General features: G+C 34.3%; 50 protein-coding genes (2 of these 50 only partly in view). 21 read left to right on the top strand and 29 right to left on the bottom strand.

The window, feature by feature from the left end:
• The 11 genes from PZ898_RS12195 to PZ898_RS12245 form a co-directional block, all read right to left on the bottom strand.
• On the bottom strand, positions 1-1,030 hold the 5' portion of the coding sequence (locus tag PZ898_RS12195) for a tyrosine-type recombinase/integrase (protein WP_277693436.1). 212 nt of this gene lie to the left of the window's left edge; only the first 1,030 of its 1,242 coding nucleotides appear in the window; it begins with the start codon at positions 1,028-1,030; its stop codon lies beyond the left edge, outside the window.
• A gap of 401 nt (positions 1,031-1,431) precedes the next feature.
• A complete protein-coding gene (gene drt3b, locus PZ898_RS12200) occupies positions 1,432-3,711 on the bottom strand; it encodes an antiviral reverse transcriptase Drt3b (protein WP_277693437.1) in 2,280 nt (759 codons plus the stop codon).
• Entirely contained in the window at positions 3,708-5,264 is a 1,557-nt protein-coding gene (gene drt3a / locus PZ898_RS12205) for an antiviral reverse transcriptase Drt3a (RefSeq protein ID WP_277693438.1), read from the bottom strand. Before drt3a ends, drt3b begins: the two co-directional genes overlap by 4 nt.
• A 393-nt stretch (positions 5,265-5,657) precedes the next feature.
• Complete coding sequence (locus PZ898_RS12210; protein ID WP_277693439.1) at positions 5,658-6,365, bottom strand: hypothetical protein; 708 nt, start codon at positions 6,363-6,365, stop codon at positions 5,658-5,660.
• Between the two features lies 1 nt (position 6,366).
• On the bottom strand, positions 6,367-6,660 hold the full coding sequence (locus tag PZ898_RS12215) for a hypothetical protein (RefSeq protein ID WP_277693440.1): 294 nt from the start codon (positions 6,658-6,660) through the stop codon (positions 6,367-6,369).
• A 5-nt stretch (positions 6,661-6,665) separates the two neighbouring features.
• Complete coding sequence (locus PZ898_RS12220) at positions 6,666-7,238, bottom strand: YkgJ family cysteine cluster protein (RefSeq protein WP_277693441.1); 573 nt, start codon at positions 7,236-7,238, stop codon at positions 6,666-6,668.
• An 18-nt stretch (positions 7,239-7,256) separates the two neighbouring features.
• Complete coding sequence (locus PZ898_RS12225; RefSeq protein ID WP_277693442.1) at positions 7,257-8,321, bottom strand: hypothetical protein; 1,065 nt, start codon at positions 8,319-8,321, stop codon at positions 7,257-7,259.
• On the bottom strand, positions 8,318-8,845 hold the full coding sequence (locus tag PZ898_RS12230) for a hypothetical protein (protein ID WP_277693443.1): 528 nt from the start codon (positions 8,843-8,845) through the stop codon (positions 8,318-8,320). Before PZ898_RS12230 ends, PZ898_RS12225 begins: the two co-directional genes overlap by 4 nt.
• A 476-nt stretch (positions 8,846-9,321) precedes the next feature.
• Positions 9,322-10,488: a hypothetical protein gene (locus PZ898_RS12235; RefSeq protein WP_277693444.1), complete on the bottom strand. Its 1,167-nt coding sequence runs from the start codon at positions 10,486-10,488 to the stop codon at positions 9,322-9,324.
• A 35-nt stretch (positions 10,489-10,523) separates the two neighbouring features.
• Positions 10,524-11,738, bottom strand: a complete 1,215-nt coding sequence (locus PZ898_RS12240) for a hypothetical protein (protein WP_277693445.1) — start codon at positions 11,736-11,738, stop codon at positions 10,524-10,526.
• Positions 11,739-12,149: 411 nt separating this feature from the next.
• Positions 12,150-12,653 (bottom strand): hypothetical protein, encoded by a 504-nt coding sequence (locus PZ898_RS12245; protein ID WP_277693446.1) that lies wholly within the window; start codon positions 12,651-12,653, stop codon positions 12,150-12,152.
• A 406-nt stretch (positions 12,654-13,059) separates the two neighbouring features.
• Here PZ898_RS12245 and PZ898_RS12250 point away from each other — a divergent pair, with 406 nt between their 5' ends.
• The 12 genes from PZ898_RS12250 to pyk all read left to right on the top strand — a co-directional run bounded on the left by PZ898_RS12250 (position 13,060) and on the right by pyk (position 21,817).
• A complete protein-coding gene (locus tag PZ898_RS12250) occupies positions 13,060-13,995 on the top strand; it encodes a hypothetical protein (protein ID WP_277693447.1) in 936 nt (311 codons plus the stop codon).
• Positions 13,996-14,082: 87 nt separating this feature from the next.
• A complete protein-coding gene (locus tag PZ898_RS12255) occupies positions 14,083-14,784 on the top strand; it encodes a hypothetical protein (protein ID WP_277693448.1) in 702 nt (233 codons plus the stop codon).
• Between the two features lie 24 nt (positions 14,785-14,808).
• The gene (locus PZ898_RS12260; RefSeq protein ID WP_277693449.1) at positions 14,809-15,387 is read left to right on the top strand and encodes a DUF6705 family protein; all 579 of its coding nucleotides are present in this window, start codon (positions 14,809-14,811) and stop codon (positions 15,385-15,387) included.
• A 45-nt stretch (positions 15,388-15,432) separates the two neighbouring features.
• The gene (locus tag PZ898_RS12265) at positions 15,433-15,999 is read left to right on the top strand and encodes a DUF6705 family protein (RefSeq protein WP_277693450.1); all 567 of its coding nucleotides are present in this window, start codon (positions 15,433-15,435) and stop codon (positions 15,997-15,999) included.
• 45 nt (positions 16,000-16,044) lie between these two features.
• Positions 16,045-16,614 carry a DUF6705 family protein gene (locus PZ898_RS12270; protein WP_277693451.1) on the top strand — a complete coding sequence of 190 codons (570 nt, stop codon included), beginning with the start codon at positions 16,045-16,047 and terminating at the stop codon, positions 16,612-16,614.
• 45 nt (positions 16,615-16,659) lie between these two features.
• Positions 16,660-16,944 (top strand): hypothetical protein, encoded by a 285-nt coding sequence (locus PZ898_RS12275; RefSeq protein ID WP_277693452.1) that lies wholly within the window; start codon positions 16,660-16,662, stop codon positions 16,942-16,944.
• 23 nt (positions 16,945-16,967) lie between these two features.
• Positions 16,968-17,135, top strand: a complete 168-nt coding sequence (locus PZ898_RS12280) for a hypothetical protein (protein WP_157885787.1) — start codon at positions 16,968-16,970, stop codon at positions 17,133-17,135.
• A gap of 499 nt (positions 17,136-17,634) precedes the next feature.
• Positions 17,635-17,874, top strand: coding sequence for an acyl carrier protein (locus tag PZ898_RS12285; RefSeq protein WP_002976354.1), 240 nt, complete (start codon positions 17,635-17,637; stop codon positions 17,872-17,874).
• A gap of 35 nt (positions 17,875-17,909) precedes the next feature.
• Complete coding sequence (gene fabF, locus PZ898_RS12290; protein ID WP_062675800.1) at positions 17,910-19,154, top strand: beta-ketoacyl-ACP synthase II; 1,245 nt, start codon at positions 17,910-17,912, stop codon at positions 19,152-19,154.
• Positions 19,155-19,163: 9 nt separating this feature from the next.
• The gene (gene rnc / locus PZ898_RS12295) at positions 19,164-19,928 is read left to right on the top strand and encodes a ribonuclease III (RefSeq protein WP_062675799.1); all 765 of its coding nucleotides are present in this window, start codon (positions 19,164-19,166) and stop codon (positions 19,926-19,928) included.
• Positions 19,906-20,379, top strand: a complete 474-nt coding sequence (locus tag PZ898_RS12300; protein WP_034693113.1) for an IPExxxVDY family protein — start codon at positions 19,906-19,908, stop codon at positions 20,377-20,379. The genes rnc and PZ898_RS12300 overlap by 23 nt, the downstream gene beginning before the upstream one ends.
• On the top strand, positions 20,372-21,817 hold the full coding sequence (pyk, locus tag PZ898_RS12305; RefSeq protein ID WP_062675798.1) for a pyruvate kinase: 1,446 nt from the start codon (positions 20,372-20,374) through the stop codon (positions 21,815-21,817). The genes PZ898_RS12300 and pyk overlap by 8 nt, the downstream gene beginning before the upstream one ends.
• A gap of 186 nt (positions 21,818-22,003) precedes the next feature.
• On the opposite strand, the gene PZ898_RS12310 is transcribed toward pyk, so the two are convergent.
• The 3 genes from PZ898_RS12310 to hutI form a co-directional block, all read right to left on the bottom strand.
• Positions 22,004-23,296, bottom strand: coding sequence for an aldehyde dehydrogenase family protein (locus PZ898_RS12310; RefSeq protein WP_277693453.1), 1,293 nt, complete (start codon positions 23,294-23,296; stop codon positions 22,004-22,006).
• 138 nt (positions 23,297-23,434) lie between these two features.
• Entirely contained in the window at positions 23,435-24,355 is a 921-nt protein-coding gene (gene hutG / locus PZ898_RS12315) for a formimidoylglutamase (RefSeq protein WP_277693454.1), read from the bottom strand.
• Positions 24,356-24,428: 73 nt separating this feature from the next.
• Positions 24,429-25,652 (bottom strand): imidazolonepropionase, encoded by a 1,224-nt coding sequence (gene hutI, locus PZ898_RS12320; RefSeq protein ID WP_277693455.1) that lies wholly within the window; start codon positions 25,650-25,652, stop codon positions 24,429-24,431.
• A gap of 259 nt (positions 25,653-25,911) precedes the next feature.
• Here hutI and ruvB point away from each other — a divergent pair, with 259 nt between their 5' ends.
• From ruvB to coaE, 4 genes are read left to right on the top strand one after another with little or no spacing between them, the layout of a single operon-like run.
• Positions 25,912-26,934, top strand: a complete 1,023-nt coding sequence (gene ruvB, locus PZ898_RS12325) for a Holliday junction branch migration DNA helicase RuvB (RefSeq protein ID WP_062675795.1) — start codon at positions 25,912-25,914, stop codon at positions 26,932-26,934.
• A 42-nt stretch (positions 26,935-26,976) separates the two neighbouring features.
• Positions 26,977-27,588, top strand: coding sequence for an FMN-binding negative transcriptional regulator (locus PZ898_RS12330; protein WP_062675794.1), 612 nt, complete (start codon positions 26,977-26,979; stop codon positions 27,586-27,588).
• A 13-nt stretch (positions 27,589-27,601) separates the two neighbouring features.
• The gene (locus tag PZ898_RS12335; RefSeq protein ID WP_062675793.1) at positions 27,602-28,468 is read left to right on the top strand and encodes an MBL fold metallo-hydrolase; all 867 of its coding nucleotides are present in this window, start codon (positions 27,602-27,604) and stop codon (positions 28,466-28,468) included.
• Positions 28,469-28,477: 9 nt separating this feature from the next.
• The gene (gene coaE, locus PZ898_RS12340; protein WP_062675792.1) at positions 28,478-29,107 is read left to right on the top strand and encodes a dephospho-CoA kinase; all 630 of its coding nucleotides are present in this window, start codon (positions 28,478-28,480) and stop codon (positions 29,105-29,107) included.
• A gap of 138 nt (positions 29,108-29,245) precedes the next feature.
• Here the strand turns inward: coaE and PZ898_RS12345 are convergent, their stop codons facing one another.
• From PZ898_RS12345 to lpxB, 12 genes are all read right to left on the bottom strand, one after another.
• On the bottom strand, positions 29,246-33,676 hold the full coding sequence (locus PZ898_RS12345) for a GEVED domain-containing protein (protein WP_277693456.1): 4,431 nt from the start codon (positions 33,674-33,676) through the stop codon (positions 29,246-29,248).
• Positions 33,677-33,843: 167 nt separating this feature from the next.
• Positions 33,844-36,876: a reprolysin-like metallopeptidase gene (locus PZ898_RS12350; RefSeq protein ID WP_062675790.1), complete on the bottom strand. Its 3,033-nt coding sequence runs from the start codon at positions 36,874-36,876 to the stop codon at positions 33,844-33,846.
• A gap of 277 nt (positions 36,877-37,153) precedes the next feature.
• Positions 37,154-37,819 (bottom strand): DUF6048 family protein, encoded by a 666-nt coding sequence (locus tag PZ898_RS12355; protein ID WP_277693457.1) that lies wholly within the window; start codon positions 37,817-37,819, stop codon positions 37,154-37,156.
• Positions 37,785-38,261 (bottom strand): DUF6452 family protein, encoded by a 477-nt coding sequence (locus tag PZ898_RS12360; RefSeq protein ID WP_216443814.1) that lies wholly within the window; start codon positions 38,259-38,261, stop codon positions 37,785-37,787. The genes PZ898_RS12355 and PZ898_RS12360 overlap by 35 nt, the downstream gene beginning before the upstream one ends.
• Positions 38,262-38,292: 31 nt before the next feature.
• The gene (rlmD, locus tag PZ898_RS12365) at positions 38,293-39,705 is read right to left on the bottom strand and encodes a 23S rRNA (uracil(1939)-C(5))-methyltransferase RlmD (RefSeq protein WP_277693458.1); all 1,413 of its coding nucleotides are present in this window, start codon (positions 39,703-39,705) and stop codon (positions 38,293-38,295) included.
• Positions 39,706-39,813: 108 nt separating this feature from the next.
• A complete protein-coding gene (locus PZ898_RS12370; protein WP_277693459.1) occupies positions 39,814-41,355 on the bottom strand; it encodes a TlpA disulfide reductase family protein in 1,542 nt (513 codons plus the stop codon).
• A 308-nt stretch (positions 41,356-41,663) separates the two neighbouring features.
• The gene (locus PZ898_RS12375; RefSeq protein ID WP_062675785.1) at positions 41,664-42,431 is read right to left on the bottom strand and encodes a succinate dehydrogenase/fumarate reductase iron-sulfur subunit; all 768 of its coding nucleotides are present in this window, start codon (positions 42,429-42,431) and stop codon (positions 41,664-41,666) included.
• A gap of 24 nt (positions 42,432-42,455) precedes the next feature.
• Positions 42,456-44,468 carry a fumarate reductase/succinate dehydrogenase flavoprotein subunit gene (locus tag PZ898_RS12380; protein WP_062675784.1) on the bottom strand — a complete coding sequence of 671 codons (2,013 nt, stop codon included), beginning with the start codon at positions 44,466-44,468 and terminating at the stop codon, positions 42,456-42,458.
• Between the two features lie 15 nt (positions 44,469-44,483).
• Complete coding sequence (locus PZ898_RS12385; protein ID WP_062675783.1) at positions 44,484-45,146, bottom strand: succinate dehydrogenase cytochrome b subunit; 663 nt, start codon at positions 45,144-45,146, stop codon at positions 44,484-44,486.
• A 145-nt stretch (positions 45,147-45,291) separates the two neighbouring features.
• Positions 45,292-47,064, bottom strand: coding sequence for a ComEC/Rec2 family competence protein (locus tag PZ898_RS12390; RefSeq protein ID WP_277693460.1), 1,773 nt, complete (start codon positions 47,062-47,064; stop codon positions 45,292-45,294).
• 141 nt (positions 47,065-47,205) lie between these two features.
• Positions 47,206-48,297, bottom strand: a complete 1,092-nt coding sequence (locus PZ898_RS12395; protein ID WP_277693461.1) for a glycoside hydrolase family 99 protein — start codon at positions 48,295-48,297, stop codon at positions 47,206-47,208.
• A 39-nt stretch (positions 48,298-48,336) separates the two neighbouring features.
• Entirely contained in the window at positions 48,337-49,440 is a 1,104-nt protein-coding gene (lpxB, locus tag PZ898_RS12400; RefSeq protein ID WP_062675780.1) for a lipid-A-disaccharide synthase, read from the bottom strand.
• A gap of 78 nt (positions 49,441-49,518) precedes the next feature.
• Here lpxB and PZ898_RS12405 point away from each other — a divergent pair, with 78 nt between their 5' ends.
• Positions 49,519-50,028: a DUF2480 family protein gene (locus PZ898_RS12405; protein ID WP_277693462.1), complete on the top strand. Its 510-nt coding sequence runs from the start codon at positions 49,519-49,521 to the stop codon at positions 50,026-50,028.
• A gap of 111 nt (positions 50,029-50,139) precedes the next feature.
• On the top strand, positions 50,140-50,796 hold the full coding sequence (locus tag PZ898_RS12410) for a DUF937 domain-containing protein (protein ID WP_062675778.1): 657 nt from the start codon (positions 50,140-50,142) through the stop codon (positions 50,794-50,796).
• Between the two features lie 58 nt (positions 50,797-50,854).
• On the opposite strand, the gene PZ898_RS12415 is transcribed toward PZ898_RS12410, so the two are convergent.
• A complete protein-coding gene (locus tag PZ898_RS12415) occupies positions 50,855-50,974 on the bottom strand; it encodes a 30S ribosomal protein THX (protein WP_065119703.1) in 120 nt (39 codons plus the stop codon).
• A gap of 120 nt (positions 50,975-51,094) precedes the next feature.
• Complete coding sequence (locus PZ898_RS12420; RefSeq protein ID WP_062675777.1) at positions 51,095-52,489, bottom strand: MATE family efflux transporter; 1,395 nt, start codon at positions 52,487-52,489, stop codon at positions 51,095-51,097.
• 112 nt (positions 52,490-52,601) lie between these two features.
• Between PZ898_RS12420 and PZ898_RS12425 the strand changes: the two genes are divergently transcribed.
• From PZ898_RS12425 to PZ898_RS12435, 3 genes are all read left to right on the top strand, one after another.
• Entirely contained in the window at positions 52,602-52,964 is a 363-nt protein-coding gene (locus PZ898_RS12425; protein ID WP_062675776.1) for an ankyrin repeat domain-containing protein, read from the top strand.
• Between the two features lie 138 nt (positions 52,965-53,102).
• Positions 53,103-54,857: an aspartate--tRNA ligase gene (aspS, locus tag PZ898_RS12430; RefSeq protein WP_062675775.1), complete on the top strand. Its 1,755-nt coding sequence runs from the start codon at positions 53,103-53,105 to the stop codon at positions 54,855-54,857.
• 516 nt (positions 54,858-55,373) lie between these two features.
• Positions 55,374-56,705, top strand: coding sequence for a M12 family metallopeptidase (locus tag PZ898_RS12435; protein WP_277693463.1), 1,332 nt, complete (start codon positions 55,374-55,376; stop codon positions 56,703-56,705).
• A gap of 66 nt (positions 56,706-56,771) precedes the next feature.
• Here the strand turns inward: PZ898_RS12435 and PZ898_RS12440 are convergent, their stop codons facing one another.
• Positions 56,772-57,671, bottom strand: partial view of an adenylosuccinate synthase gene (locus tag PZ898_RS12440; protein ID WP_277693464.1) — the 3' portion only. 372 nt of this gene lie beyond the right edge of the window; the window shows 900 of its 1,272 coding nt (coding positions 373-1,272); its start codon lies beyond the right edge, outside the window — the gene reads right to left on this strand; its stop codon occupies positions 56,772-56,774.

Consider the following 57,671-nt stretch of genomic DNA (forward strand, 5'->3'; position numbering starts at 1 on the left):
CATATTTCATAGTTTTTTTTATTTCATCGGTAAACTCTAACTTTTTAAAAACCTCTTTAATATATTCATTCATCTTTTGATTTGTAATACTTGGCAGATTATAATCATACTTTTCAAGTATTGATTTAGAAATACTGTTTAAAGGAATTGCTAAGTTTTTAGATTTACTTTTTAAATCAATAACCCGTATGAAATTTCCGTCAACATCACTTCTGGAAATCGTACTGTAATTGCCAAACCTCATTCCTGTAGTACAACCAAAAACAAAAAGATCACGAACCTTTTCTAATCTTTTGTTTTCACTGAGATTGTAATTATATATGAGTTCAACTTGTTCATAATTCAAAGCTATTTCATCAGTTGTAAATTTCGCAGGTTTCTTGAAAGCAATAAAATTGTTATTGTAAGTATATTTTTTATTTAGAGCCCAAAGAAGAAAAGTCTTGAGCAGACCAACATTTCTATGTAATGTATTTGCAGAATGTTTCTTTTCTTCAATACAATATTTTAGAAATTTGTTATAAAGTTTATTGTCAAATTTTCCTAAGCTGATCTTTACTTTGCTATTGCTTTCAAAATCTTCGAGTAAATTCTTATTGCATTTGTAACGCTTTAGAGTTGAGTTTGAAATCGAATTACCAGTATAGTCGTTTTCCTTCTCATCTAAAAACTCCTGATAAATTCTAAAGAAATCACTTTTAACTGTTATTTTTTTGAATTTTTCATCAAATCTTTGTTTAAGAATATCAACGGTAAGTTCTTCATTTATGTTCTTATATCGATTAACAATCTCTGTAAAAAAACTACTATATCTATCCAACTGCATTTTAATACTTCGATGAATCTCTGCCCTTTTAGTTCTTCCGTTTAGGTCATTAGGTTGCCTACCTTCAAAATCCCATTCGGTTGGTTTTATTTTTTCACCAGTAGAATAGATAAAATTCTTACTTTCATTGTTGAAAAATGAACGGAAATAAATCAGAGTTTCCTTTGTACCATTGGGTTGCTTGAGTTTAAAAGTGTAATTCATCAGGTGCCAGTTTAGGTGCTACTTCTTCTATATTTAGACATAAAAACTAAGTATATTAGTTTATACAAATATAGTTAAAATGCTGATAAATAGAGAACTTACATATTTTAAGTTATGTTAAAATATGTAAGGTTCGAAAACCTCCAACTCCACCAAAACAAAACCTTAAATTATTAAAAATCAATAATTTAAGGTTTTTTATTTTTACTAATTGTACGATTATTGTATGGTAAATTTAAATTTTAAATCTTCATTTAAAAAAATAGGACAGAGACTCTACCCCTGCCCTTAAAAACTATTAAAGTTTTATTGGAGCTTGTGTGTGCTAGTTACCAAATTCAACTAAAAATTCAAGGCTTTTAAGAGTTATAATTAGCTATCTAATTACTTGCTCCATATTCTTAATAAACACTATGCCCCCTTTTAGTGTTTAATTCAATACCTATATCATTACCTTTCCAGCTGTAAAACCAGTTAGGATAATTTTTCTCTAAATTATCAATAATAATATCCTTCTCACTTGTAGTTGTATTATTATCAAAAAATCTAATTTGTTCTAATATTTTTTTTCTAAAATTTTTAACCTCAGCATCAGTACTCGCAATATGCGGGCAAGTTAAAACATCTATGAGTAAAAAAATATCTTCTGCTTTATTATTTTCAAATTTAGCAAATTTTTTCAAAATAATATCCTGTAAGTCCTTTCTTATTATATCATATCTTGGTTCTCTTTGGATATGATTTAACAATGATATAATTGTAAAATAATTTAATTTTGAGTTTAATATTTTCTTGTTTTTAATATCATTTTTAGAAATATTAAAATGTTTTTCTAAAACTTTTTCTTCGAGATTATAATGCTTTTGACCTAACTCATTAATAATTGGCAAAAGGTATAAAGTTTCAATTTCGGCATATTCAGAAGAAGCGCTTTTCTTAAAAACAATCAATATTCCATCATAAATTTTTTTAAATAGTTCATGTTTTTTATCAAAATCAAATGCAAAATATTTCATTTCGCTCGAATACAATCCAGTTAATTTAGAAATATAAACTTGCTTTGTCTTTTCCTGATTCTTAACGAAATCAATAATTCTAAATAATATATGGCATACTTTAATAGAATGTGTGACTCTAGGTAAAACAGAATAAATAAAAAAAGTTAAATCTATTATTTCATTAAAATTATTAAACAATTGTTTATGAAATATCTTAATCTTTTTTTCTTGAATCTTTATGTTTTCTAAAACCAATTCTAACTCCTTATCTAAATCATTTTCACCATTCTCATCGTTTTCCAATTGATTTAAAACCATTCTTTTATGACTATAAAATTCTAATAAAGTTTCTTGTTCATTTTGAAACTTATTAATCATAGCTTTCAATTTTCTAAATATAACCGATAAAAAATAATTTTGGAGATCTTTGTAACTTGTATTTGTATTTGCAAGTAAAACTTTATAATTTGTTATAATATCACTGGCTTTAAAATATTTTATTCCAATTTGATTTTTTATTTCACCATCATAAAGTTGAAAAATCATAGAATGCTCTATTAATTTTCGTATTTCTTCTTTTGCAATTGTAATATTTGTGATAATTGGCTTTGGAAGAATTTTAGTTTTTGATTCATTAAAATATAAATTATATTCCTGAAGTTTCGTTTTATATATACTTAAAATCTCTTTTTTAATATTTTCATCATTATAGAAAACAAAAAAGTCATCAACATATCTAAAAATATCATAATCATCTTTATATTTAAATCCTTTATTAAATAATTCTTTCTCGACATTTTTATCAATTCTTTGCAAAATTAATTCTGCAAAAATCCTTGAAAACTCCGGACCAATAACAATACCATTAGTTTCATTATAATTCATTTGTTGCATTACTTTATCAAACTTCCCTCCAAATGAATCTTTATTGGGGCTAAGGTTTTCTTTCACTATTCTTTTATTAAAAAGAGCCCAGGGCATAGTATGAGTATAAATACTATCAAAACATCTAGAAATATCAAATTTTAATAAATTATCAAATTTTTTTTCTGCTCGATGATATTCGAAAGATTCATAAAATTTATGAATATTACTAAAAATCTTATATGAAAAATATGTTTTAAGACTTGTATATTCCTTGTCGCTTGTTTCAATAATTTCAACTTCTGAATATTTAGCTCTTTTGAAGCTATTAGTTGAATCTTTAAAATATTTTAATGAAGATACCCGATCTGGCTTTCTTAAAGAAAATCGACTTATAGTACTACTATACAAGATTGAACTTTTATATTTATCATAAAACTCAATCAAAGAAAGTTGATTTATTGGATGAATAACTGTAAGTTCTCTAAAGTCAGTATCTTTATGTGCAATTCTAAATTTAAAAGGTATTGTAACTAAAGATTTGTCTAGATCTAATTTAAAATAATCATAAGTAGGTTTATTTTTATTGCTTTTTTTATTGGGGGCAATGCCGAAAACAATGGCTACAAGTTTCTCTAAAATAGAACTATTGTCTTTTTTAAATCTCAATTCATTATTGATAAGACAAATTTTATTGTTTATTAAAAAATTATAAAAGTATCGGTTAGAGAAAAATGGCGGAACTTCATAAGGCAGAATATCGGACAATACAACTCTTTCTTTCTTATATCCAATATTTTTAGCTAAACTTTTTTTCATACTTTCCAAATTGAATTAATTTCACTTAAACCGAATTGCAAAACTCCAGCGTTGGCTCTATTATTTACATTGCTTCTTTTACAATTATGATTTCTATATTTCTTGCTACTCAATGGAGTTAAATAAAATTTTTTATGTTTAAAACCTTTTATAAAACAATATCGTTCTACTTTAATTTTCTCTTCGATGGTAAGACCACTTCTTGCTATAAACCACTTTATCCTATTTTGTAGCAGTTCTAGTGAAGTCATACTATTTAAAAAAGGATTAGAATAATAAATACCAACAAAAACTTTATCTTTATTATTCCGTAGCTTGGTATTAGAGGTTAAATAATTTAATCTTGCACATAATAGTTTGAAAGCATACTTTCTGTTATGTTGCTTCTTTTTATTAAAATGATTAAAGGATAATCTTATCTTTTCGTTATATTTTTTAATCTTATTTTCAGATAACTGAATGCACAATTCATGCAACGACTTACCATCTGCAACTTCTACAATACTACCATTTTGATTTTCGGTCTTTTTGTATATTTTTTCTTTTGTTCCAATTTTATATCCTAAAAAATTAATGAACTTTGGATTTACTTTACTTTGCTTTTTTTTGTAAATTTTATCTAAGTAATAGTGTTCTTCAAGTGTGATTGATTTTATTCCATCAATTAAATTATACTCATTTGTTTTTTCATCATTGATTTTAAAATCATCTCCAGCTTCCTCTTTTATAATACTCTTCATCTGTTTTAGATATTCTTTGAAATAAACATTTCCATGATTTTTTTCTGGAATAAAAACAACTATTATATCATCAACATAACGAGCATAATACACTACATCATCAAGTTCTCTGATTCTATTATCTATTCTTCTCATAAATAGTTCAGCTAGATAAGCACTTATACCAATTCCTCTAGGAACTCCTTTTGCAGTATCTTTATTTCTCTGACCTGTCAAGGAATTATAACTATCAAATATTTGATTTATGTAGTCTTTAGTCTTGATACTTAAAAGATAATCTTCATTAATTTTTTGTAAAAGCAATTTTTGAGGTATCGACTCGTAAAAGCTTTTAATATCTGTTCTTATAACATACTTAGGAAACTTATCTTCAAGTAAATTCAATAATTCATTTAAAATAGAATACCTTGACGCTTGTTTTACGTCATAAGTCCCGTTTACATTTTTTTGAATTTTTTTCGAAATAAAAAAGTTCTCAGCATTTTCTTCAAATAAGTAGGTTCTTTTACCATGCACTTTACCTATTGTTAAGTTGATTTTATGCTTTTTTGTTGTTTCAGAAATAGTTTCTAAAATTTCAGATAAAATTATCTCTCTTGATTTTTTAATTTCTTTTCTATCCTTATATAGAATTTTCTTCCTATCTAAATCAGTTTCATTCTGAATTTGTTTTCCAATAGCTTTTAATTCTTCTGTTTTTACTATTGATCGCGCAAAGTTTGTTTGAAATTTTTTTTCGATATTAACACCTTTACGATTTTCCATGTCAAAAATTTCATAAAAGGCTTTTGATGAGAAAGATTGATCCAGCATTTGTTATTTTTGTTTTTTCAGATTTTTATTTCTATTTAACAATGATAAAAAAAATATGAGGAAAATCAATACGTATTTTCCCTATATTTTAATTATATACAAGCAAAAAATTATTAATTTACCAATAAACTTATTAAATTCATTATTTGTATCTCCTATAAAACTAATCTATCGCAGAGAATTTGTTTTTAATAAGTGTAAGCTACAGTATCCTATTTCACAGTATAAACCTTCACTATATTGTATTTCTCCTGTGGTCATTTTTTTAAACGTTAACTCCTTGTAAATTAATTTTTTACAAGGAGTTTTTATTGTTTTTGTACTAAAATGTACTAAAAGTAGTATTGAATATGAATCCTTCTACTTTAAAAAGTGAAATTACTTTACCATTTATCATCTTTGAGGATTTTTCGGAGGAGTAGGGCGTTCCTTTGGAGGCTCACTTTGTTTTACTCTTCTTGGTTCCTGCGGACGAGGTGGAGGTGGAGGTGGTGTTTGTTGAGTTGCTGCTCTTTGTTGATTCATAATTTTAATATTATAGATTTCTTGTTTTTCATGCTGTATATAATTAATACTAAAAAAAATTCCTGTAAGAAAAATAACTACTATGCAATTTATTAAATGTTTTTTTGATCTATACAAGTAATTTGCTTTTCTATCATTATGAAACATATTGGTATTAATACAAGTAGAAATTAAGTTGTTGACATTTTCTTCCAAAAGTTTTTCAAAGGTTATATTATTTTCTAAAAAATATGTCTTATTTGTTTCATAATATTCTTTTAAATTTTCTTCTTCCTTTTTAACAAAGTCTGTGCAAGGAAGGTAATCATAAGTATATCCTTTATATAAGTCGTTATAAGACAGTAATATGTAAAATATACTTATAAACCAAAAGATAACCGCAAGAGAAATGAAAATAATAAAAGCTATTTTTAAATAAATATTTTCATCATCATAATTATATTTTGTAACAAGGTAATAGATGCCTGCTACAAATGCCGTTAAAATTCCTATGGGAATATTTAAAGAGTTATCTAAGGCATATTTTCTTTCATCCTCTTTATAATACCATTCTAAGAGAAAATTATTAATACTCATACTATTTTACAAAAGGAGAATTTCTTTCTATGGTAAAACTACCTCCCCTATAATTAAGGGTTATTTGTTCCACGTTGCCACTCTCAAATGTTCCCTTTAAAGTTCCTTTTAATGCTGAACTACCAGTTAAAAAGCCAACCTGAGCTGCATATATTAAAGTGTCTTTATCTTCTATATTTTGAGAGTTGTTTATTGCATTCTCGCAAGATTCCTCTAATATTAGTTTATGGAGTGGGTGAATTTCACTAATTGGTAATTTTTCTATAACAATTTGGTAAAGTTTGTTTGCTGTCATGTTTATTATTTGATATATAATTTTTTTATTGGTTTTATTTGGCTTTCAATTTTTATTATTTCAGTAGCTATATAGGGTAGAAATGTCATATAATATTTTCCTTTCTTTTGTTTTATTTCACTGAATATTTTATTTCTTATGGAGTGACTTTCTTTAGATGATGCCCTATAAGGATCTTTTTCGCATAATTCTGGATTTGATTCTACAACATGAACACGACATGCCAATGGTCTATTATTATATATACTACATAGATTGTTAATTAGTAGGGGACAAGGATGCTTTTTTGATAAGCCTAAGTTTATCATGTTAGAAATTGTATCATGTTCATCTAAAACTTTTTCATTAGGTGTGTTTTCATTGAAAAAAGTAAACCAACTCTCTAAATTTTTTTTAATGATAGCCTTATTGTTGTCATCAAGTTTATTAATAGCATCTTTAATTGTTTGTTCTTCAAAATCAAAAACCTCAATTAATTGATAACAACAAAATGAACAACCAGTTTTACAGCAGTTTTTTAAATTTTTTGTTGCGAAATCAACTTTCTTTTTTAAAACTATATATTGATTCTCTTTCATAAATGTATATTGAATTATTTACTTCTGCAATCTTGTATCTTCATATTTTGAACGTTCAGTTTTCAAAGATACCAACCAATCTAAATACATTTCTTCAGGCATACTACGATACCCAATCTTATGAATGTGGGCATATTCCTTATTCATCAAATCAAATAGTTCTTTTGCTTTGGGATTGGATAATATAGTTTGAATATTTTTAGTATTCTTTTCTTTCATAAGTTTTTGAAATTGCTTCTTATGAGTTTCAGCCTGTAATATCAAGGCATTTGCTAAATAAGGGTGAACCTGTATTGCTCTTTCTGCACATTTCAAAGAAAAGCTTCCATCATTTTCTGGATAACTTCTTTCATAAGCATTTGCTAGGTCAACTAACAACAATGCAAGACTTTCTTTATTGCTCAGCGCCTTCATAAAAACACCATTCTGGATAGCATCTAAATGTATATATCCCGAAGCCATTAACCAAGAGTCCTGTGGAAAAATACCGCTTGTCAGCTCTGTATTAAACCAGCCTATTGATTTAATGTTATGCTTAATGTAAATGTGATTTGGAGCAAGTGCTAAATTAGCATCCACCCCTAATTCTTCTGCAATAATTTTGTATAGATAAGGCATGGAATTACAGTTTCCTTTCTGTGTGTTTAACAATTTTGAAACAAATAGATTAGACAATTCTTTATGACCGAATACATCCTCAAAATCATAGGTGAATGGTTTATATTTCAGCGTATCCTTTCCAATAATTACAGGAGTAGCTTGGCATATTATCGTATATATTGAAGCATACTTACTTACAGTTGCTTCATCTTTTTCTGAATATTGCAATTTCCTGTTCACAATTATCTGATTACAAAACTTTGTAAGAAATGCAATTTTACGGTTTAATTCTTCTGTGTTTAACTTCCCCTGATAATACGCATTTTCAACACTAAAAACGGCTGATTTAAAACTGTAAGGCTGTTTGTCAACAAGCATATTATCTAATGTTTGATAAGAATCATTATAGAAATGGTTTTCTTGTGCTCTTGATAAAGCAGATAAAATTAGCAAAGTTATAAGTACAAATATATCTTTCATCATTTTGTTGGTGGAGGTGCTGGTTCTAACATTGGAGGATTAGCAAAAAGATTATTATAGTAAAAAGAGTCATGCGAAGTTTTTAAAAACTGATTACCTTGAATTTGAAAGATTTCAAAACATCTTTTTTCAGAAATCACCCCACCACTATATTTGCTATTGAAATTTTCATATTTTTTCAAAACTGTGTCTCTTTCTATACTGTTTTGATTAATTTTCTTTTCAAAATATTCTTTGTTATAAAATACAACAAGATTGTTTTTATATTCAGTGCAATGAAATAGCGAATCAGTGCTATAATCATATACAGAAGCCACTTGTATAAAATCTTTATTGTCATATTTTTGATACCTTACTTGCAACATTCTATCTTTTCCTCCTCTGCAATAGATTGAATCCAAGACATAATTTATTGAGTGTATTAATTCTTTTTGAAAAGGATTAGATTGATTTGAAATTACTTCTTTATTTTTATTGCAAGAAATCAGAAATATATTAACAACGGCAATGAACATGAATTTTTCCATCTAAAAACTGCTGTTTTAAGGTTGTAAAGTCGTTTATCTATTAAAGTATATTATCCAATGTTTAATATTAGAAAAACGAAAGGTATTAGGAACAATAAAGATAATCCTACGATTATATAATCTTGAATTTTCATTTTTTTATAACTAATTACTATTGAAATAATTAATATAGTTTGAATTATTAGCCCTAAGTAAAACAACAAATTAAAAATACCTTGTAGTTGTCTTGGGTTTACAACTTCGTAAACAATACTTGGAATTAAACTGTTATACAATCTATATCTTACTAATAAACAAATTACTAAAACTAATAGTAATAAAAAGCTACTTTTTTTGTACTCTCTGATTCCAGGTCTCAATCTGTTTTTTTTCTTTATTCACATCATAATTCCAATATAAAAATAGTCTATATCCAATGTATAAGGCTACAATTATTGAAAGTAAAATAACTATAATCATTTTATATTTTTTCATATTTAGTTTCCTGAATTTTTAATTGGTGTTGAACGTGGAAATAAACCTTTATATCTATTTAGTAAATAACCATTTTGTATTGACCTTAAATCAGCTTTAGTATCATTCTTATTGAACTTTAATGCTCCATCTTTAGTCTGTTGCAAGGAAAACCCTAAAACATTCATATAATGTCCCCAAATGAAATTCCCTGCATCTAAATGGTTATATGCTTGATAGCCGTCTCCCTGAAATATATAAAGAGGTCCTTTGTCTTTCAATATTTCAGTTTCAGGATTCCAAGTTTCTCCCTCTCCTTGTTGCAATAAAAAATCAGATAAGTTATAAACAGATGCATCCATTTTTCCACCTGCTGATTCCGTTAATGCCATAAAGTTTCTTCCTATATAGCCTTGTTTACTAATTCCGGAATCTCCTTCAAAAAAGGACATCCAATCATTTGTTATTGAAAATATAAATTGATGATTTTTAAAATCACTACCAAATTTATTCATATTATATTTAATTGCAGCAACATCTGTTTTGGGGTCATTGAACTGATAAACAGTCTGTTGTTTGCTTTTTGAATTTTCAATAACTAATTGGTCAGGTTTGTCATTCTCATCAACTCTGACGAATTTCCCCTCTTCATTAAATACATAATCATCTTCTAATAGTCCTGTTGGGTCACTAAACCTCAGTGGATTATTAAAAGCAAATCTGTAAGGAGTCCAATCGCTATGTTCTTCACTTAATGGGTCAGGAGAAATCCACCTACCATGCGTATCACCAATAGGTTGTGCATCTGGGTCTGATAAATCTATTTCCAGAACATCAATAACCTTTTGTGTTTTTGTATTGAACTTTACTGAACCTATGACAACAATACTGTCTTTATCATGAAATTCCAGATATTTTCCTTTGCTCAATGTAGCAACTTTAGGATAATAACCATATTTCTTAAATGGATTTCCTGCTTCAATATTTTTTCGTCTTCTTTCAGCTTCTTCAGGAGTAAGAGAGTCTCTTGTTTTTAGAACATCGCTCATATAAGGACGGTTTCTCTCTTCCTTTGTTAATATAACAGGGTTCACCCATTCTTTCTCTGGTTTCTTTGACTTACTTTTTTTAACCTGTGCTTGTGCTAAACATGCTAAGGTCAAAAAACTAAAAAATACAATTCTTTTCATATAACAATTATGCTTTTCTAAATTTACAATTTTACTTACAACCATGCTTTAGGAATGGTGTAAACTTTAGGAGTTTCTTTTTTAGGAAGTATTGGCTTTAATTTTTGTTTTTGCTGGATTTCTTTTTGCTTTTGTGCATTCAAAATTTTCATACGTTCTGCAATTTCTTCACTCTTTTGCTTGTTTTCAGCAGTATTTAATGAACTTAACCATTGTTCATAATCTTCTGGTGGCATTATGCTAAATCCTGACTGGTCAATTTTATCAAATTCATGATTAATTTCTTGAAGCTGACCTACTAAATTTGGATAATTTCGGATGTTTTGTAATTCTTGTTTGTCTTCATAATTAATTCCTAGCCTTTTACAGGCTTCCTGAAAACGGATTTGATTAGTATTACTTTTCCATAAAGTAGCATTGATATTGTTAGGATTAAGTTCTAATGCTTTATTTAAAACCTGTCCTACAAATTCATCATATCCGAATTTGTGAATATAACCGCTCGCTAAATCAACAAATGTTTGCGATAAAACTTCTTTCTTACTTAAATTCTGCATATACAGTTTATTCTGTAATGCTTCAGATTTGATGTAACCAGAGTTAAGGACAAAGGAATTTGCTGAAAACATTCCGTTAGTAAGTTCTAAACTTAGCATTTCTCCCGAATCATGCATGTATCGAATGTAAGAGTGATTCGGAGACATTACTAAAAAGGCTTCCGCTCCGATTTGCTCCGCTAAAATCAGATATAGCAATGGCATTGAATGGCATTGACCAGTATTTGATTTCATGAGCTTTGAAACAAACATTTTGGAGTAGTCTTTTATACCCATATAATCATCAAAATCATACTTCATCGCTTTATGGACTATTTTTCCGTTCTGCTTAGTATTTTCAGCAAAATATTGAAATATGGCTAAATTCTTTGAGCTGTTATCAGTCTCATCAATCTTTTTACTGCTGATTTGATTCTGAATAATTTTTACAGCTTTCTGAATGCCACTTTGGAATGTCTTTTGGAAGTTTTTATCATTATTGTAGTAAGCATTTTCAACAATAAAAACCGCATCCGCTATTGAATAATCTTCAGGGTTGAATTTTGAAAGATTATTAAAGGCTGAATAATATGCTTTTGTTCCTTCTTTATCGGCTAATGAGTTAAGTAAATATATTTTTGATTCCTGCTTCTGAACTTCATCAGAATATATTTGTTGTTTTTTTACTTTTTCTTCTGTTTCATTTCTTTTCAAATCATTTTGAACCATCATCATATTTTGTTGATGTACTCTGGAAGCATTTGAATTTGAAAATGATGAAGGTAAGGCTGGAATATTTTGATTCTTTTGGGAATTGGTGAAATTCTTATCAGAATAATTCTGAAAAGTATTAGGATTAGGCTGTTCTCTTGTTGGTAAATTAGGAATCTGTGAGAATCCTAACAGGCTTAAAGGTAAGAGAATGGAACTAAAATAAATTTTTTGCACTGCATGTAGTGTTTGGTTTACAATTTAAGGTTTTTTTTATTTCCCCGTAATGTGGGAAACCGTAATTGTTTGACAAATATATTTAGGAGAAACGACAAAACATGACGTATTAGTTTTAATTCTCATCATATAGTTTATTGTAATTTTGAAGCTATTGTAAACATTTTATTTTCGCTGTTATAAAAGGACATCATTATTCAAAATAAAATATTCTCCTTGGCTTACATCTTCTTTATAGTTATATCTTATCCCATTTTTAGAACTTACTTTTTCAACTTCGTTATCCATAGATTCCCCATCTTTAAAAGACGTTTTTATAAATGTTTTTCCGTTATGTTCGTAAATAGTATATAGAGAGAATGTATAATCTTTTTCGTTAAAAATTCCAATAATATTGCCTTGAACTTTTTGAGCTTCATTTAACATCTTGTTGTCTTCTGTGCTAGTCGAACCATTAATTACAATCTCCAGTTCAGGGTCAAAATGACTTGTTGCCCAAGCCATAAGAGTATTTTCATTGTCCTTTAAATTGTAAAAGATGTAAAAACGTCTTTGCTTGTCTTTGGTATTGTAAAGTTCTTCAGCTAAGGTTGCCAATTGCCCTTCTGTCAGTTTTTGATTAATTTCTACCTCCAACTGATTTTTTTCAATATTAGTACTCCCTCCAACTCCACTTTTCAAGCTAAAGAGAATTTTTAAATTATTGAATTTTAAATAATTACATTTTCTCTTTTTTTGTTCCCGAAATTGTTCCCAAACGTTTTATATTGTCTTCTGATTGACGGAATACAATTTAATTATAAATACCAATCTATTATTAACCATAAATGCCGATGAGCAAAGAATCATAGCACATTCAAATCCGCAGAAAACATAAAGAATCCTTGATTTCAACCTCAAATTAAACACACTAATCGGGAAAGTTTGAAGAGAAAAAAATGACTTCAACCCAACAACAAAATATTATGCGACAGGTTTTGTCGCGTTGCAGATATAAATTTGTTTCAGGAATTATTTACAAAACAAAAAATCAATAAATTAGCAACTTTAATAAAAATACTTTTTGATGAAAAAACTTAATCTTTTAATGCTTTTGGCATTAACCCTACTTATGTTCGGCTGTAGGACTGAACTTTCAAGTGAAGAAACCAGTCTTACTCAATCAGATTTCAGGAAAACTATTAAACTAAAAGAAGCTTTAGCATTTAAAAACTATCTTGCTGAGCTAAAAAATAATCCTTCACATACTTACAGTAAAAACGAAGATTTTTTATCTTCATTATCCGATGATGCTACAGTAACAGTAATTACACAAAATAACGTTACTTCATACAGCACGGTAGTAAGACATTTAGACAGATCATCAGATGTTTTAGTATATAGTGTTGATAATGAAAACAAAAGCATAGGATTTACAGCAAAATACCAACCTGCCGACTTAACAAAAAACTATCAGATTGATAATTTTACAGGAACTGTTGAATACACCTCTATGGACGGTAGACCAATGGGAACTAAACAACTCTCTAATGGCACGCCACTTCCTGACAAAGCAATAGGAGCAAAAACATTTGCAAATAAGATAGACTGCTCATTAAGCATTAGACTTATAGAGGTAAACTGTAATGGCGACAATCATTCTCCGTCTCAGTATGCACAATGTGTTGCAAGTGAAAAGCCTTATTACGTTGTAGAAATTACAGAGGTTTGTCCAAGTGGAGGACAGCCTCCAAAAGGATTTCCAAATATGGGATTCTATGATGGTGGTGGTGATAGTGGTGGCAGCACTACATCTAGTGAAATGTCAATCCAGGACAGCTTTAATTATATGCTGAACGAAGCTGGATATCCAGAACTTTCAGCAGAAGAATATACCTATATCCAAAACAACCAATACATAGGTGGGCAATTACTTTCTTATTTCTATAATAATTTAAATCAGAACAACACACAATTGCTACATTGGAGTATTAGATATTTTAAAAGTTTGGGAAATTTAGGAACAAACACAATTACTATATAGAAAGAATTTGAATCAAAACTAAATTTTGCTCAACAATTTTTTGCAAATAATCCAAATGCAACCTGGGAACAATTTTATAATCAGTTTTTGGATACTCCTTGTGAGAGAACAAAAACAACACTAAACAAATCTAGTATTCAACAAGGTATTTCCAATGTAAAAGCACAGGCACAGCAAACTCTCATCAATCCAAAAACAGGAGAAATAGGTTTTAAAGAGAAAAAAGATGGAACAGTAGTTCCCGCCGATGTCAATTTATCCCATCAAGTTAAATTCAATGATACAACAGATGGCTATGGAGGATATCACAATCATACAGCATCGGGAATACACATACTTTCGCCTTATGACATTATAGATACTTTATTTGGATTTGCAGCAGCTCAAAGTATAACTGATGGTGTGGGAAATGCATATTTTGGAATGATAGCAGCAGAATGGTGCAATACTTGTCCTGGCGGAAAAAAAGAAATACATTATGTGATACGTTATGCAGGTACAGGAACAGAATTAGGAGATTTTGTATATTCACCTGCACAAATGGCACAGTTTAAGAATGACTATCAAACTAAAGAAAGCGAATTAACCAATACCAGTTTAAACGGGAGTACTTATATTAATTCGGCAGGCGATTTGAATGAAAAAGGATTAGAAAAATTGTTTTTTGATACATTGACAAATATGGGACTTGATAACAAAATAGTCCTTCAGCGTGTAGAGTCTAACGGAACTGTATATAATGTGACAAAAGATAGTTCAGGCTCAATTACAGCAACACCATGTCCATAAAATTAATCTACAAAAAATAAAAAAATGAAAATAGTATATAAAATAGCTCTTATCTTAGTAATGCTGAATATCATATCTTGTAAAGCTCAGCAAACATTCCCATTATTAACATCAATAGATAATATTCCTAATTTATCACACTTAAAGGACACAAATAATGAACTTCAATCTTTTACGGGTACATACTCAGCTACATATAATGGTAATCAAATTACTCTTTTTATTTCTAAAGAAAATGATAAACTTTTCAACACTAGAGGAAAACAGATTTATAAAGATATTTTATCTATAAGATACATCATAAAAAATTCTTCTGGAGCTGTTCTACAAGATACACAAAGTAAAGTTTTTCAACCAGATTTACTGCATACTATTTACAGTTTATGGGTAATAGAAAATGGCACTAAGGTATCATTTAACTATGCTGGTACAAATTGTAGTGTAGGATGGGGTAAAATAATATTAAAAAAAGTTAATACCACACAACTTTCTTGGGAATATCGTCCAAATGATATTACAACAACAGAAAGTAAATGTTCTTCAACTTTGGACACAACCATTTATTTACCAGAGACAAAAGATTTAATATTTACAAAACAATAATGATAAAGACTGTCTTAATGGCGGTCTTTTTCACAATGATGAATCATGAAAACAATATATTTAAAAGTCTTAATGATGTGCTTAATGATTAACACCTTATCATGTTCTGCACAAACTCTTCCTTTATATACAGCATTAGAAAACATCCCAAACAATGCTCATGTAAAAGATACCAATAATGAACTCTCTCCATATATAGGTACTTATAAGGCAAATTATGAAGGCAATGAGATTACTTTATTTATTACTAAAGAAGAAAATAAATTTTTTGATTATGGTGACCAAAAGTTTTTTAGAGATGCTCTGATTGTAAAATATATTGTTAAAAATTCCGCTGGAACAATTTTACAGGATACTAAGAATAATAATCTTAACATTGATTTTAATAGCACTAAAATCAAATCTACTCAAAATTCAGTAATATTTTTTTATAGTGGAACTAATTGTAGCGTAGGTTGGGGTAATGTTTATTTAAAAAAAGTTAATACTACTCAAATCTCTTGGGAATACAGACCAAATGATATTACAACAACAGAAAGTAAATGTCCTTCAACTTTAGATACAACCATTTATCTACCTGAGACAAAAGATTTAATATTTACAAAACAATAATGATAAAGACTGTCTTAATGGCGGTCTTTTTCACAATGATGAAATATGAAAACAATCTATTTAAAAGCCTTAATGATATGTTTTATGATTAACATATTATCATGTCCTGCACAAACCCTCCCTCTAAACACCCCATTAAAAAACATTCCAAACAACGCTCATCTAAAAGACATAAATAATGAGTTGACACAATATGTTGGAACTTACAAGGCTAATTTTAATGGAAAAGAAATTACGCTATTTATAACTAAGCAGGAAGACAAACTAGAACAGAGCGCTCAAAAGAATTATTATATGGATGCTTTAATAGTAAAATATATTGTGAAAAATTCTGCTGGAGTTATTTTACAGGATACCATGAATAATAATCTAAGTAATATTAAATTTTATAGTTACTACACTCACCCAAATCAAAACACTATTATATTTTATTATGGTGGTACAAATTGTCATGTTGGATGGGGAGATGTTTATCTGAAAAAAGTAAATTCTACTCAAATTTCTTGGGAATATAGACCTAATGATATTACAACAACAGAAAGTAAATGTCCTTCAACTTTAGATACAACCATTTATCTACCTGAGACAAAAGATTTAATATTTACAAAACAATAATGATAAAGACTGTCTTAATGGCGGTCTTTTTCACAATGATGAAATATGAAAACAATATATAATAAAATAGCAGTAATTCAGATCTTATTTTTAAGTCTTATCATCCTTACTTCTTGTGGAGTGCAATCTCAAGAAAATTATTTAGAGGAAAAGAAAGAAGCAATTCAACTTATAGAAAAATTAGATTCTTTATATTTAAGCAAGGATGAAAAAGTAAATTCTTTATTTGCAAATAATATTCAGTGCAGTATTTGTGAGATTGAAAATGGATATGATAATCAATACATCATAGAAAACAAAAAATCGTCCAAAATAATCTTCAAGAAGTAATAAAGTTACTAGATTATAAATTATTGAAAAATTCTAATTCAACTTTTACTAAACAAGGAACTAATTTTGTTTTATCATATTCAACAGCTAATCCCAATAAAAAAACAGAATTTGAAGGGGCATCTGCTATAGTTACATTAAAAAAAGAAAATGGAAATTTAAAAATATCTTCTATAGAAACTATACCCTAAGATTTAATTACAAATTTCTTTTAAGATAATATAAAAGTCTTTAAGCTAAATAAAAAATGATTGGTTTTACCTGTCTGTGGTAAAACCAATCATTTTTTATTTTAGGCAACTTTGAAAAATTCATCACTACTCCATAGTGCTGAATGAATCAATTCATAGCAATATCTGGCGTTCAAGTATATTTTCAAAAATTTCTCTAAATTGTTCCTGCCTTTCAAGAATTCCATACTGCTCTTTTAAATCAGGAACGTTAGATAACAGATAAACTTTCACTTAAATCAAGACATTATTCTATTAAAAAATTGATTACTAAAATTAAATATAAAGTTCTCCTTCTTCATTTATCATTTACACCAAATATAAACCGCTGAAAACTAAAAGACTAAAGAGAAACAATCTAAAATGAAAGCTTCCGGTCCACAAAAAAGACTAAAAAAATGTTTTATCGTAAAGAATTTTATATATTTGCACCATCTAACAATTAAAAAAATAATTTACTATGTCAGACATTGCATCAAGAGTAAAAGCTATCATCGCTGATAAGCTTGACGTTGAAGAAACAGAAGTAACTCCTGAAGCTAGCTTCACTAACGATTTAGGAGCTGATTCACTAGATACAGTTGAGTTAATCATGGAATTTGAAAAAGAATTTAACATTCAGATCCCTGATGATCAAGCTGAAAAAATTACTACTGTAGGACACGCTATCGCTTACATCGAAGAAGTAGTAAATAAATAATATTCTTCAACAAAAAAAGAAATTAAACAAAGTTTATGGAATTAAAAAGAGTAGTTGTAACCGGATTTGGAGCAATAACACCAATAGGAAATAATGCAAAAGAATACTGGGAAAATCTTGTGAAAGGTGAGAGCGGTGCCGCTCCGATTACTCTTTTTGATGCCACAAACTTTAAAACTAAGTTTGCTTGCGAGGTAAAAAATTTCGATCCGTTACAGCATTTCGATAAGAAAGAAGCTAAAAAAATGGATAGAAATACTCAATTGGGACTTGTTGCTGCAAGAGAAGCAGTAGCGCATTCCGGCATTATTGAAGACAATGTAGATAAAAACAGAGTTGGTGTAATCTGGGGTTCCGGAATCGGAGGATTAGAGACTTTTGAAACTGAAGTGTTAGGATGGGCCAATACGGAAATTCCGAGATTTAACCCTTTCTTTATCCCAAAAATGATTGCGGATATCACTCCAGGACATATCTCAATTGAATACGGTTTCCACGGACCAAACTATACGACTGTATCTGCATGTGCATCTTCAGCGAATGCTATAATTGATTCCAAAATGCTGATCCAGCTAGGAAAAGCAGACGTGATTGTGTGCGGAGGCTCTGAAGCAGCCGTTACAGCAAGTGGTGTCGGTGGATTCAACGCAATGATGGCACTTTCTACAAGAAATGACGATCCTACAACAGCTTCAAGACCTTTTGACAAAGACAGAGATGGATTTGTGTTAGGTGAAGGAGCAGGATGTATTGTTCTTGAAGAATATGAGCACGCCGTAAAACGTGGTGCTACAATTTATGCAGAATTACTGGGAGGTGGTTTAAGTGCTGATGCACATCACATGACTGCTCCACATCCTGAAGGCCTTGGCGCTTATCTGGTAATGAAAAACTGTTTGGAAGATGCAGGCTTAACTGCTGATGAAGTAGATCATATCAACATGCATGGTACATCTACTCCATTAGGAGACATCGCAGAATCCAATGCAATTTCGAAATTATTAGGCGAGCATGCTTATGACATTCAGATTAATTCTACAAAATCAATGACTGGCCACCTTTTAGGTGCTGCAGGTGTTATTGAAGCTATCGCTGCATTGGGAACTATTATTCATGGTACTGTTCCTCCAACCATCAACCATTTTACTGATGATGAAAATATTGACAGCAGACTCAACTTTACGTTCAATACTGCTGTTAAGAAAGATGTAAAAGTAGCCATGAGCAATACTTTTGGATTTGGCGGGCATAATGCTTGCGTTCTATTTAAGAAAATCTAAATTCAATGAATGGAGTTACAGAAATACTTTTCTAAATTCCTTCTCAAAAAAAGAAAAAGACAATTAACGGAGAGAGAATATTTTCTCAGTACCGAGCTTAGAAAAGTTTTGGGTACAGAGGTACAGAATATCGCTCTTTACCGTGAAGCTTTTTCTTTGAAAAATTCTTCTAAAAATCAAGACAGCAATTACGAAAGACTTGAATTTTTGGGAGATTCTGTTTTGGGTACAATTATTTCTTGTCATTTGTTCCAGACTTACCCTCAGGCTAATGAGGGATATCTGACACAAATGAAATCTAAGATTGTTAATAGGAAAAACCTCAATAAATTAGGAGAAGATCTCAAGCTTACCAGCCTTTTGCAAAAGCAAAACAGCTCATCAGCTTTAGGAGAAAATATCTCTGGAAATTTGTTTGAAGCCTTAATCGGTGCCGTTTATTTAGACTTCCATTATGATACCTGTAAAAGGATTATTCTGGAAAAATTGCTGACCCCTTCCGAGATCAATAAGCTTGAAAATAAAATTGTAAGTTATAAAGGTCTCCTGCTCGAATGGAGTCAGAAGAAGAAGGTCAATATAAAGTACGAAACCTGCGAGGAAATACAGGCTAATAAATCTATCGTATTTAGATGCCATGTATGGCTGGGAGATGAAAAAATTGCTAATGCAACAGAGACTTCCAAAAAGAAAGCAGAGGAAAAAGCAGCACAGAGAGCATTTTATATTTTAAACAAAAAAGAAAATATACTTGGAAATTCAAAAACTTTATGATCTTGATGATATAGAATTTGAAGATATTGCCATAGGATTGGTAAGATTAGCCAAAGATGTACCTGCTCATGAGTTTTTCTACAAAATAAATCAAACCAACAACCTCAATTTTTCAAGAAAGAAAGATCTTGTCTTTCATGGAGGTTATTATGATTATTTTTTTCCAAGATTTGAAGCCTACCACAAGTATACGAAGACTTGTTTTACCTTCATTTCCAATAAATCTTCTGAAAGTAAGCAAAAAAAAATTCAGACAGAACTCTTTACAGAAGAAGAAAACATTAAATTTTTATTAAATAATCAGGTAGATGTGGAATATATTCTGCATAGTTCGGAACAGTTTCCTGATTTTTCCGTAATTTTGCTCCCTGAAAATCTTGTATTTCCAATTCAAGATTATACACTGAGTTCTGATGAGGAACTTTATCAAATTATCCAGTATTATGAATAAGTATTTAAAGAAGACAAAAATTATCGCAACACTAGGGCCTGCTTCATCGTCGAAGGAGGTAATGTTAGATTTAATGAAAGCGGGTGTTGATATTTTCAGAATAAATTTTTCCCATGCAGATTACGACTTAGTTCGAAAAAATATTGAAATAATTAGAGAGCTAAACAATGAGTATGGTTATTCTGTAGGAATCCTTGGAGACCTTCAGGGGCCTAAACTGAGAGTGGGAGTTGTAAAGGAGGGATCTTACCTGAACCCAGGTGATATTCTTACCTTCACTAATGAAAAGATGGAGGGAGATTCCACAAAGGTATACATGACGTACCAACAGTTTCCACAAGACGTAAAAGTAGGTGAAAGAATCCTTATTGATGATGGGAAACTAATGCTGGAGGTTATCGAAACCAATGAAAAAGATACTGTAAAAGCAAAAACTATTCAGGGAGGTCCGTTAAGTTCTAAAAAAGGAGTTAATCTACCTAATACAAATGTTTCTCTTCCTGCCTTGACAGAAAAAGATGTTCAGGATGCTAATTTCATGCTTGACATGGAGGTAGACTGGATTGCTCTTTCTTTTGTACGTCACGCACAGGACATTATTGACCTGAAAGAATTAATTGCAAACCACCCGAACGGTAAATTCAAGACTCCTATTATTGCGAAGATTGAAAAACCTGAAGGTGTTAAAAATATTGATGAAATCCTTCTTGAATGCGACGGATTAATGGTAGCACGTGGAGACCTTGGGGTAGAAGTTCCTATGGAGGAAGTTCCTGCGATCCAGAAAAACCTGGTAGAAAAAGCAAGATTCTATTCCAAGCCGGTAATTATTGCTACTCAGATGATGGAAACCATGATCAACAGTTTAACACCAACAAGAGCGGAAGTAAATGACGTTGCCAATTCTGTATTGGATGGTGCTGATGCGGTAATGCTTTCCGGAGAAACTTCTGTAGGTAGATATCCGGTACAGGTTGTGGAAAACATGGCTAAAATTGTAAAAAATATCGAAACTACTCATTTCTACCAACACAAAAATGAGCCTATCGAGAAAGATTATAACTGTATTGATGAAAGATTCATTACCAACAGGGTTTGTCTTGCAGCAGTAAGAATTGCTAAAACAACCAATGTTTCTGCTATTGTAACCCTTACTCATTCAGGATATACAGCCTTCCAGCTTGCAGCACACAGACCCAACTCTCACATCATCGTATATAGTGGTAACAGAAGAGTAATTACAATGCTGAACCTTCTTTGGGGGGTTCATGCCTATTACTATGATATGAAGAAGTCTACCGACGAAACGATCATCCAGGTCAATATGTTAACACATAACTATGGTTACATCGAAACCGGAGATTTCGTCATCAATATCAATGCTACTCCATCATATGAAGGTGGAAAAACGAATACATTGAGACTTACGACAGTATAAGCAATAAGCAAAATTACTTTTTGTAACAGCATAAAAAACTCCCGGAAACAAGTTTCCGGGAGTTTTTATTTTATAGTGTAAAGTTTACTGTTAACTTATAAATGGTAGTTTGTCATTCTGAACGCAACGAAGTGAAGTGAAGAATCTCTGAGATTCCTTGTTTCCTCGGCATGACATTTTATCCTTTTAATTTCCTACAATCGTCTTAGCGGTCACAAATTCTTTTAAAGCTAATAAAGATAGTTCTGTTCCATATCCTGAAGCTTTTGATCCTCCAAATGGAAAACGTGGATCAGAACTTGTCATACGGTTGATATTGACTGTTCCAGATTCAAGGTTTTCAATGAAGAATAACTGGCGGTCTTTATTCTTAGTCCATACAGAATTGGAAAGTCCGAAAGGAATATCATTGGCCATCTGTAAAGCTTCTTCATCATTTTTCGCAACCATCACCATACCAAGAGGACCGAAAAGTTCTTCTTTTAAAATAGGATTTCCTTCCTGAACTCTGATTAAACCAGGATTAAATTCATTTTCAGAAACTCTTTCCAAAGGAATAATGATTTCAGCACCATTTTCCAATGCCCTGTTGAACTGAGCTTCCAATTCATCGGCAAGATCGGGTCTTGCCATTCCTGCCAGTTTGGTTTCTTTATCTAAAGGATCTCCAATCTCATATTTCTTATATTCTTCAATGAATATTGGTAAAAACGCATCTTCAATCTTTTCATCAATGATAAATCTTTTTGCTGCAGTACAGGTTTGTCCACAATTTTGAAGTCTGGATTTTGCTCCTGCTTTTGCTGCTTCCTCCAGATCCGCATCTTCGAAAATAATGAAAGCATCACTTCCGCCTAATTCAAGTAAAGATTTTTTAATATTTAAACCGGCAATTGAAGCTACTTCTCCTCCGGCTTTTCCGCTGCCTGTCAAGCTTACTCCTTTTACAGTTTCATGTTCAAGGATTTCTTTTACAGCTTTATGTCCTACTTCAAGATTCTGAAAAATACCTTCAGGAAAACCTGCTTCCAGAAGTACTTCTTCAATGGCATTTCCACTTCCGAAACAAATTGAAGCATGCTTCAAAACGATTGTATTCCCAGCTAAAATCGCAGGAGTAGCAAATCTCAGCACCTGCCAGAAAGGAAAATTCCAAGGCATTACACCTAAGATTACCCCTTTCGGAGCATAATGAACTTCAGAATAAGAAAATTCTGATTCAACTTTTTCTGGTTTTAATATATTTTCAGCAGTGGCATAATAATTCATCATTAAAGCACACTTTTCCACTTCAGCAATAGATTCTGAAATGGGTTTATTCATTTCTGTAGTAATTATTTTCCCAAATTTCTCCGAATTATTCTTTAAAATTTCCGCTGCTTTTGCAATTAACTTCTGCCTTTCCTCAAACGGCACTTTTCTCCACACTGAAAACGCTTTATCTGCTTTAATAAGCTTGCTTTCAATTAATTGTTCCATAATATAAATTTCTGTTTTAAATTCAGCTAATGAATTTATGAGCGCTTTTATTTTAAAAGCACGGTGAAATTAGCAAATTCCATTCCTTAAGGGTTAATAAAATAATGATTTTCTCTATCGGAAGAATATAACTTTATCTTACATCATTAGCCATTCATTTACAAGACATGCTGCCAGTCTTGCTGTTCTGTCCTGGATATCGAAAGAAGGGTTAACTTCTGCCACATCCAGCGCCACCAATTTTTTATTTTTTAAGATATGCCTGTAAAAATGCATAAATGCAGCATCTGCAAAGATACCATTATAAGCAGCAGCCGAAACACCGGGAGCGATTGATGCATTAAAAACGTCCATACAAATGGTTAGATAGGCATAATCTACATTGTCCAGCAATTCATCAATACGCTGATAGACGGAGGTAAGATTTTCAAAAAATAATTCGTCTGCCAGAATATATTTCATTCCATACTGATGAGCGGTATCAAAAAGCTTTAATGTATTGGAGTTTCTCTGGATTCCAATATGCAAAGAATGGATAGGTCCTTCCTGAGCAATCTGCCAAAACCCGGTTCCGGAGCTTGGTCCTACTCCTTTTTCCGGCTGTCTGTTATCGAAATGGGCATCGATATTGATGATTCCTATTTTCTGTTCCGGAAGGGCTGTTTTAACGCCCAGATAATGAGCATACGTCACTTCATGACCTCCACCTAAAACAAGAGATTTTCCTCCTTTTAAAAGTACTTTTGACACATTTTTGGCAAGGTTATTCTGTGTATTTTCCAGATTACCGTCTTCACAGGTAAGATTTCCAAAGTCCAGCAGAGAAAAATCCGGAAGAATCACCGGAAAATTAGACATATTTTTCCTGATCACATCAGGAGCATCTTTCGCTCCCTGACGGCCTTTATTTCTCCTTACTCCTTCATCCACAGCAAAACCATGCAATGCAAAATCTCCTGCAGCAATATTGTCGTAATTACGTTCTTCTTTAACTCTTTGAAATAATCTGTGATAGAGAAGTTCTTCTCCGTCCAATCTGCCTTGCCAAATAGTACTCATTATTCAGTCATTTGCCTATTGTCTGTTCTTCAATCGATTATGATTGAAGAACAAATATTGTTAATTTATAATTTTATATCAGATTTCCATCAATATAAACCTGTTCTGCTTTCAGGCTTCCCTGGTTATACAGTACATTCTGGAAATTGTTGGTTTTGAAAGTGACAAAATCTGCCTTTTTCCCTACTTCCAGTTGTCCTCTGTCTTCAAGATTCAATGCATAAGCAGCACGGAAGGTCATCCCGGCCAAAACTTCAGCTGTAGTAAGCTTTTGGAAGGTGGCTAAAATAGAAGCCTGGGTAATTAAATTTCCCATTGGGGCAGATCCCGGATTCCAGTCACTAGCAATGGCTACAATAGCGCCTGCATCTAATAATTTTCTTGCCGGGGTAAATTTCTCACCCAATCCTAAACTCGCTCCAGGAAGGGCTGTTGCCACCGTATCGGATTCTGCCAGAAACTGAATATTTTCATCTATTGTGGCTTCCAGATGGTCTGCAGACTTCGCTCCTACTTCTACGGCAATTCTTGAACTTCCAGGGGTAAACTGATCTGCGTGAACCGTAATTTCAAAACCTAATTCTTTTGCTTTAAGCAAGAATTCTTTACTTTCTTCCGGCTGAAAAGCAGACTTTTCAATAAAGATATCTACTCTATTCGCTAAGCTTTCTTCTTTTACTTTTGGCAAAATTTCGGTGATGATATATTGCAGATATTCGGGATTGCTTCCGTCAAAATCTCTTGGTTTTAAGTGGGCTGAAAGACACGTTGGAACTAAAGTGGCTTTGGTTACATTCTGTGCTTTTTTAATAATTCTAAGCATCTTCAACTCGTTTTCCACATCCAGACCGTATCCACTTTTCACTTCAATGGTCGTAATTCCCAGATCAATCAAAAAGTTGATTCTTTCTCCTAAAGTTTTTAACAATTCTTCTTCTGAAGCATTTCTTGTATGCTGTACGGAACTCCAGATTCCACCACCGCTTTCCGCAATCTCCAGATAGGTTTTTCCTGCATTACGCATGGCAAAGTCATTCGCACGGTTTCCTCCGAAACAAATGTGGGTATGTGAATCTACAAAAGCAGGAAGAACAATCTGTTCTCCTTCAATCTGTTCGATTTCTATGGTAGGATTTTCTGTTTTCAATGTTTCAAAATTTCCAACTTTCCTGATGGTATTCTGATCTACTACAATTCCTCCGTCTACAATAATTTCCAGCTGCTCATCAGAAATTTTTCCTCTTAAGGGTAAGTTGGCAAGCGTTACCACCTGTTTAAATGGGCCTATTAATTTCATTAGTTTAAAGTTAATGCGATGTTTAGATGTAAGCTGATCCATTTTATATCAAACTCAATTTTCCAAACATTCAAAATTCCATTAATTTTTATTAATAATTTCTTCTCTCAAAAATACTTAAAATATCCCAATTATTTAAATCTTAGCTGTTCTCATTTTCAACCCTGGCTTAAACCTCTCTATCAATCTCAACGTTTTCTCAATCTGCCCTTCAACCTTTGTCTAAATTTGCTATCTTTGAAGTAAATGAAATGAATTAATGCCAGATTTTTTACATCCAGATAAGGAAAACTACTCACGAGAGGAGCTGATGCAGGAAGAACAGATCCGTCCACAGAGCTTTAAAGATTTTGCGGGGCAGAGAAAGACGCTGGAGAACCTTGAGGTTTTTGTTACCGCTGCGAAAAGACGTGGAGGAGCATTGGATCATGTTTTATTACATGGTCCGCCGGGACTTGGTAAAACGACTTTAGCCAATATTATTGCTAATGAACTTGGGGTAAACTGCAAGGTTACTTCGGGTCCTGTATTGGATAAACCCGGAAGTTTAGCTGGTTTACTGACCAATCTGGAAGAAAATGATGTTCTTTTCATTGATGAGATTCACCGTCTTTCTCCTGTGGTAGAGGAATACCTGTATTCTGCAATGGAAGATTACAAGATTGACATTATGCTGGAAACAGGCCCTAATGCCAGAAGTGTACAGATAGGGCTAAATCCTTTTACTCTCGTAGGTGCTACGACAAGAAGTGGTATGCTTACAAAACCAATGCTTGCCCGATTTGGAATTCAAAGCAGGCTGGAATATTATTCTATTGAACTTCTGTCTATGATTATTCAGAGAAGTGCAAGGGTTTTAGGCGTAGTTATATATGAAGATGCAGCAATAGAAATTGCAAGAAGAAGCCGTGGAACGCCAAGGATTGCGAATGCATTATTAAGAAGAGTACGTGATTTCGCTGAGATCAAAGGGAATGGTGAAATTGAAATCAAGATTACAAAATATGCTTTGGACTCTTTAAATGTGGATGAATTTGGTCTGGATGAAATGGACAATAAAATCATGCGCGTCATGATTGAAAACTTTAAAGGAAAACCAGTTGGTATCTCGGCTCTTGCAACATCCATTGCTGAAAATCCGGAAACCCTGGAAGAAGTATATGAACCATTTTTGATTCAGGAAGGGTTTATTATCCGTACTCCGAGAGGGCGAGAAGTTACTGATAAAGCTTACAAACATTTAAACATTACAAGACCTAAAAACCCGGGAGAGTTATTTTAATTCAAAGTTTAAGGTTTAAGGTTAATGAGAATTGATTAGTTTATGTTTATACCTAAATTATACAGAAGTGAAGATTACGATTTGATGAGAGAGATTATCAAAGAAAATTCTTTTGCTTTACTGATTTCTTCTGTCGGTAAGATACGGGCTACTCATTCTATGATGATGCTTAATGAAGATGATCCTGAAAATGCCTATATTGAAACTCATATTTCAAGAGCTAATCCCCAGGCCAAAGCCTTACAAAATGGTGATGAAGTTCTTTGTGACTTCTTAGGGGCTCATACTTATATATCCAGCAGCTGGTATGATCATATCAATGTTTCCACCTGGAATTATGAGGCAGTACAGATTCACGGAAAAGTTGAAATAATGAATCATGATGAGCTATATGCTCATTTGGATAAATTAACGTCCAAATATGAAAGTTTTCAGCAATGTCCCATGATGGTAAAAGATATGGGAAAGGAATTTGTGGAAAAGGAAATGAAGGGCGCTTTTGGGATTAAAGTTATTCCAACTGAAATATTTATCAAGCAAAAACTTTCTCAGAACAGAAAAGAGGATGATTTTAACAACATCATTACTCAACTTGAGCAATCTGATGATAACGCGAGAAAAATTGCGGAGAAAATGAAATTAATAAAGAAATAATCAAAATATACATATGAAGTTATATCCAATACAATGTGGAAAATTTAAACTGGACGGCGGTGCTATGTTCGGAGTCGTCCCGAAGAGTCTGTGGGAAAAAACGAACCCGGCAGACGAAAAAAACCTGATTGAGCTGGGGACACGTTCTCTGCTTATTGAAGATGGAAAAAAACTGATCCTGGTAGACTGTGGTCTTGGTAACAAACAGGATGATAAATTCTTCGGTCACTACTCTCTTTGGGGAGATGATACTCTTGATAAGAATCTTAAAAAATATGGCTTTATAAAGGAGGACATTACGGATGTATTCCTTACTCACCTTCACTTCGATCACTGTGGTGGAGCGATAGAATGGAATGACGATAAAACCGGATACAGACCTGCCTTTAAAAATGCTAATTTCTGGACGAATGAAAATCACTGGCAATGGGCAACAGAACCCAATGCAAGAGAAAAAGCAAGTTTCCTGAAGGAAAACATTATGCCAATGCAGGAAAGCGGACAACTTAACTATCTGCCACTTCCTACTACCGGAAACTACGGTTTCGCTCCTGATCTTAAAATGGACGTTATCTTTGTAGACGGACATACAGAAAAACAAATGCTTCCGGTCATCCAGTACCAGGAAAAAACTGTTGTTTTTGCGGCTGACCTTATTCCTACAGCAGGACATATCAACCCGGTGTATGTGATGGGATATGACACCAGGCCTCTTTTAACAATGGAAGAGAAAGCAAAGTTCCTGAAGCAATGTGTAGACAATGAATATTTACTGTTCTTTGAGCACGATGCTCATCATGAGCTGGCAAGTCTTAAAATGACCGAAAAAGGAGTGAGACTTGATGAGACGTTTAGCTTTAATGATGTTTTTGGATATTAATTTTTAATCATGGAAGAATTACATTCAGAAACACAGCAGACAGAGCCGGAACCAGCACCCAAGATCATTGGTTTAACAGGAGGAATAGGTTCTGGAAAAACCACAGTAGCGCGCTTTATAGAGGAATTCGGCTTTCCGGTTTATTATTCCGATGACAGAGCTAAAGCCATTGTTAATGAGAGTGAAGACCTGAAAACAAAAATCAAGGAACTTCTTGGCAAAGAATCTTATGATGAAAATGGGTTATATGACAGAAAATTTGTGGCTGATCAGGTTTTTAATAACAGAGATCTGCTTCAGCAATTGAATGAGATCATCCACCCCGCTGTAAGAATTGATTTTGAAAACTGGGTTAAGAAACAAAGCAAATATTTAGTTTTTAAAGAAACAGCTTTATTGTTTGAACTGAAACTTAACAGACAATGTTATAAGTCTCTTCTGGTAACAGCCGAGGATAATATCAGGATTAAAAGAGTAATGGACAGGGATAACAAAACTTATCGTGAGGTAGAAGCTGTCATGGAAAAACAGATGCCTGAAAGGGATAAAATAAAAATGGCAGATTGTATTATCTATAACAATACCAATCTCGAAGAATTAAAAGAACAAACTGAAAAAGTAGTTTTCAGTATCGAATAAATAAAAACTCGTTAGAAGCTTTTCTAACGAGTTTTTTTCTGCAAAAAAGTAATTTCTGAGACATTATTCCAATGAGATAATTTAATAAAAAATAAGCCTCCAAAAATGGAGGCTTATTCTATGTGAAATTTAAATGACTTATTCTTTGATAAATTTCTTTTGGGTAGTATTACCGTTATCGTCGATATCAATTACATAAACACCGTTAATCAATCTGCTTACATTGATCTGGTTGTTTAGTAAGATACCGTCAGCAATTACCTGCCCAGCAGCATTGTAGATTTTGTATTTAGCTCTCTTGCTAACATTTTTCACAAACAATACTGAGCTTACCGGGTTAGGATAAATCATAACACTTGTCTGATCAATTGGATTAGCAACAATCGGTTTAGAGATTCTTACCGTGTAATCCTCTACTTCTCCGTTTTTGAAGTCAGTACAGTTCACAGGGATACCGTCTCTAGACATCGCTACTCTCATCACTACATACTTATAATCTGTCATACTTACAAAAGCATCTGCAGGTACATTGAATTTACCTGAAACAGGGCTGTTTGAATTAGGTGAAGAAGTAAATACTCTTTCGTTGATGTCAAACTCTCCGTTTCTGTTGAAGTCAATCCAAACTGCGATTCCTTCATTGTAAGTAGTTCCTGTCCATTTTTTCTCAATGATGATCTCATTGTCAGTTGATCCCTGGATCATCTCGATAAATGTTTTAGGAACTCCAGTATAATCTGTATAAGTAGAAGCTCCGGATTCATTCTCCATTGTTTTCTTACCTGTAGGCTTCACAGTAACTTTAGAGATATGCTCTCCTGTAGAGTTTTCACCTTTCATCTTACAGTAGATTACTGTAGGTGTTGTAAAGTAGTAAGGAGGAGTATAGTTTCCTGGCGTACCGTTACAGATATTCACTACCTGCATTTCATATTTTGTTAATTCTGTAAGACCTGTCAATACAAGGTTATTAACTAATGATGGTACTTCTGTCCAACTTGGAATACCTACTTTTCTATATCTAAGAACATACGTTGCTCCCGGGAACGGATCCCACTGAATTGCCGCTGATGTAGGAAGCAATTGAGTAATTGTCAATCCTGGAGGCGGAATTTGGCATATTCTTTCTGTAGTAAATACTTTAGGGTTAGAATATGGATTCAATGTTGTTTCACCATTACACTGGTTAGCAATCTGTACTTCATAAGTTGTATATGGCTCTAAAGGAGTTGCACTTCCCAATACATAAGTATTTGCAGGAGCTGCTGGTAAACTTATAGTTGCCCATGTAGTAGTACCTACTTTTCTCCATCTCATTGTATACGTAGAGCTTGCTGCAAGCGGAGCCCATGTAATCAATGCTGTTGTTGGAGTAATGTTACTTACTGTTACATTTGGAGGAGTAGGATCACATCTTGTAGTGAATGTCTTGATTGGTGTTGCTGTTCCAACGATATCTCCACAAATTGCTGCTACCTCTACTTCATAAGTAGTTGCTGGTGTCAATCCGGTGATTACTAACGGAAGGTTACCCAATTGTGCTGAAGCATATACTTGCGTCCAAGCTGTTGTTCCCTGAGCTCTGTATCTCACCACATAGCTCACTCCTGCTCCCGTGATGGTAACAGTAGCTGTTGTATGTGTAGTTGTAAATGTTGGAGCGTTAGGAGTTGCATTACTACAAGGTCTGATTCTTACTCTATAATCTTCCACTTCCCCATCCACTGCATTCTGGCACATTACTGGAGCATTTGTACGTTTTAATACAACTCTCATTGTAGTTGTCAATGGTCCTGTGTAAGAATTTGAAGGAACAGCAAAAGTAGCCGTTACCGGAGTAGTTGTATTGGCTGGAGAAATTAAAATTCTCTCGGCATCTGTAAACTGTCCGTTTCTGTCAAAGTCGATCCATGCTGTTACAGCATCGTTACCTGTGGCACCTGTCCAACCTTTCGCTACAGAGATTTTATTATTCTGAGAATCTACATCTAAAGTTATAAGCGTCTCCGGAGTAGTATAGCTGGTATAATTGGTTTGTACCGAAGTATTATTCATTGGTGGCACTCCAAGGTTCGAAGAGGTAACTGTTACATTCGAAATATGGTCATTTGTACCGGTACCTGTCATTTGACAGTAAGTCAATGGAGGTGTTGTGAATGTTACTGTTGATGAATAAGATCCTGTAGAACCGTTACAAGTTGTAGAAACCTGAACATCATAATTAGTCTGCTCTGTAAGACCAGTAATTCCATAGAAGTTCTGACCAGCAGGAACTGTAGCAGTTTGCCAAACCCCACTTGGAGAAACTCTCCATCTGATATTATAAGTAGCCCCTGCAGTAGCAACCCATGACACTGTTGCAGTAGTTGCCCCAATATTATTTACTGTAATATTTGTTGGAGGAGCTGTTGAACAAGGCTGAGCATCTACAAATTTTACTGCATAATCTTCTACTTCTCCCTGAGTGAATGTTCCACATGGATTAGCATTATCAAAATATCTCATTACTACACGCATACGGGTAGGAAGAGTTCCTGTATACACATTACCACTTGCAACGGTAGGTACTGCAAAAGTAGCTGTTACCGGTGTAGTTGTATTATAGGTTGTATTAAGAATTCTCTCGCTGGTTTCAAATGTTCCGTTTCTGTTAAAGTCTACCCATGCTGAAACTGCATATGAAGAAGGAGAACCCGGCCAGTATTTGTTTACAGAAATTTTATTATTTGCAGAACCTCTTTCAAAGATTACTACTCTTGTAGCATCCGCTGTATAATCTTTGTAATTGTCAGATCCGGAATTACTCATCATAATAGGAGTATTCGTAGGAGTAACAGTTACATTATTAATATATCCGCTTGTTGCAGTATTACTTGTAGGACCTGCTGTACAATAAGTAAGAGCAGGTGTTGTAAAGGTAACGGTTGGTGAGAATGCCCCTGTAGTACCTCCACAAACAGTAGCAACCTGTACATCATATGCAGTCTGCTCCAATAATCCCGTAAGTAATTGGTTACTGATTAATGGTGTATTTACTGCAATCTGTTGCCATGCTCCTGAAGGAGACACTCTGTATCTTACTATATAAGTAGCTCCTGTAGTAGATGTCCAAGTAACATTCGCTGAAGAAGGAGTTACGTTATTAACCATAATATTAGATGGCGGCGCTGTAGAACATCCTGCCAAATCGATCAGTTTCACAGCATAATCTTCAGTTTCACCATAATAGTAAGTTCCACAAGCACTAATAGGGCTGTATTCATTTAATACAACACGCATTTTTGTAGTCAGGTTTCCTGCGTAGGCACCACCGGCAGTAGTTGGTACTGTAAATGTAGCGGTAACCGGAGTTGTTGTATTACTTGGTGAAGTAAGTACTCTTTCAGTTGCTTCAAAAACACCATTACGGTTAAAATCAATCCAAACGCCTGTTAAGAAGCCATATTGATAACCAGGCCACGTTTTTGAAACTGAAACGGTAGCTGTACCTCCTCTTACTAAAGTAACTACTCTTGTAGGATCCGTACTGTAATCTGTATATCCACTCTGACCAGAGTTGCTGTACATAGACGGAGCACCTTGTGCATTAACAGAAACCTGATTGATATATCCGTCAATATAGGTACTTGTAGCACCGGAAGTACAATATGTAAGAGCCGGAGTTGTAAAGTTTACACTGGAAGAGAATGCTCCCTGTGTCCCTCCGCAGACAGTGGCTACCTGAACTTCATACTGAGTCTGCTCAGTTAATCCGGTAATAATCTGGTTTGCGACCATAGGAGTTGTAACATTGATTGTTGTCCAGGCTCCCCCAGAAACAGGTCTGTATCTTACCACATAAGTGGCACCCGAGGAAAGGTACCATCCTACATTAGCAGAAGTTGTTGTCAGGTTTGAAACTGTAATGTTGGTAGGTGGCGCCGTTGAACAAGCAGGAAGCGGGTGGCTTTCCAACTGTATTCTCGGAATATCTGCAAGTCTGTCTTTTGCAGAAGGCGGTGCTGCAGGGTCCGGGTTTGTACTATCTTCATAATAGATTATCCCTCTATTTGCTCCTGCATTATATGATCCCCAGGCCGTACCCGGAGAAGATGCATAATCGGGAGTTTTTTCATTTACGGCAACCACAAGATTGTCTGTTCCATTCCATAAAAATGGTGTAGACAATTGAAGAGTTACCCAGCTTCCGTTCGTTAAGTTAGGTAAAACTCCGTCAAACACCTGAGTCATAGAACTTACCGGAATCCAGTTTGTATTGGATGTAAAGCTAGTCTGGGTTGTGTTTCCCATATATACCACCCAATCCTTATATACAGCCTGAGAGGCTGCAACGGTGGTGGAATAAAACTTTATAGCCGTGATATAGTTCGACGTACCAATGGCAGTCGTAAGTTCCGCAGCCGTATAGATCTGCTGGGAATAACTATACCCATAGTAGGAACGTATGGGGAGATACACAGAGGTACCCGTTCCTGTCCCGATCTGTCCTGCCTGAGCCGAGACTTTGGATACAAAGCCTGTGCAAATCAAACAGAGAAACAGAATTAAAGAGGTAAAGAATTTCTTCATAATGTTTTCATTATAATATTAATCACACAAATCTAATCATTTTTTATTATTAATTTATAAGTACATTTATGTTTTTTTTATAAAAAAATAACAAATTTATTACTTATGCTCTAAATAAAGAAATCCCCGGGACTTCCCGGGGATTTACTAATATTTAAAGGTTATCTTTATTTCTTGATAAATTTAGATTTGAATTGTTCAATTCCTTTATCATCTATTGTAATAATATAACCACCTTTAACTAAAGCTGAAACATTAACCTTTCCATTATTGATATTTCCTCTGTCTACTAATTGTCCAGCTGCACTATAAATCTTATAAGTTGCTTTATCTGAAACTTTAGTAATATTCAGAACATCAGTTGCAGGGTTTGGATAAATCTGAATACCATTATTTTTAACAGTACTTTCAGAAGTAGCAAGGTTACCTGTAATCACTACGTTATAATCCTCAACCTCACCATCGAAAAGTTCATCACAAACATAATCTGAAGGTAATGATAAACCAACGTTACCCCCTCCAGTTCCAGCACCTACATAGAATGCTACAACTCTCATTCTTAATGGCTGTCCTTCTACTGCATTCGCTGGAATTGTAACGTTTCCGCTTACTACAGTTGATGGCTGCGTTAATGTTACAGGATAATTCAATACTCTTTCTGAATCACTGAAAACACCATCTTTGTTAAAGTCTATAAATGCAGCTACCGTATCATAATCAGCACTACCGGAGTTCCCTACGGTAACAGACATAGGGTAAACATTCCCTTTTGTTAAGTTAATTTGAAGTGCTGTATTTGTTGTATAGTTTGTATATGTACTATTTACAGAAGTGTTATTTACATTTGCAAGTGTCACATTGGCAATATACTCATAGTCTGAACTTGTTGAAGCAGCTGCGCAGTAAGCAAGTGCAGGTGTACTGAAGTTTACGGATGCAGAATATGTTCCTACTGTAGTACCACAAACTAAAGCTACCTGAACTTCATACGTTGTACCATCAATTAAGTTACTTAAGTTGATTGAAGGAACTGCTGTATCAGCTTCAGTCCATACAGTTGTACCTACTTTTCTGTAACGTACTTTATAAGTTGCGCCTGTATAAGACATCCAGGATACACTTCCTGAAGACACTGTAATGTTACTTACAACAACGTTGGTTGGAGCAGCACTGCTACAAGCAGATAGAGGTGCAATACTTACAGGTCCTACCGCATAGAAAACATTTCCTATTGAAGAAACTCTTACTTTAATTGTCTGACCGTTCAATGAAGAAGGGAAAGTGAAGTTTTCAGATCCGTCATTAGGTGTTGATGCTGATAATACCGTCCAGGTTGTTCCGTTATCTGTAGTGTAATCAATTTTTACATTAGCAACATTATAAGGAGCTGCATTGGTATTGGCAACAATCCATTGAACTGGAGTTGGAGTATTCACATCAGCATATTGGTTAGCTAATCTGAAAGGACCATTATCTCCTACAACAATAGTCTGAACTTTAAAAGCAGATTGCTGTTGAGCTACATTGGAATTATTATCTCTTACCGTTAATGCAAAATTTGTAGTTCTTGCCGTAGTAGACACTGCCTCCCAAGTATTGTTTGCATTATTTAATACTCCGTTCATTACAGACGTAAATTTCGGGAAATATCTTGTTGGGCTTGCGTTTGGAGCAGCAGATCTGAATGAAGCTCCTGATGTTGTGTTTCCTAAGTTATATTTATCAATAGAAACCAAGGCATCATCTACCTCTTCCCAAGAATAAGTCATTGGGTCATTTTCAGGATCTGTAGCACTACCCGTCAAAGCAAAAGCAGTACCTTTTGGTATAGTATATGTTGGCAGATCAGCAATTACCGGTGGGTTATTGGTAATTGTAGTTTCTACGTCACAAGTTTTTGCAATTAAGTTTGCTTGTACCTGACCGATACTTGCTTTATGGAAATAAGGATCAGAGTTTTGCTGAACATCTGTATCAGGACCGGTAATACCAGCATATCCCATAATAGTAGTTCCAGAACCAGGTTCCATATTTACTCCACTTCCTTCAAGATTATGAGAGAAAGTATGATTAGCTCCTAACTGGTGCCCCATCTCATGGGCTACATAGTCGATATCAAAGCTATCGCCTGATGGAATTCCATTCGCAGGAGAAGTATATCCTGAACCTTTTCCTTTAGGAACTGAAGTTGTAGGATTAATACATACACATCCGATACATCCGGCGTTTCCTCCACCTCCAGATTTACCGAATAAGTGTCCGATATCATAGTTGGTATTTCCAACATTGGCTGTCAAAGCTGATTGTAACTGCGCGTTCCACGCTCCCTGTGCTCCGGTTGCAGCTGCAGAATATGGATCAGTAGCAGGATCAATATAAATTACATTAGGAAAGTTCTGTAAATTCAAATGCAATGCAAAGTCTTTCTCAAAAACTCCATTTACTCTGGTTAGAGTATTATTGATAGCAACAAGTGCAGGAGCTCTTTTCTGATCATCCGTAGCAGTAGCAGGTACACCAGCAAGTCCCATAAAGTATTGTGTATACTCACCTGTAACAGACATTGCCAGTCTCATTGTTCTGTATTTCTTATCAGAACTTTTGTTAAAAGTTGTCGGCTGATTAGTGAACGACTGTCCATTTTTTAATAAAGCATCTATTTCCTTCTTAGCAGCAGGAGATTCTTCTGTAGAACACAAGAAACCGTTCTTTTCCTTTTTTGTTTTAGGATGAACAGCATACACTGTTTTATCTGCGGCTGTAGGGTCTATAAATTCATATTTATCTCCATGGATGATCATTGACTGAAAATCATTAGGAGCGATACTGAATCTTAAGTATTTGGTAGGGTCATCGACACTAGTTCCAACATAAGATCCTAATTCATACTTGTCTGCCAGTTCTTTTACAACTACTGGAAAACTATATACATTAAACCTTTCAATCTTCCCGCTCATTGTAGGAAGAGAAATTACTACAGGAGTGGAATTTGCTCCCATTTCCTGTGCATTCTTCAGCTGAGATCTTAGTAAGTTCAGGTCCAGTTTATAATACCCGTTACTTCTTACATTAGATTGATCTACTCTAAATCCTGTACTTCTTTTGTTATCGTCTCCTTTTTTAAGAGAGGTGGGTGTCCATTGGCCGAACACTGCTCCTCCTATAAAAGTAAACATTAAAGCAGTAAATACTTTTTTCATAAATTAAAACACAATTATAATTTCCGCCAAATATAGCTATTTTATAAATCACACAAATGAAATAACTTAATATTTTTTAATATTATACACCCAACAAACATATTCATTAAAAAAAATACAAATCAAAGAATATGATTAATTTTATATTCTATATATTGTACAATTCAAGGATTATCATTTATAGAAATTATAAGTAACATTCATTAAAAAAAACACAAACTTTAGAACAATCTAAAGTTTGTGTTTTTTATATTTTAAACGCTAAGAGCAGTTATTTCTAGAACTTATAAGCAATATTCCATGCAAATCCCATATTAAACTTTGAGGAACTTTTTCCGAACCCGGGAACTATCATCGGAGAGATGTCATCCTGCTTGGTAGTGTATACCATATATCTTGGCTGAAGATTCACATCTATATAAAAATTAGAGCTGAATAACTGTACTCTACCTCCAATAGTTCCCTCCAGCCAAAAAGAAGACTGCGAGGATGAAGGAAATGCTTCAGAAGAATTACTTCCTCCAAATCCACGAACAGGAATCGCCATATATTCCTGATTATAGAATGATCCTGCCACTTTTCCTCCGGCATAAAATCCGTTGAATTCATTTTCAGCATCTTTTGCCAGCATATAGAACGCACCTAACTTCACGAAAGGTCCGTTTGCCTTACCATCATAGCCATTTTTCTGATATACGTTTTTTTCAAAACCTGCTTCTGCAATAGCATGAACATTTCCTTTGATCTTGGAGGAAATAAATCCCTGATACAGTTTTCTATCTGAAAAAAATCCGGCTCCGGTATTCAATACATCAAGGCCAACCATAAAATTAGGTTCATATTTTTCCTGAACCTTCTTCTCTGCTTCCTTTTTTTTGTCTTGTGCCCAGCTTATTATTCCAAATAAACTAAAAAGAAAGGTAAAGATTAGTCTTGTCTTCATTTTCTATTTGATTTTGTCCGACCTCCACTTTCTGAACTGGATCCGGAGTTACTAATTCTGAAGTTAAATTCTCGTAATACTTTTTGATTCCGCATCCGGGAGATACATAGGTTGACTTCGTTGTATAATTAATTCTTACTTTAGATTCCTTCCCCTTTTTAGTAAGTTTAAAATAAACGTCTGTATAAGGTGAATTGTCTACCCGTAGAGGAATTAACCTTGAATCAGTCTTTACAGCGACTCCGAGATCTATCTTTCCTGCACCATAATCTACTGCAACATAGAGTGAATCCAGAGTAGTCTCTTTTCCACTATCCTTATCTCTGTAGGCCACCTTCATTCTGGGAGTTCCTTCTCCGCTTTCACAAATATCATCGTCACCCCCACAGGAAACAAGCATTCCTAAAAAGCAGATCGCTATAAGAAATTTAAAGTACTTCATATTAAGATTTGAAATTCAAATTTAAATAAATTTATTTTTTAATCAGTAATGCAATGTTCTCAACATGGTGTGTTTGTGGGAACATATCTACTGGTAAGATCTTTACTAAAGTATAATGGTCTTTCATTAAAGCAAGATCTCTTGCCTGTGTAGCAGAGTTACAGCTTACATAAACTACTTTTTCCGGTGAAAGCTTAAGAATCTGCTCTACAACCTTCTGGTGCATCCCGTCTCTTGGCGGATCTGTGATTAATACATCTGCTTTAGGGTGGCTGGCCATGAATTCATCATTGAAAATGTCTTTCATATCTCCACAATAGAATGTTGTATTTGTTAAACCGTTCAATGCTGCATGCTCTATTGCTGCATCTATTGCTTCCTGTACAGATTCTATTCCGATTACCTGTTTTGCATTTCTCGCTACATACTGAGCAATTGTTCCTGTTCCTGTATAAAGGTCATATACTACTTCATCACCTTTCAGGTCTGCAAACTCCAGTGTTTTTCTGTATAATTCTAGCGCTTGTTTGTAATTGGTCTGGAAGAATGATTTCGGTCCAATCTTAAACTTCAGCCCATCCATTTCTTCCATAAGATACCCTTCTCCGAAATGTACGTTGATATTTAAATCATAGATAGAGTCATTCTGTTTAGGATTAATGGCATATACCAATGTTTTAATCTGTGGGAATTTTTCTAATAAGAATTCAAAAAGTTTCTCTCTGTTTTCTTTTTCTTCTCTGTAAAGTTGGAAAAGAATCATCCATTCTCCATGAGAGTTCTGTCTCATCATTAAGGTTCTTAAGAAACCTTCCTGATTTCTCACATCAAAGAAATCCAGGCCAGTATTAACGCCATATTCCTTTACGGCCAGTCTAATAGCATTAGAAGGATCTTCCTGAAGGAAACATTCTTTCAAATCAAGAATTTTGCTCCACATTCCGGGAATATGAAAACCTAAAGCATCTTTGCTCCCGAAATTTTCTTCAGAACTGATTTCGTACTGAGTAAGCCATCTTGCATTGGAGAAGGAAAACTCCATTTTATTTCTATAAAAATATTGTTCTTCAGATCCTAGAATCGGAACCGTTTCAAACTCATCAATTCCTCCGATTCTTTTGATGTTATTATAGACTTCTTCCTGTTTAAAATCAAGCTGTTTTTCATAGCTCATATTCTGCCATTTGCATCCTCCGCAAGTACCAAAATGAATACATTTAGGCTCAACTCTGTACGGTGATTTTTCAAGTACTTCAATGGCTTCGCCTTCATAGTATTTAGACTTTGCTTTTTTCACTCTCACATTCACAATATCACCTGGAATTGCGCCTGTTACCATTACCGTTTTACCTTCCTCTGTTTTTCCTATTGCCACGCCTTTTGCTCCGGCTGTCAACAATTTTATATTTTCAAGAATTAGATCTCTTTTTTTCTTCCTACTCATTCTAAAATTTTCTATTTTCCTAATTGAAACTTTTACGTTCCGGTTTGCAAAAATACAATAAAAAAAACCTTATCCGAAGATAAGGTTTCTATACTGTGTTAAAGTTTATTATTTTGTTGGAGCCGGCTGTGGATTTGCTGGCTGTGGCGCTTGTTGCATTGCAGATGGATCAAGCTGTAATTGTGGCTGCATTTGTGCATTTGAATCTACCTTCGGAGCTGAAAGACCTGTTTGTTTATCCAAAATAGTCACTAGTTCCTGCTCACCAAGGTTTACGAAAGATCTGCTGGCAATTTTACCATCTTTATCAATAATGACAAAGCAAGGTAACTTGAACCCGTATACTCCATATTTCTTAGCGATGTCAGAGTTCAATCCTCCTTCTCCATAAACATTCACTCCCTGAATTCCCTTTAATAAAGAATTGCTTGTCTTAATGAATTGATCTTTTGTATCGTCTACGTTTACAAATACAAAATTCATTTTAGACTTATAAAAGTTTACCACTTCTTTTAATACAGGTACTGTAGCTTCGCTAATGTAAGGATTCCATGAAGCATAGAAGAACAACATATAAGGTTTTCCTTTGTTTTCAGAAAGTTTATATGTTTTTCCGTCTTGTTTTGCTAACGCTGCTTCAGGAGCTTTCTCTCCGATTTTAAGTCCTGTAATAGCTACCTGCATTTTTAAAAGGTCACTTTTAATCGTAGCATCTTTAATATCTGAATCGATGATCTTTTTAATCTTGTCAATGTTGGCAGCTGGAGTTGTTGGATGAATATCAGCCTGAGCCATTACAAATGCAAGAAGATAATCTTTTGCAGTTTGAGATAAATCTTTTTTTGTTTTTAAATACTGGGCGAACATCTCAGAAGTTGTAATCCCTGTTTTTCCTTTGCTGTTTGCTTCAGCATATTTCTGGAAATCAGGAGTCATTTTAACAAGAAGATATTGTCTGTAAAGAGGAATAGTTTTTACCATTCCATCTTTGTCTGTTTCCAGCTGAGTTTCGTAATCTTTGAAGGCCTTAGAAGCTTTGAAAGATGGGTTCCCTGACATTGGACCATGAGACATTTCATAGTTGGCAAGCAAGTTAAGAATGGTTACTTTCACATCGTTTTTCTTCCATTCCAAAAGTCCTTTGCTTGGATTATTTTTCTTGGCAAGGTCATCTACATTTTTATTAATATCTGCTTCAATTTTATGCATACCTTTCAAAAATGCAGCTTCGTCACCACCCATTAATACAGGTAAATTAACTTTACCTCCATAGTCTGCCAAGAACTTCATACTTGCCGTAAGGAAGTCATTATTCTTTTTAGCATCTCCGGTAATCACATATTCATTTGGGAAAGTAGCTCCGTTTCCTGAGATATTTACTTTTTGACCACCTTCAAGATAGATCAGGCTTTGTCTGCCCGCGTAATTGATTACGTACATTCCATCTTTAGGAGCGTCAAAATTCCCTGAAAAGTTTCCGTCTTTATCAAGACCTATATTAATCAAAGGCAGGGTTCCTACTCCTGAAGCTTCTACAAATTCAATTCTTTCTAATGGTGAGCTTCCGGTAATTTTTCCTTTTACTTCTACTTTTTTTGAACAAGACATCACAAAGAATGTGATGATAAACAATAAAAGATATTTTTTCATTTCAATTTTTAATATTACACAAAAATACGCTTTTTAGGGCTTGCTAATTCACACTAATTATTTTTTTTAAAAATTTTATTATTACCATTAAAAAGAGATATTCCAATTATTGGAAATCATCTTTTTGGAGGTAAAAAGTATTTGAAAGTTTTTTCAGAAAACGATTCAATTACCTTCCAAATATATACTTAATAAATAAAGAATAACGAAGATCAGTTAATAAGTTAACAAACTTTAACAGGGTTAACTTTTCCATAAAAAAATCGCCTCCAAAAATGAAGACGATTTTCTATGTATTTGAATCAATTCTATCCTTGATCTACAAGAGCAGCCATGTATTCTCTGTTCATTCTCGCAATGTTTTCAAGAGAAATACCTTTAGGGCATTCTACCTCACATGCTCCGGTATTTGAACAGTTTCCGAATCCTTCTTCGTCCATAGCTTTCACCATGTTCAGAACTCTTCTCTTAGCTTCTACTCTACCTTGTGGAAGTAATGCGTACTGAGAAACTTTTGCTCCAACGAATAACATTGCAGACCCGTTTTTACATGTAGCTACACAAGCTCCACATCCGATACAAGCTGCAGCATCCATTGCTTTATCTGCATCTTCTTTGGGAACAGGGATAGCGTTAGCGTCCAGTGTATTACCGGAAGTGTTCACAGAAATGAATCCTCCTGCTGCCATTACTCTGTCGAATGCGCTTCTGTCTACCATCAAATCTTTGATTACAGGGAAAGCAGCACTTCTCCAAGGTTCAATAACGATCGTCTCACCATCTTTGAACATTCTCATGTGAAGCTGACAAGTTGTAATACCTGTATCAGGTCCGTGAGCTCTACCATTGATGTAAAGAGAACACATACCGCAGATTCCCTCACGACAGTCGTGGTCGAAAGCGATTGGTTCTTTTCCTTCGTTAATTAAATTTTCGTTCAGGATATCTAACATCTCTAAAAATGAAGAGTCTGTAGATACATCTGATATTTTATAGGTCTCAAACTGACCTTTAGTTTTACTATTTTTTTGTCTCCAAATTTTCAGCGTAAGATGTAAGCCTTTTTTTGCACTCATAATGTTATATTTATAGGTTGGAGATTATTTATAACTTCTAGTTTTAACCTCGATGTTCTCGTAGATCAGTTCTTCTTTATGCAACACTTCCGCGTTGATATCGTCTCCCTGATATTCCCAAGCTCCGACGTATTTGTAGTTTACGTCGTCTCTTTCCGCTTCTCCGTCCGGAGTTGAATGGTCTTCACGGAAATGTCCACCACAAGATTCGTTTCTGTGCAGTGCATCGATAGCCATTAATTGTCCAAGCTCAAGGAAGTCTGCTACTCTGAATGCTTTTTCAAGCTCAGTGTTCATTCCTTCTCCTTCTCCCGGAACTTTTACGTTTTTCCAGAAATTGTTTCTTACTTCTTCAATTTCCTTGATCGCTTCTCTTAACCCTTCAGGAGTTCTTCCCATTCCTACTTTATTCCACATAATGTTTCCTAACTGCTTGTGGAAATAGTCAACAGAATGAGTTCCTTTATTGTTTAAGAAGAAATTAATTTTCTCTTTAATTCCTTTTTCAGCCTCATCAAATGGTGCAGAATTGGTAGGAATAGCTCCTGTTCTGATATCTGCAGAAAGGTAATCTGCAATCGTGTAAGGAAGTACAAAATATCCATCAGCAAGACCCTGCATCAATGCAGATGCTCCCAATCTGTTTGCCCCGTGATCTGAGAAGTTAGCCTCACCGATTACGAAACATCCAGGGATTGTAGACTGAAGATTATAATCAACCCAAACACCACCCATTGTATAGTGAACTGCAGGATAGATCTTCATTGGAGTTTTGTAAGGATCATCAGCGGTAATTTTTTCGTACATTACGAATAAGTTACCATATTTTTCCTCAACCCACTTCTTACCAAGATCATAGATCTGCTGATCTGTAGGGTTATGAATATGTTTTTCGATAGCGGCTTCTTTACCTTTTTTCATGATCTCTGTAGAGAAATCAAGGTAAACACCTTCTTTAGTATCATTATTTTCAATTCCGTATCCGGCATCACATCTTTCCTTAGCAGCTCTAGAAGCAACGTCTCTAGGTACAAGGTTACCGAATGCAGGATATCTTCTTTCCAGATAATAATCTCTATCTTCTTCTTTAATATTTTCAGGTCTTAATTTACCTTCTCTGATCGCTACTGAATCTTCAATTTTCTTAGGAACCCAGATTCTTCCTGAGTTTCTTAGTGATTCAGACATCAGAGTCAGTTTAGACTGCTGTGTTCCGTGAACAGGAATACAAGTAGGGTGAATCTGTACGTAGCATGGGTTTGCGAAGTAAGCTCCTTTCTTGTGAATTTTCCATGCTGCAGAAACGTTAGATCCCATTGCATTGGTAGAAAGGAAATATACGTTTCCGTATCCTCCTGAAGCAATTACCACTGCGTGAGCAGAGTGTCTTTCAATTTCTCCTGTTACAAGGTTTCTTGCAATAATTCCTCTTGCTTTTCCGTCAACAATAACAAGATCCAACATCTCATGACGGTTGTACATCTTGATTCTTCCTTTACCGATCTGACGGCTCATTGCAGAATAAGCACCTAATAATAACTGCTGTCCGGTTTGTCCTTTTGCGTAGAAAGTTCTTTTTACCTGAACCCCACCAAATGAACGGTTATCCAACTGACCACCGTAATCTCTTCCGAAAGGAACCCCTTGGGAAACGCACTGGTCAATAATATTTGCAGAAACTTCAGCTAATCTGTAAACGTTAGCTTCTCTTGCTCTATAGTCACCACCTTTGATGGTATCGTAGAATAATCTGTAAGTAGAGTCACCATCTCCCTGGTAATTCTTAGCTGCGTTGATCCCTCCCTGAGCTGCAATCGAGTGAGCTCTTCTTGGAGAATCCTGGTAGCAGAATGCTTTTACGTTGTATCCTTGCTCAGCTAATGTAGCTGCAGCAGAACCTCCTGCCAAACCTGTACCTACAACAATAATATCAATCTTATCTCTGTTGTTTGGTGCAACAAGGTTCATATGGTCTTTATGATTTTTCCACTTGTCTTTAAGAGGACCCGCTGGAATTCTTGAATCTAATTTACTCATATTAGTATATTGATATTATTGAGTTATAAAATGGAAAACTGCTACGATGATGAATCCTGCAGGAATAAGAATTGAATACCATTTCCCGAAAGCTTTGATCACCGGCGTATATTTTGGATGTCTGGCACCGATAGACTGGAATGAAGACTGGAATCCGTGAGCTAAGTGTAATCCTAACAAAACAAAAGAGATTACATATAAAGCTACTCTCCAAAGATCAGCAAACTTTTCATGAAGCTCAGGCCAGAAACGTTCTGCATCAGGAGTCAATCCTTCCACATACTTGTAATTCATTTCGTGTAGCCAGAAATCATATAAGTGAAGCGCCAAGAAAGCTAAAATAACAGCTCCTGAAATAATCATATTTCTGGACATCCATGAAGAATTCACTGATGCGTTGTTTGCTGCATACTTTACCGGACGCGCTTTATTATTCTTGATCTCAAGCACAAATCCCATTACAAAATGGAAAATTACTGCAAAACCAAGAATAGGCTGCATTAAGAACTGCACAAAAGGATTATAGCCCATAAAGTCAGATGCTGTATTGAATGCATCCTTGTTTAGAACTGATAACAAATTGGTTGTCAAATGCAGTATAAGAAAAATCAGCAAAAATAGAGCTGATAATGCCATAGCGTATTTTCTACCTATCGTAGAACTCGTTAAACCTGCCATATAAGTTTAAATTTGAATTTCCACAAAATTAAGAAAGTTTAACAATATCGAAAAGTGAGAAATCTCACAAATAGACAGTTTGTAATCTTTCTAAATAAGATTTTCACCCATTATAAATACAGGAAAATGGCTAAATTCAGAACCATCATTTCAGATCATAAATCTTATTCCTGAAAACTACTTTTTGAATGGAGGGTGACAAGGTTTTTATCTCAAAATGATCTACTCTTCTGGAAGCACAATATGGATTGACTATATACTGTAAAATCTTCGTCTTATTTTTCATATCCGAAATCCAGAAACAGACTCGGTCACCATTTTTCACTGAAAAAATTTTGTTTCTGTTAAAATGATGAACCAATATCTCTTCCTTCCGATTTTCAAAAGCTGTGATTACGTTTCTTATCATGAGAAATAGTATTGCTGCCATCATCAGCCTCATCGTATTTTTCGTATTGAATTTCAGTATCGCAGCTCTTAGTAAATAGACAAACATTGATACGGATATCACTTCTACCCCATTCATTGGAATATTTTCAAAGAACAGCACATCCACTTCAGCAAACCAATGGATCACCTTCAGTAAAACCTGAATAATCTCATCATACAGACCATTTATAAGTTCAAAATCAATCCCAAAAGAAATAAGAACTGTTATTAAAAAAGAGAAAATAATAATTAATTCAGAAAAAGGAACAATAACAAAATTGGCAAGGATTGATATCAATGAAAACTGATGAAAATAATACAACACCAGAGGTAGAGTTACCAACTGTGCGGATAAAGATATTGTAATTGTGTTAAACAAGAGTTTTTTAATATAATTATCCTGTTTTGGGAAGTATTTCAACAAAGGCTGATTCAGCCAATAAATGCCTAAAACAGCCGAAAAGCTAAGCTGAAAACCTACATCAAAAATCTGTTGTGTATCTCCGATTAGAATAAAAAAAGCAGACAGGGCCAGTGAGTGAAGCAAATCCGTCTTTCGCTGAAGCAAAACAAAAATGAAATAAACACTCAGCATAATGCAAGATCGTAATACTGAATTCCCAAATCCAATAAAAGCGGCGAACAACCAGATAAAAATCAAACTAAAAATAGCAGCATATTTTCTGAATTGTAAAGGAGCAAACCGAATCAGAAAAAAATAGAATATCCCAAAAACAACCACAATATGAGTTCCGGAAATAGCAAGAAAATGAACCAGCCCTGATCTATTGAAATCTCTAACAGTACCCGTGTCAATCTCTGTTCGGTCTGCCAGAATAATACCTTTTAGAAATTCTTTAGTTTTCTCAGAAATTTCTGTTTTATCTATTTTGTTAAGAACCTCAAACCTATACTGCCTAAGCTGATCTGCCCACTTTAAATCATTCCGTTCTGCAGATATAATTTCTTTTGAAAGATAAACCTGGTAATCAATATGTTTTCTTTTCAGGTATTGAGCATAATCAAATTGAAAATCATACGATGGAACCTGAGGTTGTGTAATGTAAGCCTCAGCTTTGTAGTAGTGAATAAAATCCAGCTCTTTACTCTCTTTTGGAACATAAAAAATTGAATTGAAACATGCATTATCTGACTGTGCAATGCCTTCATATTTTCTATATTTTTCCGAAGAATTTAATTTCTGAGAGATCTTAAATGAAATCGTTTCATGCTTCTTCACCAAATGCTTACCAACTAGTGAAGAAGTGTTATAGAAATGAAGAACAATTCCTGCTCCGAACAGCAGAAGCATCAGGAAAACTGTTTTGGTTTTATGCAGAAGATAAGAATGAAAGCAGATTAAAATCAACAATATTGAGCAGGTCATTCCAACTCCACCAACAATGGTCTCTGGCAATACCATTTTATCCTGAAAAAGAATTCCAAGAATAAAGCATATTGCCAGAATAAGAAGAGGCTGTTTGTTCAAAATCCATTAATTATCCTTTTAAAATAGGCAATGAATGGGAAATTCATGATCTCTTTAAAAACTAAATAAGCGCTCTGTCATCATTAAAAATGTTAACAGAACGCTTAATTTTTTTTCCTAAAAATTAGGATTAAAAGTATATTATCTCTTTTTCAAAAATTTATCCGTCAAACCCTTCGTTTCTTTGATATAAAATAAAGGATCTTTCCCATAATCTTCATATTTGAAATCACCGGCTTTTTTAGGAACAGCAGGCTCTATTTGTGTTCCTTCATGCCATTCGTTGAATGATGTAATGCCAATGAACTCCGGATTTACTTTAATAGCAGCATCAAACATTTTCTCATAATATTTTCCATTGTCTCTGCTTTTGAAGTTCGCTTCATTCCATGGACGAATTCTTGTATCGGAATAACCAGGACCCACACAAGGAATAAAAATAAGATGGTGATCTTTAGCGAAGTTTGCCATAAAATCCCAATTCGAAGTTGTACTTCCGTATACAAATCCTTTGCTGGCAAAATAGGTATAGAAACCATCGAAGCCTGCCGAATCAAAAAATTCAGCATCATCTTTCTCAACCCAAAGTCCGATATAAAGGGCATCTAAATCTGTATTTCTGACTGTTTTTTCTCCATTTGCGGATAGTATTTTCACCCATTCTTCTTTAGGTATTTTATAGCTATCATAGACATAAAACAGAGGTTTCCCTTCTTTTTTATAGAATGCATGATGATTAGAATACGTTTTTACCAGATAAGAAAGCTGCTCTTTTAATTCTGAAGTGTTTTTATAAAATGGCTCAATGTGAAATGCTATTTTTAAATCATACCGATCTGCAATATCCAGATATTTGATAAGGCTTTTATCCGTAAACGAATCTTTTCCCAGCCAACTTACGACAACCACTCCTGCTCCTGAGTCTTTGATCATTTTCATATGCTGCTCGATGGTTTTCGCATCGTTGGAACTGTAATTGCCAAGAGCCGGATAAAAATTAGCTCCGATATCATCTCCTCCTTTATGATGTCCCAGATTGTTCCACTTCGGATTGCTCCAGTGAGGAAGGATCTCATGATTCCAATGCTGATACTCTCCATCTGTTGCAGGATTGGCGTACCAGCCGTAATAAAATATCTGGACTTTATCTCTTACACTGCTCTGCTGGGCAAAACTGTTTGTGAAAAACAAAGTAAAAGTCAGTAATAACAGAAAACGGTTACAATAATTCATAGTTAAAAAGTAGATTAATAATCAGAAACTCAATACAAACTACACTTTCAATATCACCTCAGCAGCATGATCGCTGGCTCCTTTTCCGCCAAGCTTTTCTCTGAGAAGATGATAGTCATTCAGAACCTGTTCCCTTTTCTCTCCTGACAAAATTTTATTGAGCTCTTCAACCAGATTTTTGGTATTCAGATCATTTTGAATCAATTCTTTCACCACTTCTCTGTCCATAATCAGATTAACCAGAGAAATATAATTGATATTTTTCACCAATCTTTTAGCAATAGCATAGGAAATTTTACTTCCACGATAGCAAACTACTTCAGGTATATTCAACAAAGCGGTTTCCAACGTAGCTGTTCCGGAAGTCACCAAAGCCGCTTTTGAACATCTTAGCAGATCATAGGTTTTATTAGAAACAAAATGAACATTATCATCTACATATTTCTGATAAAATTCTTTTGGAAGACTTGGCGCACCGGCAATCACAAACTGATAGTTTTGGAACTGCGGTCTTACGGAAAGCATTATTTCAAGCATCTTTTCTACTTCCTGTTCTCTGGAACCAGGAAGCAATGCAATGATTTCTTTTTCATTCAAGCCATGCTCCGATTTGAAACGTTCAATACTTATTTCCTCAAGGTCTGAAATAGCATCCAGCAAAGGATGACCTACAAAATGGGAGTGAACTCCATGTTTTCTGTAAAAGTCTTCTTCAAATGGAAGGATGACCATCATTTCATCCACATATTTTCTAATAATCTCTACTCGGCCTTCTTTCCAAGCCCAAAGCTGGGGAGAAATATAATAAACAACTTTGATTCCCAATTCCTTGGCAAATCTGGCAATTCTCAGATTAAATCCAGGATAATCCACCAAGATCAAAACATCAGGCCTGTTCTTCTGAATATCCTCTTTACAGAATTTAATATTATTCAGAATAGTACGGAGATTCATCACCACTTCCAGAAATCCCATAAAAGCAAGATCACGGTAATGCTTCACCAACGTTCCGCCCTGAGCTTTCATCAGGTCGCCACCCCAAAATCTGAATTCCGCTTGGGGATCCTTGTGTTTTAAGGCTTTCATCAGATTGCTTCCATGTAAATCGCCGGAAGCTTCTCCTGCAATAATATAATACTTCATTTCTATAGTAAGGATAGAGAACAAATTAAGACAGATATGATCTTAATTCGTAAATTTGTTCAAAGATAATGATAAAAAATGTCAGAAGAATTTGAAATCCGGAATAAAGTTGCAGAAAGCGGCCTTATCAATTTTGACCTTACCACTTTACTACCAAAAGGGGAAAGAAAAGGCATAGACCTTAAAGATTTCCTTTTTCAGGAATTGATCCTGAAAGAAAAAGATTTCCGCGAAAAGGTAGATGCTATCGATACGGAAAAATATAAAGACACTTACGTATATATTTACAATTCTGTAGACACTATTATTCCTCTATGGGCTTATTTTGTTTTAACAGCAAAAATTACCGATGTAGCAAAAAAAGTAGTTTTTGGAAACCGCGAGGATCTGGAAGTTATTTTAATGCATAATGCTATCCAGATCCATGATTTTGAAGAAATGAGAGGAAAAAGAGTACTGGTGAAAGGATGTTCAGATAAAGAAATTCCTGAAAATGCTTATATCGAATTGGTAGAACAGCTAAAGCCTATTGTAAAATCTCTGATGTTCGGAGAAGCGTGTTCAAACGTTCCTATCATTAAAAACTAAGGTCTTCTGAAACACGCTCAGAAACTTTAACAATAATTATGAAAGGCGGTGATTTTGTGAGGCATATTTTTTGATAACTTTGGTGTACTTAATACTAAATAAACACAAAAAATGAGTTTAATTGACCTACTTACAGGGAACACAGGCAATCAGGTTGCTGAACAGGCTGAAAACAAATTCGGAATCAGTAAAAACCAGGTAATTGCCCTGTTAGCTGTTGCTACCCCTCTTATCATTTCTTATCTTAGAAATAAATCTCAGGATGCTAAAGAAGCAGAAGCTTTAAATAATGCTTTAGATAAAGACCACAACGGAAGTATTTTAAATGATGCTTCACAAATTGAAGCAAGACAGGCTGAAGGAGGATCTATTCTTGATCATATCTTCGGTGGGCAAAAAAGCACCGTTGAAAACCAACTGTCACAGAACACAGGAATTTCAATAGACAAAATTGGTCCTATCCTTGCGATGCTGGCACCAGTAGTAATGGGTTACATCGGACAGCAGAAACAACAGAGCAATGTAGGAGCAGGCGGCCTGGGAGATCTTTTAGGAGGGATCCTTGGTAATGCTTCCAATCAGGCACAAGCTCAGCAGTCTAATCCTTTGAATGACATTCTTGGAAGTGTTTTAGGAGGTGGCGGACAATCACAATCATCAGGAAATCCACTGAACGATATACTGGGAAGTGTATTGGGTGGTGGTGGAAACCAACAACAAGGCGGCGGTTTAGGCAGCATCCTTGGTAATATTTTGGGAGGTAAATAATTAATTTAATTTTCATAAAAAAGACCGGAGATATGATCTTCGGTCTTTTTATTTTTGATTACTTTTTAGATTTTTCTTCAGAAGCTGCAAAAGATTTTGAGGCTTTTTTAGGTCTTCTTTTACCATAACTTCCTGAATTGATTTTCCCTCTTCTAGATTTTTTGTCTCCTTTTCCCATAGTATTATGTATTTGTTGTACCACGAATTTAGAAAATACAATACTAAAATCCAATTAATGAAGCTGTTAAAGTTTTATAAATTAGGGAGGAAAGCTGGAGAATTCCATCACCCACGCTTTCTACACTTTTATTGTCTTCCATTTTCCTTTTTTAAATAAGATAAAGGCAACAATGGTAATCAATGTTTCTGCGGCTGGAATTGATATAAAAACTCCTTTTGGTCCCAAGTCAAGATATTTTGATAAAAAATAGGCCAGCGGAATCTGAAACAGCCAGAAACCAAAAAGATTAACCCAAGTAGGTGTCCATGTATCACCAGCTCCATTAAAGGCATTGATCATCACCATCCCGATTCCATAGAAAATAAATCCTATACTCATAATCTGAAGTGCATTTTTAGCAAAATCTTTAATCGCCATTTCCTGAGTAAAAAAACTAACTAAAAAGTTCCCCATAAAAAGGAAAATTAAACTTACCACCAGCATAAAAATGACATTATATTTCACGGTTTTCATCACCGACTGTTCTGCTCTCAGCATTTCATTTGCTCCCATATTCTGTCCTACCAAAGTGGATGCTGCATTACTCAATCCCCAGGCTGGAAGCATAAAGAACATCATCAGTCTTAAAGCAGTCTGATAACCAGCCGATGCATTCTCTCCTCCTGTAGTTGCTACAAGTTCTGCAAGGAAAATCCAGCTGCATGAGGCAATGACAAACTGAAAAATTCCAGGAGTTGCAATTTTTATAATGGATTTGATTAATGAATAATTCGGCTTAAAATAAGGAAGTTTAATTCTTATCTGAGTATCCGCAACCAAAAGATGATACAGCTGATAAATTACTCCAATACTACGTCCTATTGTTGTTGCCAAAGCAGCTCCCGTTAGTCCCAAAGCAGGAGCAGGCCCAACGCCTTTTATCAGAATCGGACAGAGAATGATATTCGCAATATTCGCGATCCATAAACTTTTCATAGCAATCATAGCATTTCCGGCCCCTCTGAAAATCCCATTAATTAAAAATAAAAGCATAATAATCGTGCTGCTTCCCATCATAATTCTGGTAAAACTCTTTCCATAAGCAGCCGCTTCCGGTTTTGAGCCCATCAGAATCAGAATTTCTTCAGCATAAATTACTCCAAGCAAACTTAAAATAAAAGTAATCGCAAAGGAAACGAGTAATACCTGTGCTGCGCTTCTGGAAGCCTGTTCCGGATTTTTTTCACCAATTCTTCTCGCTACCAAAGCTGTGGCCGCCATACTCATCCCAATAGCAATAGAATACATTATCGAAAGTACAGATTCGGTAAGCCCTACCGTTTGAATCGCAAAACCGCTTTCTTTCAAATGGCCGACAAAATAAAGATCCACAAGAGCAAATACAGATTCCATAGCCATTTCCAGCATCATGGGAATGGCTAAAAGCAGTACAGCACTTCTGATATTCACTTTCGTAAAATCAGTTTCTTCACCACTGAATGCTTTTTTCAAAAATTCAATATATTTTGTCATTTCGCAATTAATATTTTATGTAATCCCAAAAATACAAATCCAATTATTAGAAAAACTTAGCAATTGGTAATAAAATTTAATTTAGATTTGTATATTCTTAAAAATTATCCTTATGAAAAAAATAATCTCTACTACTTTTCTATTTGGAATGTTACTGTCCAGCAGCATGTTCTCTGCCCAGAAGATGAGTCAGGAAAAGATGAAAGCCATTTATTCTGATGATATAGCAACATTTAAAAAACAGTTTGCTCCGGGAGATTACAACAAATGTTTTCTTGTGGGAGATATACTTTATTCACCCCTTGGCTTCAGTGTAATGTCTGACAGAAAGAATATTATCAACTTCCTTTTGGACAATAAGGCAAATGTGAATAAAAAATGTCAGAATAAAACACCTCTTGAAGTAGCTGATGAAACAAAAGGCAGTGAGGATGTAAAGAGAATTCTGATCGCAAAAGGTGGTAACAGAATTTAAAAAAATCCAAAAACAATATATGAAACTTCCGAAAGGAAGTTTTTTTTATTTATAAAACCTGCAAAAATCTTATCTTTGCCAACGAAAAATTCAAGGTTCGGAATTGAACCTTAAACATTGAACTTTAAACAAATAATTATGTTTCGATCACACACCAACGGAGAGCTATCTCTGAAAAATCTGAATGAAGAAGTTACACTATCAGGATGGGTACAGACTATCCGTGATAAAGGATTTATGATTTGGGTAGATCTTCGAGATCGTTACGGAATTACCCAGCTGGTTTTTGACCAGGACCGCTCTTCTGCTCAATTGATGGAGGAAGCTAAAAAACTGGGCCGTGAATTTGTGATTCAGGCTACCGGAAGAGTTATTGAAAGAGTAAGCAAAAACCCTAATATTCCAACCGGGGAAATCGAAATTCTGGTAGAAAAACTGACTATTCTGAACGATTCTCAGCTTCCACCTTTCACCATTGAGGATGAAACGGATGGTGGTGAGGAATTAAGAATGAAATACCGTTATCTGGATATCAGAAGAAATCCGGTAAAAGATAAGCTGATCTTCCGCCACAAAATGGCACAGAAAGTAAGAAATTATTTATCTGAAGAAGGTTTTATTGAAGTGGAAACACCTGTTTTGATCAAGTCTACTCCAGAGGGAGCAAGAGATTTTGTTGTACCAAGCAGAATGAATCCTGGACAGTTTTATGCATTGCCACAGTCTCCACAAACTTTCAAACAGCTTTTGATGGTAGGTGGGATGGATAAATATTTCCAGATTGTAAAATGCTTCCGTGATGAGGATTTAAGAGCAGACAGACAGCCGGAATTCACGCAGATCGACTGTGAAATGGCTTTCGTAGAGCAGGAAGACGTTATGAACGTATTCGAAGGAATGACTAAGACTCTATTAAAAGACATTACAGGTAAGGAATTCGGAGATTTCCCAAGAATGACTTTCGCAGATGCGATGAGAAAATATGGAAATGACAAACCGGATATCCGTTTCGGAATGGAGTTCGTAGAACTGAATGAACTGGTAAAAGGAAAAGACTTTAAGATATTTGATGATGCTGAATTAGTAGTCGGAATCAATGTAGAAGGGTGTGCAGACTATACGAGAAAGCAGATTGATGAACTTGTGGATTGGGTTAAACGTCCTCAGATTGGTGCTTCAGGAATGGTTTGGGCAAAATTCCAGAATGATGGTGTAAAAACCTCATCGGTAAATAAATTCTACAACGAAGAAGATTTAGCAAAGATCATCGAAAAATTCGGAGCAAAAGAAGGTGACTTGATGTTGATTCTTTCTGGAAACGAAAATAAAGTAAGAGCTCAGCTTTCTGCATTAAGAATGGAACTTGGAAACCGTTTGGGATTAAGAAAAGGAAATGAGTTTGCTCCACTTTGGGTAGTAGACTTCCCGCTATTGGAATGGGATGAAGATACCGAAAGATACCATGCAATGCACCACCCGTTCACCTCTCCGAAGCCAGAGGATATCCACTTACTGGAAACTGATCCTGGTAAAGCAAGAGCCAACGCTTATGATATGGTTCTGAACGGAAACGAAATCGGTGGAGGATCTATCAGAATTTTTGACAGAGATCTTCAGTCTAAAATGTTCGATTTATTAGGATTTACCAGAGAAGAAGCAGAAGCTCAGTTCGGATTCCTTATGAATGCCTTCAAATACGGAGCACCACCACACGGAGGTTTAGCATTCGGATTTGACCGTTTGGTAGCGATTCTTGACGGAAACGAAGTAATCAGAGATTATATCGCTTTCCCTAAGAACAATTCAGGACGAGATGTAATGATCGATGCGCCTGCTTCGATTGCTGATGCACAGCTCGACGAATTAGAATTACAATTGAATTTAAAAGCATAAATGTAAAGCGGGGCAAATGCCTCGCTTTTTTTTATATTCTTATACAGGAACCTTAAGTTTATCCTGAACTTCCTGATGCTTTATACTACAATACTATTTTTGAAAAACAAATAGTAATAAAGTAGTATTATTTAGAATCAAAAAACATTACAAATTCCACTGTAATTTATCAATTTACTAACAAAACAAACTTTACACTAGTGAAATATACATTTTTACACACTATGTCAAATATTCGTGAAATAATCTAATTTAAAATTTAATAGTAAAAATTAAATTAAAACAATTACATTAACGAAATAAATACATTTTTCAAATAAAAAAACAACAAAACAATCATTATATTATGTTATATGTAAATATGATTTTTATTAATATATTTACGTTACACAGCTGAATTATAATGAAGACTTAATCAAAACTTAGAAATTGATGTATTTTTATAATCTCATGCGTATGATAATAATATAGCTGTTCATATTTTAAACCTTGATCACCAAACCAATATTAAATAATATGAAAAGCAAACTATTACTATTATCAGGATGCCTTGTTCTGGCACTGAATTCATGTAGGTCAGACATTGAAAATCCTCAAGCTGATTCAATCGATCCTGCAACCACAAAACTCGACAATGCAAAGATTCACAAATTATCTATTGACGGAAAATTCACTTATGTTAATGAAATAAATGGTGAATATTTTTATGCAGAAGATATTACGATCAGCCCCGAACAGTTTAATGTATTACAAAAGCAGGCCAACTCCGGAACATCAACAGCAGAGAAAAGTACCATTGTAAGCTCTTTTATTAAGACATGGCCGAATGCAACCGTCTATTATACATTACCCAGCCAGGGAAGTCTGAGTACCCAGAATTATAATACGTTCCTGACCAATATCAACAAAGCATTTGATATGATTTCTTCACAAACCAGTATGCAGTTTGTTGAACGAACCAACCAAACAGAATATATTACTTTTACCTATACAACATCCAACAGCTCTCCGCTTGGATGGCAGAAAAACAGAGTTAATGGTATTAAAATCTATAATATCACTTATCCGGCAATTATTGCTCACGAAATCATGCATTCGATGGGAATCATGCACGAGCAGTGCCGCCCGGATAGGGATCAGTACATCATTGTAGATGTTAATAAAGCCGTAGAAGGAAGCCGTCATAACTTCAATCTTTACAATGATTACGCAGGACACGGTGCGTTTGATTTCGGTTCAGTTATGATGTATCAGTCTACAGACTTTGCTATAGACTCAAGTCAGCCTGTAATGACTAAGCTGGATGGTTCCACATTCACTAAACAAAGAACAGGATTGTCTGCAGGTGATTATGCTGGTATCAATCATCTGTACGGACCTGTTAATGCTACTTCTGCCATCAACGGAACGTATACAATGAGAACAGCTTTAGCAAGTGATAAAAATGTAGATGTTTCAGGAAGTTCAACTACAGACGGCACCAGCATCATTCTGTATTCTGCTTCTACAGGGAATAACCAGAGATTTACTTTCACCAAATCAGATCATGGTTACTATACCATCAAATCCATATTGGATCCTACCAAGGTGTTAACCGTGAAAAGTAATGGGACAACGAATGGAACAGCTGTTGAATTAAGAACCAATGCCAATACAGATTCTCAAAAATGGTTATTATTCAACTTAGGAAATAATGGATTTGGATTTGCTCCGAAGAATGCACCAGCATTGAGATTAGAGGTAAAAAATGGCACAACAACCAATCTTACCCCTATTGTAATCGGAACAACTGATCAAACGCTTCAGCCTTCTACAAAACAACGCTTCATCCTTACAAAAGTTAACTAAATTTCTTCATACAAAAAGAGGTTAGGAAATAAATTTTCTAACCTCTTTCTATTCTATTACTATTTATTAGAGTAATTTTAACATCTCATTTCTTCCCGGCCCGGTTGAAAGATAAGCCACAGGAATTCCCAATTCTTCTTCCAGGAATGACAGAAACCCGAGGACTTCTTTTGGCAACTCAGAAGGACTTTTCATTGCAGAGAAATCAGCATTCCAGCCATTCATCCATTTCAATGCAGGTTTTCCATTTTCAGGAAGTAAACCTGAAACATCCACTGTTTTTCCATCTTCCAGTTCATAATGGGTACAGACTGCTACAGATTTTAATCCACTCAAAACATCCGCTTTTGTCAGAACCAGCTGAGTAACCCCGTTGATCATTACCGCATATTTTAAAGCAGGTAAATCCAGCCATCCGGTTCTTCTAGGACGTCCTGTATTGGAACCAAATTCATTTCCTTTCATTCTGAGATCATCTCCAAATTCATCTAAAAGTTCCGTTGGAAATATACCATTTCCCACACGAGTACAATACGCTTTTGCTATACCGTAAATCTCACCGATCTTTTTCGGTGACACACCTAAACCGCTACTCGCCCCTGATGCTGTCGTGGAGGAAGACGTTACATACGGATAAGTACCATGATCAATATCCAGCATCGCTGCCTGAGATCCTTCTGCCAATACCTTTTTACCTTCAGATAAAGCTTTGTTGATATAAATTTCAGTCTCTGTACAATTGAATTTTTTAAGAAATTCCACCGCATCAAAAAACTCTTTACTGATTTCTTCCAAAGCAGGCAAAACAAGCATTCCTTCTTCTTCCAGCATTCTGTAATCTCTATCCAAAATGTGCTGTGCCCTGCTTTGAAAATCCGATGAAAATATATCCCCTACTCTCAGATTCTGTCTTAATATTTTGTTTGAATACGCCTGAGCAATCCCATTTTTTGTAGTTCCGATAGT

Source organism: Chryseobacterium sp. WX (assembly GCF_029542485.1).
Taxonomy (GTDB): Bacteria; Bacteroidota; Bacteroidia; order Flavobacteriales; family Weeksellaceae; genus Chryseobacterium; species Chryseobacterium cucumeris.

Coding starts and splice junctions, on each gene's coding strand:
- drt3b (WP_277693437.1), bottom strand. CDS start 3,711: ATGAAAAAAAGTTTAGCTAAAAATATTGGATATAAGAAAGAAAGAGTT.
- drt3a (WP_277693438.1), bottom strand. CDS start 5,264: ATGCTGGATCAATCTTTCTCATCAAAAGCCTTTTATGAAATTTTTGAC.
- PZ898_RS12210 (WP_277693439.1), bottom strand. CDS start 6,365: ATGAGTATTAATAATTTTCTCTTAGAATGGTATTATAAAGAGGATGAA.
- PZ898_RS12215 (WP_277693440.1), bottom strand. CDS start 6,660: ATGACAGCAAACAAACTTTACCAAATTGTTATAGAAAAATTACCAATT.
- PZ898_RS12220 (WP_277693441.1), bottom strand. CDS start 7,238: ATGAAAGAGAATCAATATATAGTTTTAAAAAAGAAAGTTGATTTCGCA.
- PZ898_RS12225 (WP_277693442.1), bottom strand. CDS start 8,321: ATGATGAAAGATATATTTGTACTTATAACTTTGCTAATTTTATCTGCT.
- PZ898_RS12230 (WP_277693443.1), bottom strand. CDS start 8,845: ATGGAAAAATTCATGTTCATTGCCGTTGTTAATATATTTCTGATTTCT.
- PZ898_RS12235 (WP_277693444.1), bottom strand. CDS start 10,488: ATGAAAAGAATTGTATTTTTTAGTTTTTTGACCTTAGCATGTTTAGCA.
- PZ898_RS12250 (WP_277693447.1), top strand. CDS start 13,060: ATGCTTTTGGCATTAACCCTACTTATGTTCGGCTGTAGGACTGAACTT.
- PZ898_RS12260 (WP_277693449.1), top strand. CDS start 14,809: ATGAAAATAGTATATAAAATAGCTCTTATCTTAGTAATGCTGAATATC.
- PZ898_RS12265 (WP_277693450.1), top strand. CDS start 15,433: ATGAAAACAATATATTTAAAAGTCTTAATGATGTGCTTAATGATTAAC.
- PZ898_RS12270 (WP_277693451.1), top strand. CDS start 16,045: ATGAAAACAATCTATTTAAAAGCCTTAATGATATGTTTTATGATTAAC.
- PZ898_RS12275 (WP_277693452.1), top strand. CDS start 16,660: ATGAAAACAATATATAATAAAATAGCAGTAATTCAGATCTTATTTTTA.
- PZ898_RS12285 (WP_002976354.1), top strand. CDS start 17,635: ATGTCAGACATTGCATCAAGAGTAAAAGCTATCATCGCTGATAAGCTT.
- fabF (WP_062675800.1), top strand. CDS start 17,910: ATGGAATTAAAAAGAGTAGTTGTAACCGGATTTGGAGCAATAACACCA.
- rnc (WP_062675799.1), top strand. CDS start 19,164: ATGGAGTTACAGAAATACTTTTCTAAATTCCTTCTCAAAAAAAGAAAA.
- pyk (WP_062675798.1), top strand. CDS start 20,372: ATGAATAAGTATTTAAAGAAGACAAAAATTATCGCAACACTAGGGCCT.
- PZ898_RS12310 (WP_277693453.1), bottom strand. CDS start 23,296: ATGGAACAATTAATTGAAAGCAAGCTTATTAAAGCAGATAAAGCGTTT.
- hutG (WP_277693454.1), bottom strand. CDS start 24,355: ATGAGTACTATTTGGCAAGGCAGATTGGACGGAGAAGAACTTCTCTAT.
- hutI (WP_277693455.1), bottom strand. CDS start 25,652: ATGAAATTAATAGGCCCATTTAAACAGGTGGTAACGCTTGCCAACTTA.
- ruvB (WP_062675795.1), top strand. CDS start 25,912: ATGCCAGATTTTTTACATCCAGATAAGGAAAACTACTCACGAGAGGAG.
- PZ898_RS12330 (WP_062675794.1), top strand. CDS start 26,977: ATGTTTATACCTAAATTATACAGAAGTGAAGATTACGATTTGATGAGA.
- PZ898_RS12335 (WP_062675793.1), top strand. CDS start 27,602: ATGAAGTTATATCCAATACAATGTGGAAAATTTAAACTGGACGGCGGT.
- coaE (WP_062675792.1), top strand. CDS start 28,478: ATGGAAGAATTACATTCAGAAACACAGCAGACAGAGCCGGAACCAGCA.
- PZ898_RS12345 (WP_277693456.1), bottom strand. CDS start 33,676: ATGAAGAAATTCTTTACCTCTTTAATTCTGTTTCTCTGTTTGATTTGC.
- PZ898_RS12350 (WP_062675790.1), bottom strand. CDS start 36,876: ATGAAAAAAGTATTTACTGCTTTAATGTTTACTTTTATAGGAGGAGCA.
- PZ898_RS12355 (WP_277693457.1), bottom strand. CDS start 37,819: ATGAAGACAAGACTAATCTTTACCTTTCTTTTTAGTTTATTTGGAATA.
- PZ898_RS12360 (WP_216443814.1), bottom strand. CDS start 38,261: ATGAAGTACTTTAAATTTCTTATAGCGATCTGCTTTTTAGGAATGCTT.
- rlmD (WP_277693458.1), bottom strand. CDS start 39,705: ATGAGTAGGAAGAAAAAAAGAGATCTAATTCTTGAAAATATAAAATTG.
- PZ898_RS12370 (WP_277693459.1), bottom strand. CDS start 41,355: ATGAAAAAATATCTTTTATTGTTTATCATCACATTCTTTGTGATGTCT.
- PZ898_RS12375 (WP_062675785.1), bottom strand. CDS start 42,431: ATGAGTGCAAAAAAAGGCTTACATCTTACGCTGAAAATTTGGAGACAA.
- PZ898_RS12380 (WP_062675784.1), bottom strand. CDS start 44,468: ATGAGTAAATTAGATTCAAGAATTCCAGCGGGTCCTCTTAAAGACAAG.
- PZ898_RS12385 (WP_062675783.1), bottom strand. CDS start 45,146: ATGGCAGGTTTAACGAGTTCTACGATAGGTAGAAAATACGCTATGGCA.
- PZ898_RS12395 (WP_277693461.1), bottom strand. CDS start 48,297: ATGAATTATTGTAACCGTTTTCTGTTATTACTGACTTTTACTTTGTTT.
- lpxB (WP_062675780.1), bottom strand. CDS start 49,440: ATGAAGTATTATATTATTGCAGGAGAAGCTTCCGGCGATTTACATGGA.
- PZ898_RS12405 (WP_277693462.1), top strand. CDS start 49,519: ATGTCAGAAGAATTTGAAATCCGGAATAAAGTTGCAGAAAGCGGCCTT.
- PZ898_RS12410 (WP_062675778.1), top strand. CDS start 50,140: ATGAGTTTAATTGACCTACTTACAGGGAACACAGGCAATCAGGTTGCT.
- PZ898_RS12415 (WP_065119703.1), bottom strand. CDS start 50,974: ATGGGAAAAGGAGACAAAAAATCTAGAAGAGGGAAAATCAATTCAGGA.
- PZ898_RS12420 (WP_062675777.1), bottom strand. CDS start 52,489: ATGACAAAATATATTGAATTTTTGAAAAAAGCATTCAGTGGTGAAGAA.
- PZ898_RS12425 (WP_062675776.1), top strand. CDS start 52,602: ATGAAAAAAATAATCTCTACTACTTTTCTATTTGGAATGTTACTGTCC.
- aspS (WP_062675775.1), top strand. CDS start 53,103: ATGTTTCGATCACACACCAACGGAGAGCTATCTCTGAAAAATCTGAAT.
- PZ898_RS12435 (WP_277693463.1), top strand. CDS start 55,374: ATGAAAAGCAAACTATTACTATTATCAGGATGCCTTGTTCTGGCACTG.